This is a genomic window from Halovulum sp. GXIMD14794, assembly GCF_054457455.1.
In genome coordinates, this window is record NZ_JBTLNF010000003.1 from 792,351 (window position 1) to 847,277 (window position 54,927).

Annotated in this window: 58 protein-coding genes and 1 tRNA gene (2 of these 59 running past the window's edge); 40 read left to right on the forward strand and 19 right to left on the reverse strand. The window is 65.9% G+C overall.

All coding sequences use genetic code 11. The features are described from left to right. From ACW9UR_RS06030 to ACW9UR_RS06070, 9 genes are all read left to right on the forward strand, one after another. Positions 1-914, forward strand: partial view of an ABC transporter ATP-binding protein gene (locus ACW9UR_RS06030; RefSeq protein WP_458916027.1) — the 3' portion only. 166 nt of this gene lie to the left of the window's left edge; only the last 914 of its 1,080 coding nucleotides appear in the window; its start codon lies beyond the left edge, outside the window; its stop codon occupies positions 912-914. A 72-nt stretch (positions 915-986) separates the two neighbouring features. Next, entirely contained in the window at positions 987-1,751 is a 765-nt protein-coding gene (locus ACW9UR_RS06035) for a sugar phosphate isomerase/epimerase family protein (RefSeq protein WP_458916028.1), read from the forward strand. A gap of 3 nt (positions 1,752-1,754) precedes the next feature. After that, positions 1,755-2,888, forward strand: coding sequence for a Gfo/Idh/MocA family protein (locus ACW9UR_RS06040; RefSeq protein WP_458916029.1), 1,134 nt, complete (start codon positions 1,755-1,757; stop codon positions 2,886-2,888). Positions 2,889-2,952: 64 nt separating this feature from the next. After that, on the forward strand, positions 2,953-4,002 hold the full coding sequence (gene mgrA, locus ACW9UR_RS06045) for an L-glyceraldehyde 3-phosphate reductase (protein ID WP_458916030.1): 1,050 nt from the start codon (positions 2,953-2,955) through the stop codon (positions 4,000-4,002). Continuing rightward, complete coding sequence (locus tag ACW9UR_RS06050) at positions 3,999-5,600, forward strand: glycoside hydrolase family 43 protein (protein WP_458916031.1); 1,602 nt, start codon at positions 3,999-4,001, stop codon at positions 5,598-5,600. The genes mgrA and ACW9UR_RS06050 overlap by 4 nt, the downstream gene beginning before the upstream one ends. Further along, entirely contained in the window at positions 5,597-6,427 is an 831-nt protein-coding gene (locus tag ACW9UR_RS06055) for a TolB family protein (RefSeq protein ID WP_458916032.1), read from the forward strand. Before ACW9UR_RS06050 ends, ACW9UR_RS06055 begins: the two co-directional genes overlap by 4 nt. Next, positions 6,424-6,573 (forward strand): hypothetical protein, encoded by a 150-nt coding sequence (locus ACW9UR_RS06060; protein WP_458916033.1) that lies wholly within the window; start codon positions 6,424-6,426, stop codon positions 6,571-6,573. Before ACW9UR_RS06055 ends, ACW9UR_RS06060 begins: the two co-directional genes overlap by 4 nt. Then, the gene (locus ACW9UR_RS06065; protein WP_458916034.1) at positions 6,570-8,060 is read left to right on the forward strand and encodes a GMC oxidoreductase; all 1,491 of its coding nucleotides are present in this window, start codon (positions 6,570-6,572) and stop codon (positions 8,058-8,060) included. Before ACW9UR_RS06060 ends, ACW9UR_RS06065 begins: the two co-directional genes overlap by 4 nt. A gap of 85 nt (positions 8,061-8,145) precedes the next feature. Then, positions 8,146-9,066 (forward strand): dihydrodipicolinate synthase family protein, encoded by a 921-nt coding sequence (locus ACW9UR_RS06070; protein WP_458916035.1) that lies wholly within the window; start codon positions 8,146-8,148, stop codon positions 9,064-9,066. A gap of 15 nt (positions 9,067-9,081) precedes the next feature. On the opposite strand, the gene ACW9UR_RS06075 is transcribed toward ACW9UR_RS06070, so the two are convergent. Genes ACW9UR_RS06075 through ACW9UR_RS06085 form a run of 3 tightly spaced genes read right to left on the reverse strand, consistent with a single transcriptional unit; the run spans position 9,082 to position 11,405 of the window. Beyond that, positions 9,082-9,465 (reverse strand): rhodanese-like domain-containing protein, encoded by a 384-nt coding sequence (locus ACW9UR_RS06075; protein ID WP_458916037.1) that lies wholly within the window; start codon positions 9,463-9,465, stop codon positions 9,082-9,084. 1 nt (position 9,466) lies between these two features. Next, on the reverse strand, positions 9,467-10,636 hold the full coding sequence (locus ACW9UR_RS06080) for an acetyl-CoA C-acyltransferase (protein WP_458916038.1): 1,170 nt from the start codon (positions 10,634-10,636) through the stop codon (positions 9,467-9,469). 22 nt (positions 10,637-10,658) lie between these two features. Beyond that, positions 10,659-11,405: an endonuclease/exonuclease/phosphatase family protein gene (locus tag ACW9UR_RS06085; RefSeq protein ID WP_458916039.1), complete on the reverse strand. Its 747-nt coding sequence runs from the start codon at positions 11,403-11,405 to the stop codon at positions 10,659-10,661. Positions 11,406-11,501: 96 nt separating this feature from the next. Here ACW9UR_RS06085 and ACW9UR_RS06090 point away from each other — a divergent pair, with 96 nt between their 5' ends. Beyond that, positions 11,502-12,152, forward strand: a complete 651-nt coding sequence (locus ACW9UR_RS06090) for a hypothetical protein (protein WP_458916040.1) — start codon at positions 11,502-11,504, stop codon at positions 12,150-12,152. A gap of 19 nt (positions 12,153-12,171) precedes the next feature. Here the strand turns inward: ACW9UR_RS06090 and ACW9UR_RS06095 are convergent, their stop codons facing one another. Together ACW9UR_RS06095 and ACW9UR_RS06100 are read right to left on the reverse strand one after the other, a co-directional pair. Next, the gene (locus ACW9UR_RS06095) at positions 12,172-12,504 is read right to left on the reverse strand and encodes a GYD domain-containing protein (protein ID WP_458916041.1); all 333 of its coding nucleotides are present in this window, start codon (positions 12,502-12,504) and stop codon (positions 12,172-12,174) included. 119 nt (positions 12,505-12,623) lie between these two features. Beyond that, a complete protein-coding gene (locus ACW9UR_RS06100; RefSeq protein WP_458916042.1) occupies positions 12,624-13,595 on the reverse strand; it encodes a GlxA family transcriptional regulator in 972 nt (323 codons plus the stop codon). Positions 13,596-13,773: 178 nt separating this feature from the next. Here ACW9UR_RS06100 and ACW9UR_RS06105 point away from each other — a divergent pair, with 178 nt between their 5' ends. Then, complete coding sequence (locus ACW9UR_RS06105) at positions 13,774-15,144, forward strand: class II 3-deoxy-7-phosphoheptulonate synthase (RefSeq protein WP_458916043.1); 1,371 nt, start codon at positions 13,774-13,776, stop codon at positions 15,142-15,144. Positions 15,145-15,209: 65 nt separating this feature from the next. Further along, positions 15,210-16,064: a phosphoserine phosphatase SerB gene (gene serB, locus ACW9UR_RS06110; protein ID WP_458916044.1), complete on the forward strand. Its 855-nt coding sequence runs from the start codon at positions 15,210-15,212 to the stop codon at positions 16,062-16,064. Positions 16,065-16,134: 70 nt separating this feature from the next. Here the strand turns inward: serB and ACW9UR_RS06115 are convergent, their stop codons facing one another. Beyond that, positions 16,135-16,773 carry a PAS domain-containing protein gene (locus ACW9UR_RS06115; RefSeq protein WP_458916045.1) on the reverse strand — a complete coding sequence of 213 codons (639 nt, stop codon included), beginning with the start codon at positions 16,771-16,773 and terminating at the stop codon, positions 16,135-16,137. Between the two features lie 248 nt (positions 16,774-17,021). Between ACW9UR_RS06115 and ACW9UR_RS06120 the strand changes: the two genes are divergently transcribed. From ACW9UR_RS06120 to ACW9UR_RS06130, 3 genes are read left to right on the forward strand one after another with little or no spacing between them, the layout of a single operon-like run. Then, a complete protein-coding gene (locus tag ACW9UR_RS06120) occupies positions 17,022-17,915 on the forward strand; it encodes a YicC/YloC family endoribonuclease (RefSeq protein WP_458916046.1) in 894 nt (297 codons plus the stop codon). 8 nt (positions 17,916-17,923) lie between these two features. After that, positions 17,924-18,595 carry a guanylate kinase gene (gmk, locus tag ACW9UR_RS06125; RefSeq protein ID WP_458916047.1) on the forward strand — a complete coding sequence of 224 codons (672 nt, stop codon included), beginning with the start codon at positions 17,924-17,926 and terminating at the stop codon, positions 18,593-18,595. 12 nt (positions 18,596-18,607) lie between these two features. Further along, positions 18,608-19,150 carry a gamma carbonic anhydrase family protein gene (locus tag ACW9UR_RS06130; protein ID WP_458916048.1) on the forward strand — a complete coding sequence of 181 codons (543 nt, stop codon included), beginning with the start codon at positions 18,608-18,610 and terminating at the stop codon, positions 19,148-19,150. 119 nt (positions 19,151-19,269) lie between these two features. Here ACW9UR_RS06130 and ACW9UR_RS06135 read toward each other — a convergent pair whose 3' ends face one another. Further along, a complete protein-coding gene (locus ACW9UR_RS06135; RefSeq protein WP_458916049.1) occupies positions 19,270-19,881 on the reverse strand; it encodes a histidine phosphotransferase family protein in 612 nt (203 codons plus the stop codon). Between the two features lie 29 nt (positions 19,882-19,910). Between ACW9UR_RS06135 and ACW9UR_RS06140 the strand changes: the two genes are divergently transcribed. The 3 genes from ACW9UR_RS06140 to olsA all read left to right on the forward strand — a co-directional run bounded on the left by ACW9UR_RS06140 (position 19,911) and on the right by olsA (position 21,888). Continuing rightward, entirely contained in the window at positions 19,911-20,093 is a 183-nt protein-coding gene (locus ACW9UR_RS06140) for a DUF3553 domain-containing protein (protein WP_458916050.1), read from the forward strand. A gap of 179 nt (positions 20,094-20,272) precedes the next feature. Then, complete coding sequence (gene olsB / locus ACW9UR_RS06145) at positions 20,273-21,058, forward strand: L-ornithine N(alpha)-acyltransferase (RefSeq protein WP_458916051.1); 786 nt, start codon at positions 20,273-20,275, stop codon at positions 21,056-21,058. Next, positions 21,055-21,888: a lyso-ornithine lipid O-acyltransferase gene (gene olsA, locus ACW9UR_RS06150; RefSeq protein ID WP_458916052.1), complete on the forward strand. Its 834-nt coding sequence runs from the start codon at positions 21,055-21,057 to the stop codon at positions 21,886-21,888. Before olsB ends, olsA begins: the two co-directional genes overlap by 4 nt. Before the next feature lie 172 nt (positions 21,889-22,060). On the opposite strand, the gene ACW9UR_RS06155 is transcribed toward olsA, so the two are convergent. After that, positions 22,061-22,690: a thiamine phosphate synthase gene (locus tag ACW9UR_RS06155; protein WP_458916053.1), complete on the reverse strand. Its 630-nt coding sequence runs from the start codon at positions 22,688-22,690 to the stop codon at positions 22,061-22,063. A gap of 118 nt (positions 22,691-22,808) precedes the next feature. Here ACW9UR_RS06155 and ACW9UR_RS06160 point away from each other — a divergent pair, with 118 nt between their 5' ends. Next, positions 22,809-23,399: a hypothetical protein gene (locus ACW9UR_RS06160; RefSeq protein WP_458916054.1), complete on the forward strand. Its 591-nt coding sequence runs from the start codon at positions 22,809-22,811 to the stop codon at positions 23,397-23,399. A gap of 10 nt (positions 23,400-23,409) precedes the next feature. On the opposite strand, the gene ACW9UR_RS06165 is transcribed toward ACW9UR_RS06160, so the two are convergent. Then, positions 23,410-24,057 carry a sulfotransferase family 2 domain-containing protein gene (locus ACW9UR_RS06165; protein ID WP_458916055.1) on the reverse strand — a complete coding sequence of 216 codons (648 nt, stop codon included), beginning with the start codon at positions 24,055-24,057 and terminating at the stop codon, positions 23,410-23,412. 146 nt (positions 24,058-24,203) lie between these two features. Here ACW9UR_RS06165 and ACW9UR_RS06170 point away from each other — a divergent pair, with 146 nt between their 5' ends. From ACW9UR_RS06170 to ACW9UR_RS06195, 6 genes are all read left to right on the forward strand, one after another. Further along, positions 24,204-24,773: a PRC-barrel domain-containing protein gene (locus tag ACW9UR_RS06170; protein WP_458916056.1), complete on the forward strand. Its 570-nt coding sequence runs from the start codon at positions 24,204-24,206 to the stop codon at positions 24,771-24,773. Positions 24,774-24,938: 165 nt separating this feature from the next. After that, complete coding sequence (locus ACW9UR_RS06175; protein WP_458916057.1) at positions 24,939-25,640, forward strand: lipid-binding SYLF domain-containing protein; 702 nt, start codon at positions 24,939-24,941, stop codon at positions 25,638-25,640. Positions 25,641-25,721: 81 nt separating this feature from the next. Beyond that, a complete protein-coding gene (locus ACW9UR_RS06180; RefSeq protein WP_458916058.1) occupies positions 25,722-26,279 on the forward strand; it encodes a hypothetical protein in 558 nt (185 codons plus the stop codon). Positions 26,280-26,480: 201 nt separating this feature from the next. Continuing rightward, entirely contained in the window at positions 26,481-26,846 is a 366-nt protein-coding gene (locus tag ACW9UR_RS06185; RefSeq protein WP_458916059.1) for a hypothetical protein, read from the forward strand. Between the two features lie 47 nt (positions 26,847-26,893). Continuing rightward, entirely contained in the window at positions 26,894-27,160 is a 267-nt protein-coding gene (locus ACW9UR_RS06190; RefSeq protein WP_458916060.1) for a hypothetical protein, read from the forward strand. Then, the gene (locus tag ACW9UR_RS06195) at positions 27,157-28,212 is read left to right on the forward strand and encodes a hypothetical protein (protein WP_458916061.1); all 1,056 of its coding nucleotides are present in this window, start codon (positions 27,157-27,159) and stop codon (positions 28,210-28,212) included. Before ACW9UR_RS06190 ends, ACW9UR_RS06195 begins: the two co-directional genes overlap by 4 nt. A 33-nt stretch (positions 28,213-28,245) precedes the next feature. On the opposite strand, the gene eno is transcribed toward ACW9UR_RS06195, so the two are convergent. Next, the gene (gene eno, locus ACW9UR_RS06200) at positions 28,246-29,523 is read right to left on the reverse strand and encodes a phosphopyruvate hydratase (RefSeq protein ID WP_458916062.1); all 1,278 of its coding nucleotides are present in this window, start codon (positions 29,521-29,523) and stop codon (positions 28,246-28,248) included. A gap of 178 nt (positions 29,524-29,701) precedes the next feature. On the opposite strand from eno, the gene ACW9UR_RS06205 reads away from it, so the two are divergent. After that, positions 29,702-30,037, forward strand: coding sequence for a potassium channel family protein (locus ACW9UR_RS06205; protein WP_458916063.1), 336 nt, complete (start codon positions 29,702-29,704; stop codon positions 30,035-30,037). A 12-nt stretch (positions 30,038-30,049) separates the two neighbouring features. Here ACW9UR_RS06205 and ACW9UR_RS06210 read toward each other — a convergent pair whose 3' ends face one another. After that, the gene (locus ACW9UR_RS06210; RefSeq protein ID WP_458916064.1) at positions 30,050-30,226 is read right to left on the reverse strand and encodes a hypothetical protein; all 177 of its coding nucleotides are present in this window, start codon (positions 30,224-30,226) and stop codon (positions 30,050-30,052) included. A gap of 609 nt (positions 30,227-30,835) precedes the next feature. Between ACW9UR_RS06210 and ACW9UR_RS06215 the strand changes: the two genes are divergently transcribed. Continuing rightward, positions 30,836-31,150, forward strand: a complete 315-nt coding sequence (locus ACW9UR_RS06215; RefSeq protein ID WP_458916065.1) for an antibiotic biosynthesis monooxygenase family protein — start codon at positions 30,836-30,838, stop codon at positions 31,148-31,150. A 58-nt stretch (positions 31,151-31,208) separates the two neighbouring features. Next, positions 31,209-32,711 carry a DUF1254 domain-containing protein gene (locus ACW9UR_RS06220; protein WP_458916066.1) on the forward strand — a complete coding sequence of 501 codons (1,503 nt, stop codon included), beginning with the start codon at positions 31,209-31,211 and terminating at the stop codon, positions 32,709-32,711. Between the two features lie 5 nt (positions 32,712-32,716). Here the strand turns inward: ACW9UR_RS06220 and ACW9UR_RS06225 are convergent, their stop codons facing one another. Together ACW9UR_RS06225 and mazG are read right to left on the reverse strand one after the other, a co-directional pair. Beyond that, complete coding sequence (locus tag ACW9UR_RS06225; RefSeq protein WP_458916067.1) at positions 32,717-33,895, reverse strand: winged helix-turn-helix domain-containing protein; 1,179 nt, start codon at positions 33,893-33,895, stop codon at positions 32,717-32,719. Positions 33,896-34,023: 128 nt separating this feature from the next. Further along, positions 34,024-34,869: a nucleoside triphosphate pyrophosphohydrolase gene (mazG, locus tag ACW9UR_RS06230; RefSeq protein WP_458916068.1), complete on the reverse strand. Its 846-nt coding sequence runs from the start codon at positions 34,867-34,869 to the stop codon at positions 34,024-34,026. A gap of 121 nt (positions 34,870-34,990) precedes the next feature. On the opposite strand from mazG, the gene ACW9UR_RS06235 reads away from it, so the two are divergent. Next, complete coding sequence (locus ACW9UR_RS06235; RefSeq protein WP_458916069.1) at positions 34,991-36,157, forward strand: M20 aminoacylase family protein; 1,167 nt, start codon at positions 34,991-34,993, stop codon at positions 36,155-36,157. Positions 36,158-36,227: 70 nt separating this feature from the next. On the opposite strand, the gene ACW9UR_RS06240 is transcribed toward ACW9UR_RS06235, so the two are convergent. Both ACW9UR_RS06240 and ACW9UR_RS06245 read right to left on the reverse strand, forming a co-directional pair. Next, the gene (locus tag ACW9UR_RS06240; RefSeq protein WP_458916071.1) at positions 36,228-37,415 is read right to left on the reverse strand and encodes a cytochrome P450; all 1,188 of its coding nucleotides are present in this window, start codon (positions 37,413-37,415) and stop codon (positions 36,228-36,230) included. Beyond that, positions 37,412-38,557 carry a trans-sulfuration enzyme family protein gene (locus tag ACW9UR_RS06245; protein WP_458916072.1) on the reverse strand — a complete coding sequence of 382 codons (1,146 nt, stop codon included), beginning with the start codon at positions 38,555-38,557 and terminating at the stop codon, positions 37,412-37,414. Before ACW9UR_RS06245 ends, ACW9UR_RS06240 begins: the two co-directional genes overlap by 4 nt. A 99-nt stretch (positions 38,558-38,656) precedes the next feature. Here ACW9UR_RS06245 and ACW9UR_RS06250 point away from each other — a divergent pair, with 99 nt between their 5' ends. From ACW9UR_RS06250 to ACW9UR_RS06270, 5 genes are all read left to right on the forward strand, one after another. Further along, positions 38,657-40,465: a sensor histidine kinase gene (locus tag ACW9UR_RS06250; protein ID WP_458916073.1), complete on the forward strand. Its 1,809-nt coding sequence runs from the start codon at positions 38,657-38,659 to the stop codon at positions 40,463-40,465. After that, entirely contained in the window at positions 40,462-41,082 is a 621-nt protein-coding gene (locus ACW9UR_RS06255; RefSeq protein WP_458916074.1) for a response regulator, read from the forward strand. Before ACW9UR_RS06250 ends, ACW9UR_RS06255 begins: the two co-directional genes overlap by 4 nt. 209 nt (positions 41,083-41,291) lie before the next feature. Beyond that, on the forward strand, positions 41,292-42,293 hold the full coding sequence (locus tag ACW9UR_RS06260) for a DctP family TRAP transporter solute-binding subunit (protein WP_458916075.1): 1,002 nt from the start codon (positions 41,292-41,294) through the stop codon (positions 42,291-42,293). Positions 42,294-42,396: 103 nt separating this feature from the next. After that, positions 42,397-43,089 carry a TRAP transporter small permease gene (locus tag ACW9UR_RS06265; RefSeq protein WP_458916076.1) on the forward strand — a complete coding sequence of 231 codons (693 nt, stop codon included), beginning with the start codon at positions 42,397-42,399 and terminating at the stop codon, positions 43,087-43,089. Between the two features lie 6 nt (positions 43,090-43,095). Continuing rightward, on the forward strand, positions 43,096-44,499 hold the full coding sequence (locus tag ACW9UR_RS06270) for a TRAP transporter large permease (protein ID WP_458916077.1): 1,404 nt from the start codon (positions 43,096-43,098) through the stop codon (positions 44,497-44,499). A 48-nt stretch (positions 44,500-44,547) separates the two neighbouring features. Here the strand turns inward: ACW9UR_RS06270 and ACW9UR_RS06275 are convergent, their stop codons facing one another. From ACW9UR_RS06275 to fabI, 4 genes are all read right to left on the reverse strand, one after another. Further along, positions 44,548-44,841, reverse strand: a complete 294-nt coding sequence (locus tag ACW9UR_RS06275; RefSeq protein WP_458916079.1) for a hypothetical protein — start codon at positions 44,839-44,841, stop codon at positions 44,548-44,550. 421 nt (positions 44,842-45,262) lie between these two features. Then, a complete protein-coding gene (locus ACW9UR_RS06280; RefSeq protein WP_458916080.1) occupies positions 45,263-46,894 on the reverse strand; it encodes a hypothetical protein in 1,632 nt (543 codons plus the stop codon). 117 nt (positions 46,895-47,011) lie between these two features. Further along, the gene (gpt, locus tag ACW9UR_RS06285) at positions 47,012-47,518 is read right to left on the reverse strand and encodes a xanthine phosphoribosyltransferase (RefSeq protein ID WP_458916081.1); all 507 of its coding nucleotides are present in this window, start codon (positions 47,516-47,518) and stop codon (positions 47,012-47,014) included. Further along, a complete protein-coding gene (gene fabI, locus ACW9UR_RS06290; RefSeq protein WP_458916082.1) occupies positions 47,515-48,342 on the reverse strand; it encodes an enoyl-ACP reductase FabI in 828 nt (275 codons plus the stop codon). The genes gpt and fabI overlap by 4 nt, the downstream gene beginning before the upstream one ends. A gap of 89 nt (positions 48,343-48,431) precedes the next feature. Here fabI and pdxH point away from each other — a divergent pair, with 89 nt between their 5' ends. The 6 genes from pdxH to ACW9UR_RS06320 all read left to right on the forward strand — a co-directional run. Continuing rightward, a complete protein-coding gene (pdxH, locus tag ACW9UR_RS06295; protein WP_458916083.1) occupies positions 48,432-49,034 on the forward strand; it encodes a pyridoxamine 5'-phosphate oxidase in 603 nt (200 codons plus the stop codon). 436 nt (positions 49,035-49,470) lie between these two features. Continuing rightward, positions 49,471-49,980 (forward strand): cold-shock protein, encoded by a 510-nt coding sequence (locus ACW9UR_RS06300; RefSeq protein WP_458916084.1) that lies wholly within the window; start codon positions 49,471-49,473, stop codon positions 49,978-49,980. Next, positions 49,977-50,468: a DUF192 domain-containing protein gene (locus tag ACW9UR_RS06305; protein ID WP_458916086.1), complete on the forward strand. Its 492-nt coding sequence runs from the start codon at positions 49,977-49,979 to the stop codon at positions 50,466-50,468. Before ACW9UR_RS06300 ends, ACW9UR_RS06305 begins: the two co-directional genes overlap by 4 nt. Positions 50,469-50,510: 42 nt before the next feature. Next, positions 50,511-50,587, forward strand: a tRNA-Pro gene (locus ACW9UR_RS06310). Positions 50,588-51,101: 514 nt separating this feature from the next. Next, the gene (locus tag ACW9UR_RS06315; RefSeq protein WP_458916087.1) at positions 51,102-53,699 is read left to right on the forward strand and encodes an Ig-like domain-containing protein; all 2,598 of its coding nucleotides are present in this window, start codon (positions 51,102-51,104) and stop codon (positions 53,697-53,699) included. A gap of 105 nt (positions 53,700-53,804) precedes the next feature. Then, positions 53,805-54,927: the 5' portion of an AI-2E family transporter gene (locus ACW9UR_RS06320; protein WP_458916088.1), read on the forward strand. Its footprint extends 8 nt past the window's final position; 1,123 of the gene's 1,131 nt are visible here — the first part of the coding sequence; the start codon lies at positions 53,805-53,807; its stop codon lies beyond the right edge, outside the window.

Sequence of the window (54,927 nt, forward strand, 5' to 3'; positions counted from 1 at the left end):
CCGAGGGGCAGATCCACATCGGCGGCAACAACGTCACCTGGGAAGAGCCCAAGGACCGTGGCATCGGCATGGTGTTCCAGTCCTACGCGCTCTATCCGCAGATGAGCGTGCGCGGGAACCTGTCGTTCGGCCTGAAGAACCAGGGCATGCCCAAGGCCGAGATCGAGGAACGCGTCGCACGTGCGGCAAAGATCCTTCAGATCGAGCCGCTGCTGGATCGCCGCCCGGCGGCGTTGTCCGGCGGTCAGCGCCAGCGCGTCGCCATCGGCCGGGCGCTGGTGCGCGATGTGGACGTGTTCCTCTTCGACGAGCCGCTGTCGAACCTCGACGCCAAGCTGCGCAGCGAGTTGCGGGTGGAGATCAAGCGCCTGCATCACCAGTTGGGCAACACGATGGTCTACGTCACCCACGACCAGATCGAGGCGCTGACTCTGGCCGACCGCATCGCCGTCATGCGCGGCGGCGTGATCCAGCAGCTTGCCGACCCGGCGACCGTCTACAACAAGCCCACGAACCTGTTCGTCGCGGGCTTCATCGGCTCGCCTTCGATGAGCTTCCTCGAAGGTCACGTGACCACGACCGAGGGCGCGCCCGCCGTCCGCATCGGTGAGTTGACCGTGCCGCTTGCGGGCTATGACGGCGAGATCCCCGCTGCCGATGGCCGCCCGGTGATCCTTGGTGTTCGCCCCGAGCATGTGGTGATCTCGCCGAAGGAGGCAGGGGGCCTGCCCGCCACCGTGGATATCGACGAGCCGATGGGCTCGGACAGTCTTGTATGGATGAACCTCGGCGGGCAGACCGTTTCCGCGCGCACCGCTCCGGGGCACGGGCTGTCCCCGAAAGACGCGGTTTCGCTGAGCTTCGACATGACAAAGGCCTCGCTGTTCGACCGCGAAAGCGAACAGCGTTTCTGACCGCCCGCACTTTCCGAAACGACGCCCCGGCCCGATGCCGGGGCCGAACCCTGCCGAGAACGGAGTTTCGACATGACCGACATTTCCTTCCAGCTCTACAGCGCCCGCACCGCGCCCGACCTTGCCGCCACGCTCCAGATGCTCGCGGCCGCCGGCTACACCCAGGTCGAGGGCTACGGCGCGCTCTATGCCGACGCCGCCAAGGTGCAGGAGCTTCAGGCCGCCCTGGCGCAGACCGGGCTGAAGATGCCTTCGGGCCATTTCAGCCTCGACATGCTCGAGACCCAGCCGGATCGGGTGTGCGAGATCGCCTCGATGGTCGGAATCGAGCGCGTCTTCTGCCCGCACATCGGTCCCGAGGACCGGGCTTCGGACGCCGCCGGCTGGCGCGCCTTCGGCGAGCGGCTCGAAAAGGCGGGCAAACCGATCCGCGACGCGGGCTATACCTTCGGCTGGCACAACCACGACTTCGAGTTTGCCGCACTCGATGACGGCTCCACCCCTATGGAGCATATCCTAGCAGGCGGACCCGGTCTCGAATGGGAGGCCGACATCGCCTGGATCATCCGCGGCGGCGCCGACCCGCTGGACTGGATCGAGAAGCACGGCGACCGGATCACGGCGGTCCACGTCAAGGACATCGCGCCTGAGGGCGAGTGCACCGACGAGGACGGCTGGGCCGATGTCGGGCACGGCACCGTGGACTGGGCCGGCCTCGTCGCCGCGCTGAAGGGCAAGGGCGTCAAGCTGTGGGTGGCCGAGCACGACAAGCCGAGCGATCCCGAGCGTTTCGCCAGGCGGTCGTTCGATGCGATCTCGAAGATCATGGGGGCCTGAGCGATGACGAAGGATCTCGGCGTCGGCATCATTGGCTGCGGCAATATTTCGACCGCCTACCTGACCCTCGCGCCGCTCTTCCGCGGTCTCGAGGTACGGGCGGTGACCGACCTCAACATGGACGTCGCCCGCGCGCAGGCCGACAAGTTCAAGGTCAAGGCGCTGGGGATGGACGAGCTGCTCTCCAGCCCCGAAATCGACGTGGTCGTGAACCTGACCATTCCCGACGCGCATTTCCCGGTCTCGATGGCCGCGATCGAGGCGGGCAAGCACGTCTATTCCGAAAAGCCGCTGGCGCTGAGCGTCGCCGACGGCATCAAGATGCGCGACGCGGCGGCGGCGCGGAACCTGACCGTCGGCTGCGCGCCCGACACGATCCTGGGCGGGTCGCACCAGTTGGCGCGCAAGCTGATCGACGACGGTGACGTTGGCCGGATCACCGCCGGCACCGCGCATGTCATGTCGCACGGCATGGAGCACTGGCACCCGAACCCGGACTTCTTCTTCCAGCCCGGCGCAGGCCCGGTCCTGGACGTCGGCCCGTACTATGTCGCCAACCTGATCAACCTGGTCGGGCCGGTGGCGAAGGTCGCGGCGTTGTCTTCCTCGGCAACGCCAACGCGCACGATCCTGTCCGAGCCGCGCAAGGGCGAGGAGATACCGGTCGGAACGCCCACCAACATCCACGCGCTCTTGCAGTTCGAGAACGGCGCGACCATCACACTGTCCGCAAGCTGGGACATCTGGGCACACCGGCACGCCCCGATGGAACTTTACGGCACCGAAGGCTCGCTTTTCGTGCCCGACCCGAACTTCTTCGGCGGCACGGTCGAGATGGCGGGCCGCGACGGCAAGATCGCCCCGGTGAACGAGTGGGATCACCCGTTCTCGAAACCCAATGACGACCGGCACACGAAACCGCAGGCGAATTACCGCACGGCTGGCCTGGCCGACATGGCGCTGGCGATCCTCGAGAACCGCGACCCGCGCTGCTCGCTGGAGCGCACCCTCCACGGGCTCGACGTGATGACCTCGATCCTCGCTTCGGGCGAAAGCGGCAGCTTCGTCGATGTCGGCACCACCTGCACGCGCCCCGAGCCGCTGGACCCGGACGCAGCGCGCGCACTTCTGCGCTAGCGACCGGGTGACAGGGCTGCCCGGCGGCGCTAGGTATCGCCGGGCACCAAATTCGGAGACTTCCATGACCTATGTTCCTGCCGAAGACCGCTACGAGCGCATGGTCTACCGCCACTGCGGTCGCTCGGGCCTGAAACTGCCCGCGATCTCGCTGGGGCTGTGGCACAATTTCGGTCAAGACACGCCGCACCAGACCAAGCGGGACATCCTGCGCACGGCCTTCGACAACGGCATCACGCATTTCGACCTGGCCAACAACTACGGCCCGCCTCCGGGCAGCGCCGAAGAAGCGTTCGGCGAGATCCTGAAGACCGACTTCGCCGGCCTGCGTGACCAGATGGTGATCTCGTCCAAGGCGGGTTATCGGATGTGGGACGGCCCCTATGGCGAGTGGGGCAGCCGCAAGTACCTGATCTCGTCCTGCGATCAGAGCCTCAAGCGCATGGGCGTCGACTATGTCGACATCTTCTACTCGCACCGCTTCGACCCGGACACGCCGCTGGAAGAGACCATGGCCGCGCTCGATCACATCGTCCGTTCTGGCCGGGCGCTCTATGTCGGGATATCGTCCTACAACTCGAAGGACACCCGCGCCGCGGTGTCGATCCTCAAGGATCTCGGCACGCCCTGCCTGATCCACCAGCCGTCCTACAACATGCTCAACCGCTGGGTCGAACGTGACGGGTTGAAGGACACGCTCAAGGAACTGGGCGTCGGCTCCATCGCTTACACGCCGCTGGCGCAGGGCATGCTGACCAACAAGTACCTCGGCGGGATCCCCGAAGGCAGCCGGGTCACGCAGGGCAAATCGCTTCGGCAGGAGATGCTGACCGACCGCGCGATCGAGAACATCCGCGCCCTCAACGCCATCGCCGAACGGCGCGGCCAGACGCTGGCGCAGATGGCCATCGCCTGGGTGCTCCGCGAGGAAGGGATCACAACGGCGCTGATCGGCGCCTCGAAGGCCAGCCAGGTCGAGGATTGCGTCGGCGCGGTGAAGAACCTCGAGTTCACCGCCGAGGAACTGGCCGAGATCGACCGCCATTCCGACCAGGAGAACATCAATCTCTGGGCCCAGTCCTCGGGCACCAAGGAAGGCGCCGCTCAACGATGATCCGAAATCCGATCCTGCCCGGTTTCAATCCCGATCCTTCGATCTGCCGGGCAGGGGAGGAGGTCTTCATCGCCACCTCGACTTTCGAGTGGTATCCGGGCGTCCAGATCCACCGCTCTCGCGATATGGTGAACTGGACGCTCGCCGCGCGGCCCCTGAACCGGGCCGCGCAACTGGACATGCGCGGCAATCCCGACAGCTGCGGGATCTGGGCGCCGTGCCTCAGCTATGCCGACGGGCTGTTCTGGCTGGTCTACACCGACGTCAAGCGGCTCGAGGGCAGCTTCAAGGACGCGCACAACTACATCGTCACCGCGCCCTCTATCGAGGGGCCGTGGTCCGATCCCGTCTACGTCAACTCCTCCGGGTTCGATCCGTCGCTGTTCCATGACGACGACGGGCGCAAATGGTTTCTGAACATGCGCTGGAACCACCGCAGCACTGCTGCGCGGCAACAGGCGCGCAGTTCCGCCTTCGATGGTATCCTGCTGCAGGAATGGCATCCCGAGAAGGGTCTGATGGGCGAGGTGCGCAATATCTTCCAGGGCAGCGAGCTGGGGCTCGAGGAGGGCCCGCATCTGCACAAGCGGGACGGCTGGTACTACCTGACCGTGGCCGAGGGCGGCACCGGTTACAGCCACGCGGTCACGATGGCCCGCTCGCGCGATATAGGCGGCCCGTACGAGTTGCACCCGGACACCCACCTGATCACCGCCAAGGACGCCCCCGACGCGCCGCTGCAGCGCGCTGGTCACGGCCAGATCGTCGAGATGCCGGACGGCGCGGTCTACCACACGCACCTCTGCTCGCGCCCTCTGCCGGGCACCCGGCTCTCGCCGCTGGGACGCGAGACGGCGATTCAGAAATGCGAATGGCGCGACGACGGCTGGCTTTACCTCGCCCACGGCGACCCGGTGCCGCGGGTGGACGTGCCGGTGACGCCCGATGTCGCGCCCGCACCGCCGCAGCCCGTCCACCGCCGCTTCGGCGGCGCCAGCCTGCCGCCCGAGTTCCAGTGGCTCCGCACCCCCGAGCCCGGGCGGATCTTCTCGCTGACCGGCGACGCCCTGCGCCTGCATGGGCGCGAGAGCATCGGAAGCTGGTTCGAGCAGGCCCTCGTCGCCCGCCGGCAGGAGCATCACGCCTTCCGCGCCGAGACCGAGCTCAGCGTTGCGCCGCGCACCTACCAGCAGGCCGCCGGCCTCGTGCACTACTACAACCGACACAAGTTCCACTTTCTCGCCGTGACATGGGAGCCGGAGATGGGCCGGGCGCTCACAATCATGTCCTGCCCCGGCGACTGGCCGCTCGAACGGCTGACATGGCCGCTTGACGCCCCTGTGCCACTGCCAGCTGAGGGCGCGGTGGAACTGGCGATGCAGGTGAGCGGCGCCGATTTGCAGTTCCTCTGGCGTACCGGGGCCGAGTGGCAGCTCATCGGCCCGGTGCTTGACGCCAGCGTGATATCTGACGAGGGCGGGCGGGGCGAGCATGCGTCGTTCACCGGCGCTTTCTGCGGCATAGCGGCCTTCGATCTGACCGGCGCGGCGCTGGGCGCGGAGTTCTCGCGCTTCGACTACATGCCGGAGGAGCCATGACTCGCAGCCGGATCCGGATCTTCGATCTCGAGGAGGGCAGGGCGCGCACTCTGCTGATCTCCAACACCCATGTCGAGGCGCCGAACTGGCACCCTTCGGGCGACAGGCTTATCGTCAATGCGGGTGGGCGGATCTGGACCCTGCCGCTGACCGCGCCCGCGTTGCACCCGGTCGAGACCGGGTTCGCCATTGCCTGCAACAACGACCACGGGCCGTCCCCGGACGGCAAGGTGCTGGCCATCACCGACAAGGTCGAGACCGGCAAGTCCTGCATCTACACGCTGCCCATGACCGGCGGCACCCCGGTTCGCCTGACGCCGGACGTGCCATCCTACTTTCACGGCTGGTCGCCGGACGGAAAGACGCTGACCTATTGCGCCATGCGCGAGGGCGCCTTCGATATCTTCACCATGCCCACCGAGGGCGGCGCGGAAACCCGGCTGACCCACGACATGGGCCATTGCGACGGGCCGGACTACACGCCCGACGGGCAGTGGATCTGGTTCAATGCCGACAAGCCGGGCCCAGCCCAGCTTTACCGCGTGCCCACGAGCGGCGGTACGCCCGAGCGCATGACCCATGACGAGCGGGTCAACTGGTTCCCGCATCCCTCGCCCGACGGCCAGCACGTCTTGTACCTCTCGTACCCACCGGGGACCGAGGGGCACCCGGCGGACCTCGACGTGGAGCTGCGCCTGATACCCGCAGGCGGCGGAGAGCCGCGCACGCTCTTGCAGCTCTTCGGCGGACAGGGGACGATCAACGTGCCCTGTTGGGCCCCCGACAGCCGCCGCTTCGCCTTCGCCAGCTACGAGAGGGACGCATGACCACCACCACCCGGCGCGAAGCATTGGCGCTGACCGCCGCCGCGCTTGTCCTGCCCACACCCGCCAAACCTGCGTCCGGCAAGCCGGTTCCCGCCCCGCAGATCGTGAACGGCTGGGTGCTACTGGGAACCGACGCCCCGAAATGATCATCGACGCCGAGACATCGCGCGACGGGCTGGACCGCGCCTTCGACATTTGCGTGATCGGCACCGGGCCCGCCGGGATCACCATCGCCCGCAAGCTGGCCGAAGCCGGCGCGAGCGTTGCGCTGATGGAGGGCGGCGGCGAGGACTACGAACACCGCAGCCAGGACCTCTACAAGGGGCAGGTCACCGGCCTCGACTACTGGCCACTGGACGAGCCACGGCTGCGCCTGCTGGGCGGCAGCTCCAACCACTGGGCCGGATGGAGCCGTGCGCTCGACGCGATGGACTTCACGGCACGCCCGCATGTCGCGCTGTCGGGCTGGCCGATCTCGAAAGCCGACCTCGATCCTTACGTGGCCGAGACCGAGGCGATCCTCGATCTGAACCCGCTTCCCGTGCTTCCGCCTTTGGTGCAGGAGGAACCGCGCTTCCGCCGGTTCACCATGCGCTACTCGCCCCCGACACGTTTCGCCGACAAGTACCGCGACGCGCTCGAAACCCTGCCGACACTGACCTGCGTGCTGAACGCCAACCTCGTGGATCTGCGGCTGGACGAGAGCCTGACCCGCATCACCGAAGCGCGCTTCCGGGGCTATGCCGAGGGCGATCCGGGCTTCGCGATCCGCGCACGGACCTTTTGCCTCTGCACCGGCGGAATCGAGAATGCGCGGCTGCTGCTCAACTTCCGCTCGCAGCTGCCGGACGGCATCGGCAACAGGACCGACAACCTCGGGCGCTATTTCTGCGAACACCCGCATTTCACCGTCGCCGACGCGCTTTTGGGGCAGGGGATCGACGACCTGGAGTTCTATCGCCCCACCCCCGGTTTCGCCGAAGCCGCGCAAACCCTCAATTTCGGTCTGCGGCTCGAGCCGTCGCATTTCAACCCGCCCGGCGCGCCCCCGCGCGAGGCCATCGCGGATTGCGATGCCGTGCTGCCCGCCAGCCTGATCTCGGCGATCCCGGCGGACTCGCCCCTGCACGACGGGCTGCTGCGCCGCGCCCGCGCGAACGCCTGCCCGACGGCGACGGTGCGCATCGCGCAGGAACAGGCGCTGAACCCGGACAGCCGGATTACGCTCACGGACGAGCGCGACGCGCTGGGCCTTTCCCGAACGCACCTCAACTGGACCCTGACCGCGCAGGACCGGCAGTCCATGCGCAACGCCGCGCTGGCGTTCGCCCTGCACATGGCCGAGCAGGACCGGGGCCGCCTGCGGCTGCGCGACTGGGTGCTGAGCGACGATGCGCCTTGGCCAGATCTCGATGCGGACGAGGTTGGCGGCAAGCACCACATGTGCGCCACCCGCATGGCCGAGGATCCGCGCCACGGCGTGGTCGATGCCGATTGCTGCGTGCACGGGACCGAAAACCTGTTCATCGGCGGCTCGAGCGTCTTCGCGACAGGCGGGCACTCCAACCCGACCTACACGATCGTCCAGCTGTCGCTGCGCCTCGCGGATCACCTGAGCGCCCGGCGCGGCTGAGCGCAGAAACCGGGCGACAGGCCCGGGCGCATGCGCTAGGCAGTCGATGCGGTTTGACCGCTCAAAAGACTGATGGAGGATCCCCATGACGACCCGCCCCTATTCCGGCATCTGGCCGGTCGCGCCCACGCCTTTCCACGACGACGGCACCGTGGATCTGGACGGCATGCGCCGCGTGATCGACTGCATGGTGGACCAGGGCGTCGACGGGATCTGCATCCTCGCCAACTTCTCGGAACAATTTCTGCTGTCGGACGAGGAACGCGCGCAATTGACCCGCGTCAGCCTGGAACAGGCGGCGGGCCGGGTGCCGGTAATCGTCACCATCAGCCATTTCGCCACCCACGTCGTCGAGGACCGCGCCCGCGAGGCGGCGGCGATGGGCGCGGCGATGGTCATGATGATGCCGCCCTATCACGGCGCGATCCTGCGCGCCGACGAACAGGGCATCTTCGAGCATTTCGAGCGGGCCGGCCGCGCTGGCGGCATCCCGATCATGATCCAGGACGCGCCGATGTCCGGCACCACCCTGTCGATCCCCTTCCTGGTCCGCATGGCCCGCGAGATCGAACAGGTTAAGCTCTTCAAGATCGAGACGCCGCAGACGGCAGCCAAGCTCCGCGCGCTGATCGAGGCCGGGGGCGACGCCATCGAAGGCCCATTCGATGGCGAAGAGGCGATCACCCTGATCGCCGACATGGACGCGGGCGCGACCGGCACCATGACCTCGGCCACGCTGCCGGACCTGATCAAGCCCGCCGTCACCGCGCACCTGTCCGGCGACCGCGAGACCGCCAAGGCGATCTACCGGGACCTGCTGCCGCTCATCAACTACGAGAACCGCCAGTGCGGCTGGCGGTCGTGCAAGGTGGTGATGAAAGAGGGCGGCGTGATCGGCTCGGACGCCGTGCGCCACCCGACGCGGCCCATGCACCCGGCACAGCGCGAGGAGCTGCTGGAACTGGCGCGCGAGGTGAACCCGCTGGCGCTGACCTGGGGCAAGTGAACCCGCGCGGCCCGGTCAGTCCTTCGGGGCGACCGGGCCGTTCGCTTCCTTCCAGCCCTTGAAGCCGTCGTGGATATGCGCGACGCCCTGCAGTCCCATATCCTTGGCCGCCTTTGCTGCCAGCGCCGAGCGCCAGCCCGAGGCGCAGTAGAATACGAAGCGCCCCTCGGCCTGAAACTGCGGTTTGGCATAGGGGCTTTCGGGGTCGATCCAGAACTCCAGCATACCGCGCGGGCAGTGGAAGGCGCCCGGGATCATCCCGTCCCGCTGCAACTCGCGCACGTCGCGCAGGTCCACGAAGGTCACCGCTTCCTGCCCATGCAACGCCTTGGCCTCGGCGGCGGGCATGTGATCGACCTCCAGGTTCGCTTCGGCGACCATGTCCTTGACCGATTTCATCTCAGATCCTTTCGATGGCTATGGCGGTGCCCTCACCGCCGCCGATGCAGATCGCGGCCAGCCCGCGTTCCTTGTCCTGTTTCCTCAGCGCCGCCAGCAGCGTCACGAGGATCCGGGCGCCGGACGCGCCGATGGGGTGGCCCAGAGCGCAGGCGCCGCCGCGAACATTCAAACGCTCGCGCGGTACGCCAAGCTCCCGCATGAAGGCCATCGGGACCACCGCGAATGCCTCGTTGACTTCCCACAGGTCCACGTCGGCCACCTGCCAGCCCAGCCGGTCCATCAGCTTGCGCGCGGCGGGCACCGGCGCCGTCGTGAACCAGCCCGGGGCCTGCGCGTGACTGGCATGGCCCAGTACCCGCGCCAGCAGCGTCAGCCCGTGCGCCTTCGCGACGCTCTCGCGGCACAGCACCAGCGCCGCCGCGCCGTCCGAGATCGAGCTGGAGTTGGCCGCCGTCACCGTGCCGCCCTCGCGAAAGGCGGGGCGCAGCGTCGGGATCTTCTCGGGGCGGGCATTGGCGGGCTGCTCGTCCGTCGATACCACCGCCTCGGTCTTGCGGGTCTTCACCGTGATCGGCGCAATCTCGTCGCCCGCGTCCGCATCCAGCGCGGCCCGCAGCGAGCCGAGGGCAAACTCGTCCTGCGCCTCGCGGCTGAACTGGTACTTCTCGGCGCAATCCTCGGCGAAGGTGCCCATCAGGCGGCCCCTGTCATAGGCGTCCTCCAGACCGTCGAGGAACATGTGATCGACCGCCGCGCCATGCCCCATGCGCGCGCCGCCGCGCATCTGGGGCAGCAGGTAAGGGGCGTTGGTCATGCTCTCCATTCCGCCCGCGACGATCATGTCGCTGGTCCCGAGGGCCAGCTGGTCATGCGCCATCATCACCGTCTTCATGCCCGAGCCGCACATCTTGTTGACGGTCGTGGCGGGCACGTCCTCGCCAAGACCCGCCGCGAACCCGGCCTGCCGTGCGGGGGCCTGGCCCTGACCGGCGGGCAGCACGCAGCCCATCAGCAGCTCGTCCACCGACGAGGCTTCAACCCCGGCGCGCTCGAGCGCGCCGGCGATGGCGTGCCCGCCCAGCTCGGCCGCGCTCAGCGGCGACAGCGCGCCCTGGAAGCCGCCGATGGGCGTGCGCGCAGCACCGGCGATGACGACGGGATCGCTCATGTGTTCCTCCCCTGAGCCTTGCCTAAGTGCTAGCACCGGCAGGGGGGAGCGGGATAGCGGGCAATTCCAGGTCGGCCCAGATCGGCAGGTGGTCCGAGGCGATCCGCGCCAGTTTACCCTGCTCGACGCCCGCATCGGTCAGTTCGATACCGTTGCTGGTGGCGATCCGGTCGAGCGCCGCGACCGGCCGGGCGGCGTGGAAGCTGAGCCCGGGGCTGTGGACCGCGTGCCCCTCGGTCAGTGCTTCGAGGCCCGAGGTTGGCGACCATTCGTTGAAGTCCCCAAGCCACAGCACCGGGCGGGCAGGGCGCGCGGCCAGCTCCGCCAGGATTGCCGCTAGTTGCTGCCGCCGGTCGCGCCGCCGCAGCCCGAGGTGCACGGCCACGACGATGAACGGCACCGGGCCGTCGATATCGGCGATTACTGCGCCGCGCGGCTCCAGACCCGGCAGGTCGAGACCCCGCACCGAGGTCGCCTCCAGCCCCTTGCGCAACAGCAGCGCATTGCCGTGAAAGCCCAGGCTCACCTCGTTTCGCGCCACGCTCACCGGCGCAAGGTCGCTGCCCTCCGCGATCATCTCCGGCGTCAGGGCGGCGCGGCGCGGGCCGAGCCGGCGGTCGGCCTCCTGCACCGCGACCACGTCCGCCTCGAGCGCGGCGATCACGTCGAGCGACCGCGCCGGCCGCCTGCGGCGGTCGAGGCCGATGCCCTTGCGCATGTTGTAGCTCGCCACGCGCAACCGCGCGGGACTGTCCGGCGTTCGTTCCATGCCCTAGATATGGGGAGGTTCCCGCGCATTTCACGCCGATGCGCGGCCGACCGCCCGAAGCGACCGCCCGTATCGATCCGCGAACCGGAGACTTTCATGCGCCTTCTGCCGCGCCGCCGCCTGGCTCAGATCGCCATTGCCGCCTTTGTGGCGGCCGCCATCGCCTCGGCCCTGTCCGGGCGCTGGTCGCTGCTCTTCGTCTCGCTGGTGACGATGGCCCTCGCCGTCGCGCCGATCCTGGCCGCCGAGGGCCTCGGCCTGCGTGTGCCGATCCCCTTCGTGGTCGCCATAGCAGGCTTCGTGTTCGGCTCGATCTTCATGGGTGAGATGTTTGATTTCTATGAGAAAGTCTGGTGGTGGGACATCGCACTCCACGGACTGTCAGCGGTCGGTTTCGGCATGGTCGGCTTCCTCTTCGCCTTCATGCTGTTCGAGGGCGATCATTTCGCCGCGCCAGCACCCGCGCTCGCCGTGATCGCGTTCAGCTTCGGCCTGAGCATCGGCGCCCTGTGGGAGATCTTCGAGTACACCGTCGACCAGTTTTTCGGCACGAACATGCAGAAATCCGGTCTCAAGGACACGATGGGAGATCTGATCGTCGACACGCTTGGGGCGGCGATCGGCGCGGCTTCGGGGCTGCTCTATCTCAAGGGTCGGCAGTTCCTGACCGCCGGTCTGATCGCGGACTTTGTCGAAAAGAACCGTGTGCTCTATCGCAAGGCGCGGATCCGGCGGCGCGGGCGCTGAGACCGCGCCGCCGCGTCGCTCAGCCTGCGGGCGCCGAATAGCTCTTCGCGGCAGTACCCGCCGCCTTCATGGCCTTCATCGCCTCGGCAGAGGTCATCAGCTTGGTGGTGGCCCCACCGGACAGCGCCCCCGAGGCGCCCACGGCAAGGGCGATCCCGCCCATGGCGGTGTCATCCGGCGCTTCTACCAGTGCCAGGAAATCGTTCTCGCCGAAGCAGAAGAACAGGTTGTGCAGCTTGCCGCCACCAGCCTCGACCACCTTTCTTGCCGCGGCTTCGCGGTCCTGAGGGTTGTCGACCATGGCCTTGATCGAGTCGATCGAGTAGCGACCCGTGAACATGTAGAAAGGCATTTCACTCCCCCGTGTACTTGTTACGCTTTCGATGAACGCACTTGATCCACGCGCGGACGGTCCGGGCATGGGTCTCAATCATATCATGAAACGTGAATTTATGGGGTGGAAACCGCCCGCTAGACCGGTTCTGCCTGTGCGCCGCGCTCGCGGTAGGGGGTGGTGCCGAACTGCGCCCGGTAGCATTTCGAGAAATGCGAGGGCGAGGCGAAGCCGCAGGCGAGCGCCACGTTGATCACGCTCATGTCGGTCTGCAGCAGCAGGTTCCGCGCCCGGTTCAGCCGCAACTCCATGTAGTAGCGCTTCGGGCTGCGGTTGAGATAGCGCCGGAACAGCCGCTCCAGCTGCCGTGTGGACATGCCCACGTCGGCGGCCAGCACCGAGGGCGAGACCGGCTCCTCGATGTTCTTCTCCATCGCCTCGATGACGGTCGAGAGCTTCGGGTGCCGCACGCCGATCCGGGTCGGGATCGACAGGCGCTGCTCATCCTTTTCGGAGCGGATCGAAGTGTGGATCATCTGGTCCGCCACCGCATTCGCCAGCGGCGTGCCGTGGTCCTTGGCGATCAGTCGCAGCATCAGGTCGCTCGGCGTGGTCCCGCCCGAGGCGGTGATCCGGTTGCCGTCGATCACAAAGACATTCTGCGTCAGCTCGACCTCGGGGAACTCCTCGGCGAAGCTGTCGCGGTTGTCCCAGTGGATCGTCGCGCGCTTGCCCTCCAGCAGCCCGGCCATGGCCAGCGCCTGCGCCCCTGTGCAGATCGCACCCACGGTCGCGCCCCGGCGGCTCTCGCGTCGTAGCCAGTTCAGCACCGGACCGGTGACCGCGCGCTTCACGTCGACGCCGCCGACCACGATCACCGTCGCATCGCGCGGCAGTTCCTCGAGCCCCGCGTTCGGATGAATCGCCATTCCCGCCGAGCACAGCACCGGTTCCCCGTTCTCAGCAACCACGCGCCACTCGTAGAGCGGCGCCTTCGAGACCCAGTTCGCCAGCCGCAGGGGCTCCAGCGCGCTGGCGAAGGCAAGCAGGGTGAACTGCTCCAGCAACAGGAAGACATACGGCTTCGGGCGCTCTTCGGGGTCGTTCATGCTGTGCCTCACGCCGGTTCAGACCCCATTGGAAAAACCTTCCGAAGGGGGCGTCAAGCGGGAAAGGGACACGCGATAGGCGAATCGCGCGCAAAATGTCCGCACGTGCTGGTCAATCCCCTGAGCATTCCCTATACGTGCTTCCCGCAACTTTCATTCTGACTCGGGGAGCGAGATCATGACCCAAGCATGGTCCAAGAGCGGCTGGCGCACGAAAGAGCGGATCCAGATGCCCGACTATACCGACGCCGATGCGCTTCGGATGGTCGAGCAGCGCCTTGCAAGCTATCCGCCCCTGGTCTTTGCGGGCGAGGCCCGCAAGCTGCGCGCCGAACTGGCCGAAGTGGCGAACGGGCAGGCCTTCCTGCTGCAGGGCGGCGACTGCGCCGAAAGCTTCGAGGAGTTCTCGGCCGACCTGATCCGCGACACCTACAAGGTGATGCTGCAGATGGCCGTGGTGCTGACCTTCGGCGCCAAGCTGCCGGTGGTGAAGATCGGCCGCATGGCCGGTCAGTTCGCCAAGCCGCGCTCGGCCCCGACCGAGGCGAAGAACGGCGTCGAGCTGCCCAGCTACCGCGGCGACATCATCAACGACATCGGCTTCACGCCCGAGTCGCGGATTCCCGATCCGAGCCGGATGCTGCAGGCCTACACCCAGGCAGCAGCGTCGCTGAACCTGCTGCGCGCGTTCAGCCAGGGCGGTTTCGCCGACATCGCACGTGTGCACAGCTGGACCCTGGGCTTCACCCAGGACGCGCCGGGCTACGAGAAGTACCACGCGCTCGCCAACCGCATCCACGAGAGCCTGGAGTTCATGCAGGCCGCGGGCGTCACCGGCGATACCGTCGACAGCCTGCACCGGGTGGATTTCTACACCAGCCACGAGGCACTGCTGCTCGAGTACGAAGAGGCGCTCTGCCGCACCGATTCGACCACGGGCCTGCCGGTGGCGGGCTCGGGGCACATGATCTGGATCGGCGACCGCACCCGTCAGCCCGACGGTGCGCATGTCGAGTTCTGCCGCGGCGTGCAGAACCCGATCGGCCTGAAATGCGGCCCCTCGATCTCCGAGGATGACCTGCTTCGCCTGATCGACACGCTGAACCCGCACAACGAGGCCGGGCGCCTGACCCTGATCGCGCGCTTCGGCGCCGGCAACGTGGGCGAGCACCTGCCGCGCCTGATCCGCGCCGTCGAGCGCGAGGGTGCCAAGGTCGTCTGGTCCTGCGATCCGATGCACGGCAACACGATCAAGTCCGAGTCGGGCTACAAGACCCGTCCGTTCGAGCGTGTGCTCCGCGAGGTCCGCGAGTTCTTCCAGATCCACGGCGCCGAGGGAACCTACCCGGGTGGCGTACATTTCGAGATGACCGGCAAGGACGTGACCGAGTGCACCGGCGGCGTGCGCGCCGTGGCGGACGAGGATCTCTCGGACCGCTACCACACCGCCTGCGATCCGCGCCTGAATGCGTCCCAGTCGCTTGAACTGGCCTTCCTCGTTTCCGAGGAACTGCACCAGCGCCGCGAGGCGCAGCGCGCCGCGGTCTGATCCGGCCGGTCTCAAATCCAGGGGCGCCCCGAACCGGGCGCCCTTTTTCTTAGCGGATGCCCTTCATGACCCAGAAAATCGCCGTCCTCACCGCTGCCGGTACGCTGCCCCGCGCTGATGTCGACACCGCGCTGACCCGGCTCGGCGCCGATCCCGCGACGCTGAAGCCGCTGGGCGAAACCGCCGCCGAAGTGGTGCTGCCCGCCGGCGCCGCGCCGGACCTTGAAGCGCTGCGTGCGGGCCTGAGCCTCGACGTGAACCTCGTGCCCGCCGAGGGCCGCGCCAAGCGGATCCTGATCGCAGACATGGACAGCACCATCATCGGCGTCGAATGCATCGACGAGCTGGCCGATTTCGCCGGTGTGAAACCCCAGGTCGCTGAGATCACCGAGCGTGCCATGCAGGGCGAGCTTGATTTCGAACAGGCGATCGACGCCCGCGTCGGCCTGCTCAAGGACCTCTCCACCGATGCGCTGCAGCAATGCTACGACGAGCGGGTGCGCCTGAACCCCGGTGCGCGCGAACTCGTGCAGGCGATGAACGCTGCCGGCGCGCGCACCGCGCTGGTTTCGGGCGGGTTCACCTTCTTCACAGTGCGCGTCGCGGCGGCGGCAGGCTTCGCCAGCAACCAGGCGAACACGCTGGAAGAGCAGGATGGTCGTCTCACCGGCACCGTCGCGCGCCCGATCCTGGGTCGCGAGGCGAAGGCCGAGGCGCTGAGGGCGATCTGCACGGAACTGGCCGTAACCCCCGAGGCGGCTGTCGCCGTCGGTGACGGCGCGAACGACCTCGCGATGATCCGGATGGCCGGCCTCGGCGTCGCCTATCGCGCCAAGCCCGCGCTTCGAGCCGAGGCCGACGCGGTGCTCGACCATTCCGACCTGACCGCGATCCTCGCCTTGCAGGGCCTGAAACCCTAAAGCGCGCCCGCTTTCTTCATCCCCGAAATACTCCCGCCGGAGGCGTCCGGCGGCGGGGCCGGGCAGGGCATCAATCGTTGGGCACCACCTTCAGATGTCCCCTTCGCGGCTGGCTGACCAGCGGCGCGGGATTGTCCACGATCTCGCGTACCGGCGGCGCGGCCGTGAACCCCGGCATCGGTTCGGCGAACCCCGGCTGACCATCGACGCCGAGACCGTCCATCTCGCCGCGCACGGTGGTAAGACGGTGTGCTTCGATGCCGAAATTGACCGGGGTGCGCACGGGCGTCCGCTCGGTCACCGCGCAGCCAAGGATGCGGGTGACCTCGCCGAAATCGCTGCGCAGCGGCAGCAGCAACATCTGGCCGCGCATCGGCCGACCACGCGCGTCCGCGGCCAGCAGGTCCAGCTCTGCCACCGCCGGAGCGGACAGCACCGACAGCAGGTGGCCGCGAAAGGCCTCGCGGTGCGGCGCGTCTATCATCGCCTCGGGGGGCATGCCACGCACCTCCATGCCCATCATCTCGCAGAGGCCAAGACCCCCCAGCCGCACCCGGATCTGATCCGGACCCAGCTGTTCGAGGATGAACATGTGTTCGAGCACGTCCTCGAACCGGCGCGGGTCCAGCTCCGACCGAAACGGCGCCTGCCGATCCCCGCGCAGTTCCTCCCAATAGGCCCGAAGCCTTGTAAGCGCGTCAGTATTCATTTTTCTCTATTTGCCATTCTACACGTCTACAGCCCGAACCCACGGCGCGTAAGCTGTGAGAAATCCCACAGGGACTGCGTGTTGAAGTATCGGACACATCCGGATACCCGTCGGATGCATGATGAAGTCTAGACAAGTTTTATTCATTTTCAACGAGTCGCATAGGGATTGCTTAACACGTGCCGCGCGGGCACAAACGGCCCGCGAGACAGGGGCCGCGAGACAGGGCCCGCGAAACAGGGGGAGACATGGCGCTGAGATCCATGACCGGCTTCGCGGCCCGCAGTGGCCGCAGCGAGACCGCCGACTGGCAGTGGGAGGTGCGCAGCGTGAACGCGCGCGGCCTCGACCTGAGACTGCGCCTCCCCGAAGGGCTCGAGGCGCTGGAGCCGAAGGTCCGTGCGGCGGCGCAGAAACACCTGACCCGCGGCGCGGTGCAACTGGGCCTGCGCGTCGGCCAGGCCGAGGGTGCTGCATCCCTGACCATCGACGACGCCGCGCTGTCCCGTGCGCTCGCAGCCGCCTCGCATGTTGCGCAAGCCGCGCAGGCGGCAGGACTGCCGGTCGCGCCGATGAGCGCCGGCGATGTCCTGTCGATGCGCGGCGTAGTCGAATCCGGCCGCTCTGCCGACCGTCTGAGCACCGAGGCCGTGGCGATCGGTGCCGACATCGAGCCGCTGTTCGCCGCGCTCGCCGACGCCCGTGCCGCCGAAGGCGACGCACTTCTGGCTGTGCTCCGCGACCAGGTCGCGACCGTCGAGGACCTCGTACGCCGGGCCCGTGACGCCGCCGGAACCCGTGCTGAGCGACAGGCGAGCCTGCTGCGCGAGCGGGTCTCGGCGCTGATCGCCGCGCAGGACCGGGTCGACGAGGACCGGCTGGCACAGGAGCTTGCGCTTCTCGCCGTGAAGGCCGACGTCACCGAGGAACTGGATCGGCTGACCACCCATGTCGCAGCGGCGCGCGATCTGCTGGGGCAGGGCGGCGCGGTGGGGCGCAAGCTCGACTTCCTCATGCAGGAGTTCAACCGCGAGGCCAATACGCTGTGCTCCAAGGCGCAGGACGGCGCGCTGACCGCCATCGGGCTGGAGCTGAAGGTGGTCATCGACCAGATGCGCGAACAGTGCCAGAACGTGGAATGAGCCCGCACATGACCCAGTCGCCGAACACCGCCGCCCGCCGGGGCCTGCTGATCATCCTCTCCTCGCCCTCGGGGGCGGGCAAGTCCACGCTGTCGCGCCGCCTGCGCGAATGGGACCCCGAGATCACCTTCTCGGTCTCGGCCACCACCCGCAAGCCGCGCTCTGGCGAGGTCGACGGTCAGGACTACCATTTCCTGAGCGAAGAGGACTTTCGCCAGCAGGTCGCCGAGGGCGGGATGCTCGAACATGCGCGGGTCTTCGGCAATTCCTACGGCTCGCCGCGCGGCCCGGTCGAGGCGGCGGTGAATGCCGGGCAGGACGTGCTCTTCGATATCGATTGGCAGGGTGGCCAACAGATCCGGAACAGTGCACTGGGGCGGCTCGTGGTCTCGATCTTCCTGCTGCCGCCGTCCATCGCCGAGCTGGAAAAGCGCCTGCGCGCACGCGGCCAGGACGACGACGCGGTGATCGCGGGCAGGATGCGCAAAAGCCGCGACGAGATCAGTCACTGGGCCGAGTATGACTATGTCTTCGTCAACGACGATCTCGACGCCTGCGAGGCGCAGTTGCGCGCGGTCATCTCGGTCGAGCGGCAGCGGCGCGAGTGCATGCCGGGCCTGGTCGGCCACGTGCAGGCGCTCAACGAGGAATTCGACCAGCGCGACGACTGGGGCAGCTAGGAGGGGCGGAACATGACCGGGCTTTACGATCTCGAGGGCATCAGCCCGCATCTGCCCGAGGACGGCGACGTCTGGGTCGCCCCCGGCGCGGCGGTGATCGGCGACGTGGTGATGGAGAGCGGCAGCTCGGTCTGGTTCAACGCGGTGCTGCGCGGCGACAACGAGCGGATCCATCTCGGGCAGGGCTCGAACATCCAGGAATGCTCGGTTCTGCACACGGATCCCGGCTATCCGCTGACCATCGGGGCGAACTGCACGATCGGCCACAAGGCCATTCTGCACGGCTGCACCATCGGCGACGGCGCGCTGATCGGCATGGGGGCAACGGTGCTCAACGGTGCAGTGATCGGCGCGGGCAGCCTGATCGGCGCCGGCGCGCTGATCACCGAAGGCAAGGAGATCCCGCCGGGCAGCCTTGTGATGGGCGCCCCCGGCCGCGTGGTGCGCGAACTGGACGAAAGCGCGCGGCAGGGGCTGTTGGCCTCGGCCGAGAAATATCGCGCCAACATGCGCCGCTTCCGCGCGGGCATGAGCCCCGCCATGTTGCGCGCGTGAGCGTGCCTGTCCGGGCGGCCGGATGGCGGGCAGCCGCCGGATGCCTCCGGCGGGGATATTTGAAGAACGTGGAAGGCGGGGGGCGCGCCCGGTCTGACGGTTCTGCGCCATGTCGCGGATCAGCCGGGCAGGCCGGCGACTTCGAGGCTCAGCCCGTCCTCGCGCATCTGCCGGACCAGGGGGGTGCCGAGCTCGGCCAGGGCCATGCCAAGCAACAGGAACTGCACTTCCCCGGGGGCGACATGCTCGGCAGGCTTGGCGCGCTCGGCGATGGCCCAGAGCGGAGCGAGATCGCGCATCCGGCTGGCCCGCGTGTCGATGCGGAACCCGGTCGGCGTCAGGTTGACCTGGCTGTCGCCCCCGAGCGGCAGCGCCATTTCCTGGCAAAGCAGCGCGAGCAGCAACAGCTTCGCGGTCTGCCGTGGAATCTGGGCGTCCAGTGCGTCTATGACGATCCGACTGCGGCCGCCGCCCAACAGCGACTCGACGCCCGCGCGCAAGTCAGTCAGCGCCACCCGCGTGCCCGGTTGAGCCGCGCCGAACGCCAGCCGGAAGAAGCGCAGCCGTGCCGCCGCCGAGTTGACGCTGTCGCCGATCAGTCCCAGTTCGGGCGAGGCGGCGCCCGCCGTTTCCCCCAGCAGTTCAACCCCGTTCGAGATCGCCCCGATGGGGCTGATCAGGTCGTGGCAGATGCGCGTGCTGACCAGCGCAGACAGTTCGGCCCCGGTCATCGCGCGGCAATCCGGCGGAGGTCTTGCATATGAACGCCTTTCTCGAGCCGGGCATGCTGGTCCGCCATCCCGCACGCCCGGATTGGGGCCTCGGGCAGGTGCAGTCGGTCATCGGCTACCGGATCACGGTGAATTTCGAGCATGCGGGCAAGGTCGTGGTTGATGGCAGGAACGTGGAACTCATGCCCGAGTTAGACCCGGGCTCCGGTTGAGGTCAACAATTCACAATCAACCTTAACGATAAGTTAAATGGTTGGCGGGGCGTTAAGGCATGCTGACCTGGGATCGGTCGCCCGCGTGGCGGTTGCCTCTGGTTTGGCTGTCGCATATGCACGGGAACGTGTCAGCGCCCGCCACAATCGCGCGGGCGGACGCCGACCGGGAAAGGTGCATGCAGCTCGACGCCAGCCGTTTCGACATCAGGCTTGCCGCGACCGAGGAAGAGGTCATGGCAGCGCAGCGCCTGCGTTATCGGGTCTTCGTCGAGGAAATGGGCGCGCCCGCCGCCGATGCGGATCACGATCGTCGGCTCGAGAAGGACCGGTTCGACCCGCATTTCGACCACCTGATCATGATCGACCGCGAGCGCCCGCCCGAGGATCCGCTGGATCGGGTCGTCGGCGTCTACCGGCTGCTGCCGGGCGAGCGTGCAAGCAGCGCCGGCGGCTTCTACGGTGCCGGGGAGTACGATCTGACCCCACTGGAGCGGCAGCCGCGGCGGACGCTGGAGCTGGGCCGCTCCTGCGTGGCGGCGGAGTACCGTGGCAGCGCGGCGATGCACCTGATGTGGACCGCGCTGGCGCGCTATGTCACCGAGCGCGAGATCGAGATCCTGTTCGGCGTCGCCTCGTTCCACGGCACCGACCCCGAAGAGATCGCCCCGGCCTTGAGCTATCTCCACCACCGCCACCTGGCGCCCGCCGACCTCAGGGTGCGCGCGCAGCCCGAGGGCTTCGTCGCGATGGACCGCATGGCAGCGGGCGCGGTCGATCCCAAGCAGGCGGTGCGGCAGATCCCGAACCTGATCAAGGCGTACCTGCGCCTCGGCGGTTTCGTGGGCGAGGGGGCGTTCATCGACCGGGACTTCAACACGATCGACGTCTGCCTGCTGATGGATACCGCGCGCATGGTGGACAAATACAAGGCATTCTACACCGGCGGTGTACACGCCGCATGAGCGTCACCTGGAACGAGGCCGAGCCGCCCGAGGTCCGCGCGCCGCGCGGGCTGGAATGGCTTCGGCTTGGGCTCCGCGCGCTGACGCTGGTGGTGGTGACCTATTTCGGCATCATCTTCGTGGTGGTCTTCAACCTTGTCGAGCGGGTGCTGCCGTTGGGGATCTCGCACCGGATCATCTGCTTATGGGGCTGGATATGCCTGCGGCTCTGCGGCGTGAAGATCCGCCGCGTGGGCGAGCCGATGGCGCATCGCGGCGCGGTGGTGGCGAACCACACCGGCTGGATCGATATCTTCACCCTGCTGGCCGCCGACCGGGTCTATTTCGTCTCGAAGGCCGAGGTGTCGTCCTGGCCGCTGGTGGGCTGGCTCTCGCGGCAGATCGGGACGGTGTTCATCGACCGGCGGCGGACCGCCTCGGCGCGGCAGCGGGACCAGTTGAGCGAGCGGTTGCTGCGGGGAGACCGGCTGGCGTTTTTCCCCGAGGGCACCTCGACGGACGGTCGGCGGGTGTTGCCGTTCCGCTCGACGATCTTCGCGGCATTCGAGACGCCGGAGCTGCGCCGCGCGCTCTGGATCCAGCCGGTGACGCTGGTCTACCACCCCACCGATGGGCTGCCGCGCAGCTTCTATGGATGGTGGGGGGACATGGGGCTGAAGGATCACCTGACGGCGGTGTTCGCGCTGTCGCGCGGGGCGGAGGTCGAGGTGATCCATCACGCGCCGCTGCGCGTGGATGACTATTTCGACCGCAAGGAACTGGCCCGTGCCTGCGAAGCTGCGGTGCGGTCCGGCATGGATGCTGCACTGGCCCGAGAGACCGGCGGCTGATCCATCGGAGGCGCTGACGCGCCAAGTCTTTTCTCCCCGGTTCCGCCTTTCGGCGCAACCGGGGCCCGCCGCCCGTCTGGTGCGGTTCGCCGGGGCTAGACGCGGCCCAAGCGTTCTCTTTCCCCTAAATACTCCCGCCGGAGGCGTGCCAGCGTTGCCAAGGGCGCTGGAATCAGTCGCCGAAATGCGCCGACAGCCGTTTGACCGCCGCGACCGGGTCGTCCTCGGCGGCCCAGATCTCCTGGCCGAGGCTGAGGAAATCCGCGTAGGGCGCGACCTTGTCCAGCGCCGCCGCGTCAAGGCCGCCTTCCGCAACCACCGGCACCTCGATCATCTCGGACCACCAGGCGAAAAGCTCGGGCTCCGCCGCATCGCCGTCGCCCAGCGTCGGCGAAGGGGTCACCGGGCCGAAGGCGACATAGTCGACACCGATCTCGCCGGCGGTCAGCCCGGCGTGGCGCGAGGTGCCACAGAACGCTCCGACGATCGCGTCCTTGCCGAGCGCCTTGCGGACCTCGCGCACCCGGCGCGCGCCGTCGGTCAGGTGCACCCCGTCGAGGCCCAGACGTTCGGCCAGGCGGAAATGATCGTCGATCACCACGGGAATGTCCCGTTCGTGCCCGAAGGCGCGCAGCACGTCCGCGGCGCGTGAAAGCACGTCCTCGTCGCGGCTGGCCAGCGCCAGGCGGATACAGGCCGGGGGCACCGCATCGCAGACCGCCGCCAACTGCGCCGGGAAGGTCGACAGGTCGAACTGCGGCGGCGTGGCGAGGTAAAGCTTCGGTGGCTCGGGCTGGGACATGGAACACCCTTTCTTCTCAACGGGCCGTACATATCGCCGCGCATCGCCCGGGTCCAGATGGGGCTTGCAGGTGCACCGCGGCCCCGGCACTCTCGGCCCCGGCACAAAGGAGCAGCACATGACCACCCCCGGCATCGGACACAACTCGGGCGCCCTGCAGGGCCGCAGCTGGCGGGCGCACTGCTGGCGCAAGGCGCGGAGCGGGTTGATCGGCAAGCGCATGCCTGTCGAGGTCGTCCGGCGCCGCGTCGCCCGAGCGCAGGAACTGGGGCTGGCCTATCCGCAATATGCCTCGATCCTGGCGGGCAGCGGGCGCGACATCATCGGGTTTCTCTTCACCTGCGACGGCATGGGCTTGCGCCTTGCACGCCGGCTGGAGATGCCGGAAACCGTGCAGCAGAAGCTCGCGTCGCTCAGGTCCTGCCAGCTGACCGCCCTTGCCCCCGAAGGCGAGCTGCCCGAGGAGTTCCGGGCTGAGCTTCAACAGGTCTCGGGCCTTGCCTTCGCGGCCTGCGGTACATCGCCCGCAAGCCCGTCCTGGACCGTCGCCCGGGCGCGGATCTCCGAGATCCTGGTGCCTTCCGGTCTGCCCGCAGACGGTGTCGTGATGATCGGTCACGGCGGGGAAGAGGCAGGGTGGGCCGAGGCTGCGGGCCTCGCGCGTTTCCTTCCAGTCGAGAGCTACTTTTCAGAGCAGACGCCCAGCTGATACCGCCGCCCTAGAAATAGCGGCCGAACGCCCGGTAATCCGCCCGGTAGAAATCCTCGAGCCGGGCGCGGCGCCGGGCATCCAGTTGGTCCCGCGAGAACCTGGGCCCCCCGGTCTGGTGCCGTCCGAGCCTCAGCTCGGCCCCCAGCCGCTCGCTCATGTCCCGAACGAAGTCATCCAGCTTCCCCATCGGGTAGAGCCGCGCGAAGTAGTCCGGGTCGTCCCCGAGGAAATCGACCATCGGACGGATATGGTGCTCGATCATCCGGCTGTGCCGGGCATAGGCCTCGAGATTGTCGATAAACGCCCCGAGGTCCGGCGCAGGGTCCAGCCCGTCCGGCAGCGTGGTCTTCCGGCCAAGCTTGGACCTCAGCCCCCGATGTTTCACCACCCGGTTTCCATAGGCCGAAAGCAGCCGCTCCACCGGGTCTCTCAGCACGGCGACGTGGTGAAAGCCCGCGATCGCCGCTTCAGGATACTTGCCCCGCAGCAGGGTCGGGTAGGCGGCGGTATGAATGTGCCGGACCTTGCCGTTTACCCTGAACTTGGCGAAGGGCACGCCGTTCTCGAACTCGAAGAACATGTACTTGATCGACGTACAGGCGGCCTTTGGGACTGCGCCGTAAAATAGCTTGTGAGCGGGCAGGAGGACGGCCATCCGGACCTTTCTGAAAATCGGGCGGGCAAGCGCACGGCGACGCCCTTATGTCGTAACCTGCCAGAAAGTTCCATGAAAACAATACGGAACCTCTTGCGGTCATCCTCGTTTGTTCCCCGACGCAACGACGAGAAGGAGGTTTCGACATGAAACGCTTTGCTGTTTCCACCGCTGCCCTGATGCTGGCCGCAACCCCGCTGATGGCCGACAACCACGACGCCGGTGACAAGATCGAGAACGCCGCCGAAGGCGCCGCCGCCAATATCGAGAATGCCGCCGAAGGCGCTGCAACCGCCGCCGGCAATGCCGCGCAGGACGTCGCCAATGACGCCGAGGCGGCCGCCGAGAATGCCGAGACAATGGCCGAAAACGCTGCCGGCCTGAACGATGCCGAACTGATCCGCACCCGCGACATCACCGGCGGCGAGGTCTACACCGTCGCCGAGGGCGAAAGCTGGGACGCGATCGACGCGATCGGCGACGGCTGGAACGACATCGGTGAGATCGAAGACGTGGTTCTGTCGCGTGATGGCCAGCTGAAGGGCATCGTGGCCGAGGTTGGTGGCTTCCTGGACATCGCCGACAAGCACGTGATGCTCGAGGTCAAGGACATGAAGCTGGTTCCGGTCGACGATCGTGAATACGCCATTGTCACCCGCATGACCGAGGAGGAGCTGGAGCAGCTGCCCGAAGTCGACGAAGGCTTCTGGGAGTAAGACAGCCCGTACCGCTTTGAGCGAACGACCGCTCCGACCAGCCCCGCCGGGACTTTCCCGGCGGGGCTTTTCCTTGTCCATGCAAGTAACCGTTGCGCCGCGCCGTCTTGAGTGGTTCCGTTTGCCATGATCGCGCCGGACCGGAGCAGACAAGGAGAGTATGACGTGAACACCAGCTTAGTTTCCCTCGCGGTCGTCATGGCGCTAGCGATTGCGCCTGTGGCGCAGTCCCAGTCGCTCAAGGACCGAATGCAGAGCGGGCTCTCGCAGATGAAGAAGGGCGCCGGGCAGGTGGGGCAGGGCGCCGCCGACGTCGCCGGTAGCGTAGCTGGCAGCATCGAGGAATCGGTGGACTCGACCGTCGACCTGTTGACCGACGAGGCCACGGTTGAAGAAACCCGGGCCGAGCTGGACGAGATGGCCGCGGCCACGCTCGACCGCCTTTTTCAGGAGCAACCCGCCGCGCAGGAGCTCTACGCGCAAAGCGTCGGCCACGCGGTGTTCGACACGCGAAAGCTTTCCGTGGCCGGGCTTGCGGGCGGCACCGGGCGCGGTGTCGCGATCTCGGCGGAGGGCACGCACACTTACATGCGGATGGGGACTGCGGGCGTCAGCCTGTCCTTCGGCATCGGCGGGTTCGAGACGCAGGTGGTGCTGATGTTCGAGACCGAGGCGGCATTCACCGAGTTCGTGACGCTTGGCCTCGACGCGACGGCGGACGCGGGCAGCATGTTCGGCGAGGATAGCGCCAGCATCGGAGTGCAGTTCGTCAACGGCCGCGCCATGTTCGTGCTGACCAAGCAGGGCTGGAAGGTCTCGGCCACGGCGGCGGGAACCAAGTACTGGGTCGATGCGGCGCTGAATTAGCGCGGCTGCCCCGCAGGGCAGATTGACTTGCCGCGGGCCCTGCGTTTGCATTCAGGCATAGCAATCTGAAGGACTGTCCTCATGCGCCCCATCCTGCCCGCCGCCCTCATTGCCGCCTGCCTTGCCGTCCCGCTCCACGCCCAGTCCACCGACAGCGCGGAACGCTCCGAAACCGTCACGCTCAGCGGCCTGATCGAGGCGATCGATCCCGAGACCCGCGAGGTCAGCATCGCTGGCGACAACGGCAACCACGCTGTCTTCGAGGCCGGCGAGGAGGTAGCGAACTTCGACCAGCTCGAAGTGGGCGACCGGGTGACGCTGGAGTATACCGAGGCCGTCGCGCTCTCGATGGCGAACCCCGGAGACGAGGGCACTGCGGAAGTGGTGGTCGCCGACGCCCGGGCACAGCTTGGTGAAAAGCCCGGCGCGGCGATGGCGGCGATGGTCAGTTTCGTCGTCGAGCTGGTCAACTACGACGCCAAGACGCAGATGGCGACGGTCATCTTCCCCGACGGCGGCGAGCACCAGCTGCCGGTCCACGAGAAGATGCTCGATTTCGCCGCCTCCAAACAGCCCGGAGACCAGATCCTCGTCGCGATCGGTCAGTCCGCAGCGGTTGTGGTGACACCCGAGGACTAGGTCTCTCGGGCCGCGATCTTCAATTTCACCGGACCCGCGCGAGGTATCGGCCCTCGCGCGAGACATATTTTCGCCGTCCTCCGCGACTAGCCGGAAGGGGATTACCCGCGGGCCCGCCGCACGGTGCGGCCTGACACATCCCGAATTCGCGCCGCCTTCATGTATTTGGGTGACCGAGCGGCGAAAAAGCATTGGTGACCGATGGACCACTCCACTATGCTTGCGCGTCTCGAGATCATCCATTGGCGGAATGCCCAGTTCGAGGCGGTGACGGAGCAGCTTGAAGCGGCCTTGCCGGACCTGCTGGCCGAGGTCACGCAAACCGTCGACGATGCCGGCATCACGGAAACCGTGCGGTCATCGCTTCTGCTGCGCCGCTCCGTCGAGAAATCCATCGCGCACTGGTGCGACGATCAGAGCCGTATCGCGCTTACCCGTGCGGAAATATCCCTCGACGACATGCTGGCCCATAGTACGCCGGGCCTGCAGCTCGACACGGATACGCTTTCGACGGTCAGCGCGGGGCTCACGGCGGGGCCGGGGCAGGGGCCATCGCGGGATCGCTGATCGCCATCCCCTCCGTCGTCGGCCTCGCGACTGTCACCACCGGCGGCATGCTTGGCTTCTTCGCGGCCAGCAGCATCAGCCTGCCAGTCCTCGCGGCTGGTGCGGTCGGAGTGGGGGCGCTGGCGTATACCGGCTCGACCGTCCTGAATCGCGCAGTCGAGGGTGCGCGGGACCGGCTGAAGACGAGGGTCATCGTGGCCACCGAGCGCCAGGTCATGGGCTACGGCCTCCCGCCGGGAGACCGCTGCGTGTTGACGGACATCCAGGCGCTGATCGTCGCCACCGCCGAGAAACGTATTGGGGAATTGACATGACCCCGATGAGCTACGTGATCCCGGCCGCTCATCTGTTTGCCTACGAAACGGGCGGGGTGGAGCTGTTCGGCGCAATCCTCAAGGATACCGCCACGGGTCGGATCGTCGGCCACGTCCAGCCGACGCAGGTGCTTGATGAACTCCTGAACATCGCTTCCGGCGGCGTCGGAAACACAATTTCACAGGGGTTCTCTCCGCTCGGGGCAGTCTCGGCTGTCCAGAATCAGGCGATCATCGGCAAGATCGCGGCAATTCAGCAGACGCTGGGGGTGCTCCAGACCCTTCAGGTAGCCTCGCTCGCGGTGTCTGGACTGGGCCTGGGCGTCTCGGTCGCGGGGTTCGCGGTGATGCATCGGCGGTTGAACGGGATCGACGCCGCCATCGAGAAACTCTCCGGCGCCGTCGCGCGCCTCACAGCCGAGCAGCGGCAGGACGAGGTGCGGCGCGATCTCGCGGATGTGGCGACCGAGATCGACGCTGTCGAGACGCTGCAGGGCCGTACCGACAAGGCTGCGCCCGGCCATGCCGCCCAGGCCCGGCTTGCAACACTGGCAGGCCAGCTTGAGCGCCACGTGGTCACGCACGCGGAACAACTGCCCACCGCAGGCCTGTCGACCGAAGACCTTGAGTTCCTCTGGTCGCTCGCCGCCGCGATCCGACTTTGTCACGACATGGGAGCCCGGGCGCTCTACACGATCGACGATATCGCTGCGGCCAAGGCCGTTCTGGCCCGGCAGGGCGAACGATATCTATCGCTGGCCGAACGCATCCCGCCGCCCGATACGCTCGTGCGTCTAGCATCGTTGGGTGTGACAGACCGCGCCGAAGTCGCCCGGATCCGCGCCGAAATCCTGCCCATGGGCCAGCACCTCGATCAGGGGATGCGCGAAGCCGTCGCCGCGATCACGTCGCAGGCGAGCCTTTCGGGCGATCTGGTCGCGAAGGGGATCCGGGGACCGGCGTTTCTGGAGCGGGTTGCCGAAGAGCGTGAGGAGCCGCTGCTCCTCGTCCCTGCCGGGGTGTCGCAGGCGACCGTACCGGCAGCGGGTTAGGCGGGCAGCTGGAACGCCGCCCGCCGCGGGGCCTCAGCCCTTCAGGATCGAACGGCCCGCGTAGATCGCGGTGTCGTCCAGCATTTCCTCGATGCGGATCAGCTGGTTGTACTTCGCCAGCCGGTCCGAACGGCTCAGCGAGCCGGTCTTGATCTGCCCGCAGTTCGTGGCGACGGCGAGATCGGCGATCGTGGCGTCCTCGGTTTCGCCCGAGCGGTGGCTCATCACGCAGGTGAAGCGCGCGCGGTGCGCCATGTCGACCGCCTCGAGCGTTTCGGTGAGCGAGCCGATCTGGTTCACCTTCACCAGCAGCGAGTTGCCGCAGCCCTGGGCGATGCCGTCGGCCAGGCGGCGCGAGTTGGTCACGAACAGATCGTCACCCACCAGCTGCACGGTGTCGCCCAGCTTCTCGGTCAGGACCTTCCAGCCCTCCCAGTCGTCCTCGGCCATGCCGTCCTCGATCGAGATGATCGGGTAGTTGCCGACCAGCGCTGCCAGGTAGTCGGCGTTCTGCCCCGAGTCGAGCTTCTTGCCTTCGCCCTTCATGTCATAGACGCCGTCGCGGAAGTACTCGGTCGAGGCGCAGTCGAGCGCCAGGTAGATGTCTTCACCCGGACGGTAGCCGGCCTTCTCGACAGAGCGCATGATGAAGCCGAGCGCCTCGTCGGTGGAGTTCAGCCCCGGGGCGAAGCCGCCCTCGTCGCCGATCCCGGTGTTGTGGCCCGCGTCCGACAGCTCCTTCTTGAGCGTGTGGAACACTTCCGAGCCCATGCGGACCGCCTCGCGGATGTCCGGGGCCGAGACGGGCATGATCATGAATTCCTGGATGTCGATCGGGTTGTCGGCATGCTCGCCGCCGTTGATGATGTTCATCATCGGCACCGGCAGAACGCGGGCCGAGGTGCCGCCGACATAGCGGTATAGCGGCTGCTGCAGGAAGGCGGCGGCAGCCTTGGCGCTGGCCAGGCTCACACCGAGGATCGCGTTGGCGCCGATGCGGCCCTTGTTCTCGGTCCCGTCGAGCGCGATCATCGCGGTGTCGAGCGCCACCTGATCCGTCACCTCGAAGCCGACCAGCGCGTCGGCGATCTCCATGTTGACGGCCTCGACGGCCTTCAGCACGCCCTTGCCCTTGTAGCGCTCCTTGTCGCCGTCGCGCAGCTCGACCGCCTCGTGCGCGCCGGTCGAGGCGCCCGAGGGCACGGCGGCCCGGCCCAGGGTGCCGTCGTCCAGGGTCACGTCGACCTCGACGGTCGGGTTGCCCCGGCTGTCCAGGATTTCGCGGGCGGTGATGTCGATGATGGTGCTCATGTCGGCGGAACCTGCTGAGATTTCGGTCAAGGGGCCTCGCCGCGGCTTGTAGCCCAAGGGGCAGGGGGGCGCAAAACGTTTCCGCAGCGGCAGACTGCCCGGACTGGCGGGAGAGGGCCTGACTGCCGTATCCCGGAAAGGTCCCCGGCCCGCACGGTCGGATCTGCAGGAGGCACCGATGCTCGCGTTCTACCTAAACACCCTGCGCCTGTTGAAGGCGATCCACCGATCCTGGAGCGATCCGCAGTTCCGCAGCGGCTTCGCGCTGGCGATGCTGATGCTGCTGTCGGCGACGATCTTCTACCGCTCGGTCGAGAACTGGTCCTGGATCGATGCGCTCTACTTCAGCGTAACCACGGTCTCGACGGTCGGCTATGGCGACCTCGCCCCGGTGACCGACCTGGGCAAGCTCTTCACCGTCGTCTACATCTTCGTCGGCGTCGGCATATTCGTCGCCCTGTTCGCCCAGTTCGCGCGCGTCCTGCTCCGACACCAGGAGGATACCAAGGGCTGAGCCGGGACCCCGTTACTTCGTCACCGAGTCCTCGCCGAAGAACTCCGGGTCCACGACGGCGATGCAGGCCATCGGCGTCTCGACCACGCCGAGCTTCGTGCAAAGATGCCGCGAGACATGGTTGTCCCGGCGCACACCGGTGAAGAACTCCTCCGCGCCGCAGGTCTCGTGCAGGTGCAGCACCGCCATCCGGTGCCTCCAGCCAGAAGCACACGCCATGCCGGCTAAGGCCCTGCAGCGCTTGCGCCGCCGGGGGCAGGACTCCGCAGGACAGCGCGGTTTCCGCCATCCGGTCGAACTCCGCATCGCCGGTCTCCGGGCCGATGCGATGCACCACGTGATCCTCGGGCAGCGGGAAGTCCCGGACATAGGCCGCGCAGGTCTCGATGCAGCGCGCGCCGCCCATGAAGTGATCCCAGCGGTCTGTGGAAAGCCCGAGGGTCCGCGCCCCGGCAGTCAGCTCGGGCTCTGCCTCCGGCGACACGTAGGCCATCAGCATTGCACCCTGCAGCCGCGCGAGTGAAACGATCGTCGGAAGCTGCTCAAGACCGGGCGCGCTCAGCCCGACCGTCCGTCCCTCGTAAGCGTAGAGCGGATGACCGCCCACCAGCGACCACAGCGCATCCGCCGCCGCCTGCATCCGCTGCTGCGCCGGGCTTCCGAAATACCGTGGCTTCCCAAGGTCTGCGACCGCGTCCATCGCCGGCCCTCCCATCGTCATATGCCGATGCTAGCATGTTTCGGCCGGCCAGGCGCGCGCCCGTGCTATCATGGTTCATCCCAACCCCGGAGGAGACCATGATCGTGCGTGTGTTCCGGGCCGTCGTCCATGCGGAGCGGCGGGCCGAGTTCGAGACCTTCTTCCGCACCAAGGCGATCCCGCTGATGCTGGCGCAGGACGGTCTGGTCTCGCTCACCGCAGGACTGCCGCGGCCCGAAACGCCCAACGAGTTCTGCATGGTGATGGTCTGGCGCGACGTCGAGGCACTGGCCGCCTTCGCCGGCGAGGACTGGCGCCAGCCCCATGTCGATCCCTCCGAGGAGGGCGTCGTCAAGGAACGCCACCTGCACCATTACGAACTTCATCAGGCGACAGCCCGCGAAATCGGGTGACAGCGCGCGCCTTACCGGCAATCCTGCCTCCGACGCAAATGGAACGGAGTTGGGGACCTTGCTGACCAGACGCGCTTTTCAACGCCTTGCCCTGATGGGGGCGGGCCTGACATTGACCGGCGGAACCAAAGCGGCGGCGCAGGCCGTGCGCTCGCGCGGGCCGCTCACGAATTTCGATTTCGAACCGCTCGGCGGGCAGCCGCCGCAGGGCGCGGCGCGCTCGATCGAGGATTTCGACTACCAGGTGAAATACCAGCGCGCGTTCGAGCTGGTGCTCTGGTCGATGCCGGCGGTCGCGATCTACCGCTTCCGGGCGGCGGCCTTCGAGAGCCTCGGACTGCAGGACAATGACATCATCGCCTATTCGGCCCCCGCAACGGCGCGGCTCGAGGCGACGACGGCGAACTCCTCGACGCCCTACATCACCGCCTTCACCGACCTGCAGAACGGCCCGACCGTGCTGGAGGTGCCCAAGGCCGGGGCAGAGGGCAGCCTTTATGGCCAGGTCGTGGACGCCTGGCAGTACACGATCGCCGATGTCGGTCCCTCCGGGCTCGATGCGGGCGAGGGGGCGAAATACCTCTTCACCCCGCCGGGCTACGACGGCGATATCCCCGAGGGCTACCTGCACGTACCCTCGCCCAGCTACCGCATCGCCTTCGCCTTCCGCTCGGTCGTGGGCGAGGGGATGACCATCGACGACGCCCACGTCTATGCCAGGCGTTTGCGCATGTATGGGCTGGATCAGGCCGATGCCCCGCCCGAGCAGCGCTTCGTTGACCCGGTCGGTGACCGTTACCCGACGCTGCCCTATTTCGACGAGCGTCGCTTCGCCGACATCCACGCGATCTTCACGGTCGAGCCGGTGGCCCCCGAGGACAAGGTCATGCAGGGCATGCTGCGCACGCTGGGCATCCGCCCCGGTGCGGCCTTCGATCCGGATCCGGTGACGCTGGCCGCCATGCGCCAGGCGGCCATCGACGTCTGGTTCTACCTCGACGAATGGTACAACAATTTCCCGCGGGACAAGCTTTACTGGCCGGACCGGCACTATGCTTCGCTGCTGCAGGCGGACGACAACAACCGGTTCACCTGGACCTATGACGACCGTATCGACACGATCGAGCGGGCGGCCGAATATTTCTGGTGCACCTACATGCCGCGCGAGCTGAGCGATGCGCCCGCGACCCAGTACATGATGGCGCTCGCCGACAGCGAGGGGCGGCTGCTCGAGGCAGGTCAGAGCTATACGCTCGACGTGCCGGCGGACATGCCCGTGGCGCAGTTCTGGGCGCTGACGGTCTATGACCGGGCGACGATGGGTTTCATCTATGCCGCGAACGAGCGCACCACGCTGTCCTCCTATGACCTCGAGAGCATGGTGAAGAACCCGGACGGCGGCGTGACCATCCACATCGGCCCGACCGCGCCCGAAGGGCTGGAGAGTAACTGGATCCCGACCGCCGGCAAGCGCCCGCTGCCCGGCATGCGGCTCTACGGGCCGACCGAGGCGTTCAACGACAAAAGCTTCAAGATGGCGGATTTCGTCCGGGTCGGATGAACGGGTCAGGAGGCGGGTTCGCCCGCCTCCTGCCAGACCACGCGCTCCACGCCCGCGAAGCGCGCCAGCCGGTCGAGTTCCGCCGCAAGTTTTGCCTGCCGGCTTTCCGGCCAGCGCACGCCGGGCTCGAGCCAGAAGTTCTGCACCAGCAGCGCCGAGGTCCTGCGGTCCGCCTTCAGATCGATCCGGCCCACGAACCGCTCGCCCTCGAGGATCGGGAACACGTAATAGCCCCAGATCCGCTTGGCGGCGGGCACGAACATCTCCACCCGGTAGTCGAAACCGAACAGCCGTGCCAGCCGGTTGCGGTCGCGGATCAGCGGATCGAACGGGTTGAGGATGCGCAAGCGCGAGGTCGCGGGAACCAGCGCCGCCAGCCGGTCCTCGATATCCCTTGGCGCCAGCGCGGTGGTCCACTCGCCCCGCGCGCCCTGCACCTCGACCGGGCGCAGGCCGGCGGTATCGACCCATGCGCGCACCTCGGGCGTTTCAACCGCCTCCCAAAAACGCTGGATCTCGCCCGGTGTCGCGACCAGCAACCGGTCCATCGCGGCGCGGCACAGCCAGTCGACCTGCTCGGCGTCGGGCAGGGCCGTTTCGCGCAGCTCGGCCGGGAACACCCGCTCGCCCAGATCGTAGTGCTTGGTGAAATTGACCCGGTGGCAGGTCGCCAGCTCGCCGCTGAACCACATGTAATCCAGAGCCAGCTTGTGCGGCGGGCGCGACCACATCTGCCGCTCGCCCTCGATCTTCGTATCGAATGCCTGCGTGGACAGCGCACCCTCGGCGGCGATACGGGCCTTGATCTCGGCGCGGCCCGCTGCGTCGGGCAGGTTCTTCACCCAGCCCGCGCGTCCCATCTGTGCCGCCTTGCGGTCGAACTGCCGCCGCCACATCGGCAGGAACTCCATCGGCAGGACCGAGGCGTCGTGGGTGAAATGCTCGAACACCGCACGGTCCTTCGCCAGCGCACGGTCCAGCATTTTCGGGCGGTAGTTCTGGTTGCGGCTCCACAGGATGTGATGATGCGCCCGCACGACAACCTGGATCGAGTCAAGTTGCACGAAACCGAGGTCCCGGATCGTGCCCAGAAGATCGAACGCGCCGGTGGGCGTCTGCGCCAGTCCCTGCGCCGTCAGCCACAGCCTCCGGGCGGTGCGATTGTCGATCCTCAGAGGGGCCATCAGAGGGCGATTTTCGGCGTCAAGGAAGTTTTCATACTCTTTTCACCATGTATTTCATGGGCTTAAGGGGGTTTTCACGATGAAACGTCGGATTTTCACGCTGAAACGCGGCCCGGAGCCGCCGCCACTCATCCCGCCTTGGCGCGGGCCTTCTCGGCCGCCTTCGCCGCGTCCCAAAGCGCGTCCATCTCCTCGAGCGAGCTTTCCTGTGGCGTCTTTCCCCGCGCCGCCAGCGCCGCCTCGATCGCCTCGAACCGCCGGGTGAACTTCCCGTTCGCCCGGCGCAACGCCTGCTCGGGATCGACCTCCAGATGCCGTCCCAGGTTCACCATGACGAACATCAGGTCGCCGAACTCCTCCTCGATCCGGTCCGCGCTTTCCCGGTCCTTCGCCTCGGCAAGCTCGGCGCATTCCTCGGAGACCTTGTCCAGAACGTCGCCCACTTCGGTCCAGTCGAAACCCACCCGCGCGGCGCGCTTCTGAAGTTTCAGCGCGCGGGTCAGCGCAGGCAGGCCAAGGGCGACGCCGTCCAGCGCCCCGGTTCGCTCGCCGCGACCCTCGGCGGCCCGCTCGGCCGCCTTGATCTTCTCCCAGTCGCGCACCTGGTCGTCAGCGGACTTGTCCCGGCTCTCGTCGCCAAAGACATGCGGGTGCCGCGCGACCATCTTGTCGGCGATCCCTTTCACGATGGCATCGAAGTCGAACCGGCCTTCCTCGCGCGCCATCTGGGCGTAATAGACCACCTGGAGCAGCAGATCGCCCAGCTCCGCCTTTACCTCTGGCCAGGCCTCGCGCTCGATCGCGTCGGCAACCTCGTGGGCTTCCTCGATCGTGTAGGGGATGATCGTCTGCCAGTTCTGCTCGATATCCCAGGGACAGCCGGTCTCGGGGTCGCGCAGCCGGGCCATGATCTCCAGCAGGCGCTCCATCCGGCCGCCGCCCTCGTGCACCAGCGCGTCGCTGTCGGTGGTCATCGCTCGTCCCTCCTGCCTTGGGTTTCATCCTGATAGGACAGCGGGGCGGAGGGCGCAAATCCCGGTTGAAGGACGCCTGTTTCGGTGGGACAACGGGCGGGAAATCTCAAGGAGTATTCCCATGGCCGTTCTCAACCGCATCGCCGAGTTCCGGGACGACATGACCGCCTGGCGTCACCACCTGCACGCCAACCCCGAATTGCAGTTCGACACCCACCACACCGCTGCCTTCGTGGTGGACCGGCTGAAGGAGTTCGGCGTCGACCGGATCGAGACTGGCATCGGCCGCACCGGCGTTGTCGCGCTGATCGATGGGCAGGAGAAGGGGCCGGTGATCGGGTTGCGCGCCGATATGGACGCGCTGCCGATCCAGGAGGCGCCGGACCGGCCCTACAAGTCCACGGTGCCGGGCAAGATGCACGCCTGCGGCCACGATGGGCACACGACGATTCTTCTGGGCGCCGCCCGCTACCTGGCCGAAACGCGGAACTTCGCCGGCACCGTCGCGCTGATCTTCCAGCCCGCCGAAGAGGGCGGCGGCGGCGCGAAGGAGATGGTCGACGAGGGCATCATGGACCGGTTCGGCATCGAGCGGGTTTTCGCCTTGCACAACTGGCCCGGCGTGCCGGTCGGCGAGATCGAGATGAACCCAGGGCCCGCGATGGCGGCATCGGACGTGTTCGAGATCACGGTGAACGGGCGCGGCTCGCACGCTGCCTATCCGCAGAACTCCATCGACCCGATCGCCGTCGGCGCGCAGATCGTGCAGGCGGTGGCGACGATTTCGGCGCGCAACCTCAGCCCGCTGGAGCAAGCGGTGATCTCGGTCACCGAGTTCCACGCCGGGACGACGAACAACGTGATCCCCTCGCAGGCGGTGCTGACCGGTACCGTGCGGACCCTTGATGAGGACCTGCGGCAGCGCCTCGCCGAGCGGATCCGGCAGGTCTGCGAAGGGGTCGCCGCCGCGCACGGGGCAAGCGTCGAGGTGGATTACCAGTTCGGCTATCCGGTCACCGTGAACCACGACGCCGAAGTCTCGTTCGCGGCGGAAGCCGCCGGCGACGTGGTCGGGCCCGAGAACGTCCGCCAGGACCGGAGCGCCGAGATGGGCGCCGAGGATTTTGCCTACATGCTGCAGGCGCGGCCCGGCGCCTATGTCTTTCTGGGGCAAGGCGACAGTGCGCCGCTGCACCATCCCGAGTACGATTTCAACGACGAGGCGGCGCCGATCGGGGCGTCGTTCTTCGTGCGCCTCGTCGAGCGGGGGCTGCCGCTGGCGCGCTAGGACGGGGACCAGCGCCCCGGGGCGGGCGCAGGATGCCTCCGGCGGGGATATTTTTAGAAAGTGGAAGGCTTTAGAGCGCGAACTTCAGGTTGAGGCGCTCGAGGCCGTGGAAGTGGTAGCGGTCGGCGAAGCGCGGTGGTTCCGCGAGGGCGAGGCCGGGGCAGCGCGCGAAGAGGATCGGCAGCGCGATGGCCAACTCCGCGCGGGCGAGCGGCGCGCCGACGCAGAAATGGATGCCCGCGCCGAAAGCGGCATGTGCCGGTTTCAGGGCGCGCGCCGGGTCGAACCGGTTGGGGTCGGGGAAGGCCTCGGGGTCGCGCCCCGCGGCGGCGAGGAGCAGGCCGATCTGGTCGTCCTTGCGGAAGCGGTGCCCGGCGATGCCCACGTCTTCCTTGGCGTAGCGGGTGAACATGTGCAGCGGCGGGTCGTAGCGGAGGATTTCCTCGGCGACGGCCTCGGCATTGTCGGGCTTGGGTGTGATCCCGGCATCGAGCAACGCGGCGGTGCCGTTGCCGATGGTGTGGACCGTGGCCTCGTGCCCGGCGTTCAGCAGCAGGACGATGGTGGAGATCATCTCGGCCTCGGTCAGCCGGTCCTGGTCGTCGCGTGCGGCGATCAGTTCGGACAGCAGGTCGTCGCCGGGGGCGCGTCGGCGGGTCTCGATCTGCTCGTGCAGGCAGGCGGCGAATTCGGCCGAGGCCTGGCCGGCGGCGCGCTCGACCGCCTCGTCGCGGCGGGCCTGGTACATGGCGACCATCTTGTGGGACCAGTCCAGAAGCTGTGGCGCCAGGTCGTCGGGCAGGCCCATGAGCCGGGCGATGATGATGACCGGCAGCGGCTCGGCGAATTGCGAGATCAGCTCGATCCGGTCGCCCTCGAACCGGTCGATCAGCTGATGCGCCAGCGCCTCGATCTCGGGGGCTAGCCCGGCGATGCGGCGCGAGGTGAAGGCGCGCAGCACTAGCTTGCGGAGGCGGGTGTGCGAGGGTGGTTCCAGCTCCAGCAGGGAGTGTTCTTCGATAGCTTCGAAGGGCGCGAGGTGCTCGGGCACCGGGCGGCGGCGGCTTTCGGGCACCTCGCGCCCGAAGCGGCGGTCGCGGAGCAGGGCCGAGACCAGCTGATGGCCGGCGGCGCAGGGCATGCCGTAGTCGGCCCAATGGAACAGCGGCCCCAGCGCGCGGGCGCGGTCGTAGAACGGGTAGGGGTTTTGGACGAAGGTGGGATCGCGCGGTGACTGGGAGAGGGCCGGCAGGCTCATGCGGCGCGCTCCAGCGCCTGTTCCAGATCGGCGATCAGGTCGGACGCATCCTCGATTCCGATGGAGAGGCGCAGCAGTTGCGGGGGCACGACCGAGTGTGGTCCCTCGACCGCCTTGCGATGCTCGATCAGGCTTTCGACGCCACCGAGCGAGGTCGCGGGCAGGAAAATCCGGGTGAAGCGGGCGACGTCGCGGGCGATGGACCCGTCCCCCGTGACCATCAGCGAAAGCATGCCGCCGAAGCCGCCCTGCATCTGGCTGGCGGCGATGGCGTGGCCGGGGTGACTTGGCAAGCCGGGGTAGAGCACCTCGGCGATCTTGGGATGGCCCTGGAAGTGCTGCGCGATCGCGAGGGCGTTCTGGGATGAGCGCTCCCACCGGATGAAGAGCGTACGCAGGCCGCGGATCAGCAGCCAGGCGTCCCAGGCCGAGAGCACGTTGCCGAGCAGCGACCGCAGGCCGCGAAGCTCGGTGGCAAGGGCGGGGTCACGCAGGGACAGCACCCCGGCGGTCAGGTCCGAGTGGCCGTTCAGATACTTGGTGGCTGAGTGGAACACCACGTCCACGCCGAGGTCGAGCGCGCGCATCGCGCAGGGCGGCGCGACGGTGCAGTCGGCCAGCACGCGGGCTCCGGCGGCATGGGCGGCCTGCGTCGCGGCGGCGATGTCGGTCACGTCCCAGTTCGGGTTGGCGGGGCTTTCGACCCAGAGCCACGTAGTGTCGGGCGTTACCGCCTTCGCAGCGCCTTGCGGATCCGACTGGTCGTAGAAGTCGAGCGCAATGCCGCGCTTCTCCTCGAGCCGTTTCAGCCACGTCTGCGCCCCGTGGTACATGATGCGCGGCGCGGCGACGCGGTCTCCGGGCCCGAAGGTCTCGGTCAGGGTGACCAGCGCGGCCATGCCCGAGGCGAAGGTCAGTGCGGTCTCGGCCCCGTCGAGACTGGCCAGCACGGCCTCGGCGTGTTCGACCGTCGGGCCGCCGTCGCGGGCGTAGATATAGGGCTGGCGGGGCGCGTAATCCTCGTCGCGCAAGAAGGTCGAGGCAGGCTCGATCCCCGGCACGACCGCCCCGGTACGCTCGTCGATCCGATGCAGGGCCTGGGCGGCGCGGGTCGCGGGGGAGAGGCGGTCGTTCGCGGTCATGGGATGTCCTTCGGGTGCTGCGGCGCGCACCCTGCCGCGCGGCGCGCCGCTTGACAAGCGGGCGGCGGCGCGGACCCATTGAGGGCAGGGAGGATCGGGATGCGTGCTCTTGCGCCGATTGCGGCGGGACTGATCGCGGTGATGTTGGCGCTCGGCGCCGCCGGGGCCTGGCTGGGGCACCGGGACACGGCGTTGCGCCTGCACGAGCGCGGCGAGGCGATGCTGACGCTGGCCGCCGACCGGTTGACGCGGCAGATCGACCGCTACCGCTATCTGCCGGCGGTGCTGTCGCGTCATCCGCAGGTGGTCTCGATGCTGGCCGAGGGCGGCGACGTGGACGCGACCGGGCGCCTGCTGCAGAGCGTGGCGGATACTTCCGGCGCGCTGGACATCTACCTGATGGACCGGGAGGGGACGACGGTCGCGGCCTCGAACTGGCAGATGGAGCGCAGTTTCGTCGGCCAGAACTTCGCCTGGCGGCCCTATTTCCGACGCGCGATCACCGGCGGGCTGGGGTATTACCACGCGGTCGGCAGTACCTCGGGACAGCGAGGGTTCTATTTCAGTCACCCGGTGCATGGGCCGGATGGCGGCATCATCGGTGTGCTGACGGTCAAGTTGGACCTGCCGGGGTTCGAGGCCGAGTGGACCTCGGACCCGGCGACGGTCTTCTTCAACGACGAGCGCGGGGTGATCTTCCTGTCGAACCGGCAGGCGCTTGTGATGCGGACGCTGGGACCGCTTGGGCCGACGCCGCCCGAGCGGTTCGGCGACGCGCGGCAGTATTCCGGGCTGGAGCCGAAACCGCTGGCCCCACAGGAGACTGCGGACCTTTACGGCATCCCGCTATGGCTGCGGTCCGAGGAGTATGTGCCTGACCGGGCGCTCTGGCTGTCGCAGCCGGTGCCGACGCTGGGGCTGACGGCGAACGTGCTGGTTTCGACAGGCGAGGCTGCTGCGCAGGCGCTGCTCTGGGGCGCGCTCGGGGCGGCGGTCGGCGGTATGTTGTGCCTTGCCTCGGCCATTGTCTGGCAGCGGCGGCGGGCGCTTCGGCGGCAACTGGCGGCGGAGGAGGCGGCGAACCAGAGGCTCGAGGCGCAGGTCGCGGCGCGGACCGAGGCGCTGAGCCATGCCAACCGTCGGCTGCGCGCCGAGGTCGCGGACCGGACCGCCGCCGAGGCGCAGTTGCGCGCGGTGCAGGACCAGCTGGTGCAGGCCGGCAAGCTGCGTGCGCTGGGAGAGATGTCGGCGGGGATCAGCCACGAGCTCAACCAGCCGCTGACCGCGATCCGGGCGCTGGCGGACAATGCCGGGATCCTGGCCGAACGTGGTCGGCCCGAGGCGGTGGCCGAAAACCTGGGCAAGATCGGCAAGCTGGCGGACCGGGCGGCGCGGATCATCCGCAACCTGCGCGCCTTCGCGCGGAACGAAGCGGAACCGGCGACGGACGTGGATCTGGGCGACGTGATCGCGGATGCGCTGGAGATCCTGGCCCCACGGGTCGAGGGTGCCGGGGCTGTGATCGAGACGCCCGAAGGTCCGTTGCCCTCGGTCCATGGCGGGCGGGTGCGGTTGCAGCAGGTGCTTATCAATCTGGTGTCGAATTCGGTCGACGCGATGGAGGGGCAGGCGGGGCCGCGCCTTGTGCGCATCGGGGCCGAGGCGACCGGCGACCGGGTAAGGCTGACCGTTCGCGACAGCGGGCCGGGGCTGACCGACCCGGACCGGATCTTCGATCCGTTCTTCACCACCAAACCCGTGGGCGCGGGGTTGGGGCTGGGTCTGTCGATCTCATACGGGATCGTGCAGAGCTTTGGCGGGGACATCCGGGGCGAGAACTGCGAGGGCGGCGGCGCGATGTTCACCATCGACCTGCCTGCCGCGCGGGGCCGGGAGGCCGCCGCGTGAGCCGCCTTTTGCGCGTGCTGCTGGTCGACGACGATACCGACGTGCGTGAGGCGCTCGGGCAGGCGCTGGAACTGGCCGAGTTTCGCGTCACTGCCTGCAAGTCCTTCATCGAAGCCACCGACCACATCAGCCCCGGGTTCGCGGGCGTTGTGGTGACGGACGTGCGGATGCCAGGGAAAAGCGGGCTCGACCTGTTGGAGCGGGTGCGCAGCGTCGATGCCGAGATCCCGGTGATCGTGATGACAGGGCATGGCGATATCCCGATGGCGGTCGGCGCGATGGCCAGCGGGGCGCATGACTTCCTGGAGAAGCCGTGCCCGCCGCGGCAGTTGATCGAGCGGGTCGAGCGGGCGGGTGCGCTGCGGCGGCTGGTGCTGGAGAACCGGCGGCTGATGGCGGAGCGTACGCTGGCGTCGGCGCTGGAGCGCGACGCGCGGGGCGAGGGGCTGGCCCGCAAGATGGACGTGGTCGAGAAACACCTGATCGAGGCGGCGCTGGCGGAACACCGGGGCCATGTCTCGGCGGTGGCCGAGGCGCTGCAGCTGCCGCGCAAGACGCTCTACGACAAGTTCAAGCGCCATGGGATCGACCCGGCCACGCATCGGAAAGGCGACTGATTCGCTGTGCGCTGTGTGCGGATATCCGCACACAATCACCGAGCTCAGGGGCGATGCTCCGTGCTGATGTCCATCGCAAGGCGTTGAAACATCAGGGTAAATCCGGTTTTCACGCTGCGAAGGCGTTCACAGGCTCGTGACAAGGCCGAACGTGCATAAACTTCTTTCAGCGCCCCGCTGAAACGGGGCCGCAAGCTAGGGAGACACTCATGAAAAACGTATTGACCGCCGCCGCCGTGGCTGCCGTCACGCTGTCCGCCGCGCCCGTCATGGCCGCCTGTGATGATGGCGAGATCGTCATCAAGTTCAGCCATGTCACCAATACCGACCGGCATCCGAAAGGCATTGCCGCCAACCTGTTCATGGAGCGCGTGAACGAGGAAATGAACGGCAAGGCCTGCATGGAGGTCTTCCCGAACTCGACGCTCTATACCGACGAGCAGGTGATCGAGGCCATGCTCCGCGGTGACGTGCAGTTCGCGGCGCCTTCGCTGTCGCTGTTCGAGTCGATAACCAAGCAGTTCCGCTTGTTCGACCTGCCGTTCATGTTCAAGAACATCGCCGCCGTCGACGCCTTCCAGGCTTCTGAAACCGGCACCGCGATGAAAGAGGGCATGATGCGGCGCGGCGTGCTGGGCCTCGAGTTCTGGCATAACGGCATGAAGCAGATCTCGGCCAACAAGCCGCTTGAGATGCCGTCCGATGCGGCGGGCCTTAAATTCCGCGTGCAGCCGTCGGACGTGCTGGTCGCGCAGATGGAAGCGCTGGACGCCAGCCCGCAGCCCATGGCCTTCGCCGAAGTCTACGGTGCGCTGCAGACCGGCGTTGTCGACGGCCAGGAAAACACGTGGTCGAACATCTACGGTCAGAAGTTCTTCGAGGTGCAGGACGGCATCACCGAGACCAACCACGGCATCATCGACTACCTGGTCGTGACCTCGGTCGATTGGTGGGATGGGCTTCCCGACGACGTACGCGATCAGCTGCGCACCATCCTGCACGAAGTGACGGAAACGCGGAACGCGGAATCCTCCAAGGTGAACGCCGAGGCCAAGCAGGCGATCATCGACGCGGGTGGCACCGTGCGTGAACTGACCGACGAGCAGCGCCAGGCATGGATCGAGGCGATGAAACCGGTCTGGGACCAGTTCGCCGAGGAAGTCGGCCAGGAGAACATCGACGCCGCGCAGGAGTTCAACGCGGCCAACTGAGGCGATAACAGCCGCCTTGGCAGTCAAATGCGGCCCGGGTTCGCCCGGGCCGCACATGGCCAGCTGAAGTCGACAATAAACGGCGACACAGGGGAGGATCGGCATGAGTGCCCACAAGTCCCATGAGGCGAAGTCCTCGCTCGGACATGCGGTCAACACGTTCGAGGAAACGGCGATCGCCGTGCTGCTGGGCCTGATGACCTTGCTGACATTCACCAACGTGGTGCTGCGCAAGGGGTTCAGTTCCTCGATCATCTGGAGCCAGGAGGTCACCCTGATCCTCTTTGCCTGGCTGGTTCTGTTCGGCATCAGCTATTGCGTGAAGGTGACCGCACATCTGGGCGTGGACGCGCTCATCAACGTCTTGCCCAAGCCGGCGCGGGTTGCGACCGGCCTGGTCGCGGCGGCCGCTTGCCTGACCTATTCACTGCTTCTGATGAAGGGCGCCTGGGATTACTGGGCGCCGTTTGCGGCGCTTTACGAGACCGAAGGCCGGTGGTTCCCACTAGGCTTCGACGAGAACACCCGCGACCGCGCTTTCTTCGAGACGGACCAGGTACCGATGCCAGACTGGCTGCGGTGGCTCGAGCCGGCGATCAATCAAGGTGAGAGCTATTCCAAGATGCCGCGGATGATCCCGTACCTGATCCTGCCCATCGGAGCCGCGCTGCTGCTGTTCAGGTTCGTTCAGGCAACCATGGAGCTGATACGCGGTGAGCGGACATCCCTGATCGTCAGCCACGAAGCGGAAGACGACATCCGGGATATCCAGGACGCACGCGGCGGGCAGGAGTAGGAACACATGGAAATCGCCATTCTCTTCCTGATGGTCATCGGGTTCCTGATGATCGGAGTACCCATCGCGATCTCGCTCGGCCTGAGTTCGATCATCTTCCTGCTCGTCTACAGCGATACCTCGCTCGGGGCGATCGCGCAGTCGCTCTACCAGTCGATGGCGGGCCACTACACCTTGCTCGCGATCCCGTTCTTCATTCTTGCGTCGTCCTTCATGTCCACGGGCGGCGTGGCCAAACGGATCATTCGCTTCTCGATAGCCTGTGTCGGCCACTTGAGGGGCGGCCTCGCGATCGCGGGCGTCTTCGCCTGCATGATGTTCGCCGCGCTGTCGGGGTCGTCTCCGGCGACGGTGGTCGCCATTGGCTCCATCGTCATCGCAGCGATGCAGCAGGCGGGCTACACCAAGGAGTTCGCGGCCGGCGTCATCTGCAACGCGGGCACGCTCGGCATCCTGATCCCGCCGTCGATCGTGATGGTGGTTTATGCATCGGCCACCGATGTCTCGGTCGGGCGCATGTTCCTGGCTGGCGTGATCCCCGGTCTTCTTGCCGGTGGGATGCTGATGGTGGGCATCTACGTCATGGCCACGGTACGCAACATGCCGCGCGGCCCCTGGCGCGGTTGGGGCGAGATCGCCGACAGCTTTTTCGAGGCGTTCTGGGGCCTGATGCTCATCGTGATTATCATGGTCGGGATCTACGGCATTCCCGGCGTGACCGGCGCGATCTTCACTCCGACCGAGGCGGCGGCCGTCTCGGCTGTCTACGCGTTCATCGTCGCGAGCTTCGTCTATCGCGACATGGGGCCGTTACGCCCGCGGGAGGACGATCCCACCCGCACGCCGGTGCCGCTCTACCAGAAGCCCTATGCGCTGCTGACCGCTTTCGTCCACCCGGACACCCGGGACACGCTGTTCGAGGCCGGAAAGCTCACGATCACGCTGATGTTCATCATCGCCAATGCGCTGATCCTGAAGCACGTGCTGACCGACGAGCAGATCCCGCAGGAGATCGCGGGGGCGATGCTGTCGGCGGGCTTCGGGCCGGTGATGTTCCTGGTGATCGTGAACGTGATCCTGCTGATCGGCGGCCAGTTCATGGAGCCCTCTGGGCTGATCGTGATCGTCGCGCCGCTGGTGTTCCCGATCGCCATCGAACTGGGCATCGATCCGATCCACCTCGGGATCATCATGGTCGTGAACATGGAGATCGGCATGATCACACCGCCGGTCGGCCTGAACCTGTTCGTGACATCTGGTGTCGCCGGAATGCCGCTGATGTCGGTTGTCCGCGCCGCCGCGCCGTGGCTGATGATCCTGGTCGTGTTCCTGGTGATGGTGACCTACATCCCGTGGCTGTCGACCTTCCTGCCGACGACCCTCATGGGGCCCGAGATCATCGTGAAGTGAGGTCAGGGCGCGGCCCGGTTCCGGGCCGCGCCAGCTTTCGGCGGGATGTTACTGGCCGACCTGGATGGTCGAGCGCCCGATCCAGCGCATCCGGTCGCCTTCCATGATGCACTCCAGCAACCGCTGGGCGGTGCGTGCAGACCCCTCGACTTCCTCGGTCGGCCCGGTCAGCAGGATGTAGGCCTTCTCGGAGTAGGCGAGCCCAGCATAATAACAGAACCGGCCCTCGGCATCGTCCGGGATCGGCGACGGTCCGATGATCTCAGGCGTGGTCTGGGCGCCGAGCGCGCCGGCGGTGAGCAAACCGGCAATGATCGCCGCTGTTGCAATGCTTTTAGTCATGATGATTTTGTCCCCTTTGCCGTTCCGTTTCTGCGCCCATCCGCACGCCACTTGTCTGCCGTCGCAAGGCGGGCAACGTCAGCGTAGCACAATCTTTACGGATTACCGTGCAGCAGCGTGCCGCGGCTATGCGAAGATATGCGGTCAAATGATCCCGGGTTCGACCTCCGAATATTTGGCAAAATGCAAGGTTCGCGTACTTCGACGTGGACGCGCTGGTCCGATCAGGCCCCCGCTCGCACGTCGTCTGAAACTGGTCTACGTCTGCTTGCGTGAACTCTAGGAACATATACGAGCGGCAGTCTTGTCCGGTCGAACGAGAGTTGCCGAGTGGCTCGGCAGCCAACCTTCCGATAGCGGTGTCCTCAGCGCGTCCGTCTGCCGATGATCTTTCGGAAAGCGTGGTTCAAAGACTCGTTCACTATGGACTAGGTGGCGTACGACATAGCTGGTCAGCGTTTCGGACGCATTGCGAATACTCGACGCCATTTCCGCGAACCAAGGTTGTGTGATCCTTGTGCACGTAGAAATTAATCCAACCACCGGGGTGCGCTTTGGATGGCATCGAGGCGCAAAGATAGCTTTCGTCCATTATGTCTATCGCGTTGTATGCACGCGTCGCCTTGTTCTTTACTGAGATGGAACATAGCGACGGTGTTTTGACTAGTTCGTTCCAAGACCATGGCTCGTAGCTGGGAAACGAAAGATACATCAGCGGTAGGTTTTGTTTGGCCAGTACCGGAAGGCCGGGGTACCCCCAAGTGATGAGCATGCCATCAGGTTTGGGCAAATGCGCCAGGGTCTTGTCGTTGAGACCGGCGGCATCAATAATCTCATGGTCAGAGAAGTATGCCAACGCGCCCACATCTGTGCCCACGACCGGGACCCCGGGCGCTAACGCTGCGTCCAGTTCGCGAACAGCCTCGGCGCGCATGTTCAAGCGTGGATCTACCTCGTGGGATGGGTAAGGCCAGCGGCCTTCAGACATCTTCGTTATGCTGCCGGAGAGGCCGGCAACCAGCGGGGTTCGGGCGAAGACGACCGCGGTTTGAATACCCAAGTATGCCGCCAGAATAGCAATTGCGCTTGCGTATATCTTACGGGTGGACCTGTCCAGTAGAGCAGCCAAGTCCAAAGCGATCAGCGGTATGACGGGAAGTAGAAAGCGAGCGTATGCGTGGCTATCTCCGCCGGAGACGATGGCAATCGCGACAATGCCGATTATAAATAATGACCGTAGAAGAGCTGCGGTGCCTGCGATGAAGCCAAGCATCGGGATCACCAGTACGAATCCGCCGAGTTCCCTTATCCAGGTCCACACATAGCGATAGCCGGCCTGTACTTCGTCCCATCGGCTTGCGGATGCCTTTGCGTAGAATGTGTTGGGAAGAGGATACCCATAGATGGCAACGCGCCAGACCAAGAGTGTCGCAATCGCAACCGCTACCAATAACACCCCAGGCCGCAAGTTTCGGATCTGATCGTTCGTCGAAAGGTCATGCAAGCCGAGCCAGCATATAACTGCGGGTGAAATGAGGAGGCCCTCGGGGCGGACAACCGGAAGCAATGCCAAGAGAGCGATCAAGCTCCAGCTAAGCCGGCCGCTTGCGATTGCGTCTTCAGCGCGTAGGTAGATCCACAAAAGCGTGGCGGCAAAAAGGATGCCGTCCAGCCCGCGAGCGTACCAGATGATGAATGGCGCGGAGAGCGCGGTGAAGACAAGCGTGCTTATTCTCGGAAGAGTAGCAAATGACTTCGTCCCGTATCCGACGCCAAGCAGGATCGCGATCATTGCGATGAGATTTATAACCATGTTTGCAGCCATCGCTGTGGCGCCGAGCGACACTCCTGCAGCAATGAGCAGCGTGTGGCCGAGAATGGTGAACCCGTCCACCATTTCTCCTTCACGCCACCATGTGAGGCGACCGTGTTCGACGAGATTTGTCGCGTACTGAAACGTGATGAACGTGTCGTCCACTACCTGTGGGTCAACACCGGCCAGGACTACAAAGACCAACGATAGGACCAAGGCGGCCGAGAATGTCTTTATCAATGCATTCTTCGAAAAATAGAACTACGAATGCATTGATATTGGCGCGGATTTCCGCGCCTGTCACGCCATAAATTGCGGCCTTGACGCTACGCCCCCCGGCATTGAAGTCAGGGGCGCTCAGTCCTTGCCGCGATACGGCTCGACGTATTGCAGGGCCATGTCCCAGGGGAAGAAGATCCAGGTGTCCTGGCTGACTTCGGTAATGAAGCTGTCGACCATCGGACGGCCTTTTGGCTTGGCGTAGACGGTCGCGAAATGCGCCTTGGGGTAGAGCTGGCGGACCAGTTCCAGCGTCTTGCCGCTGTCCACCAGGTCGTCGACGATCAGGATGCCGGTGCCGTCGCCCATCAACTCGGCATCGGGGCTTTTCAGCACGCGGGCCTCGGACTGGGACTGGTGGTCGTAGGATTTCACGCTGATCGTGTCGACGGTGCGGATGTCCAGCTCGCGCGCGACGATCATTGCCGGGGCCATCCCGCCGCGGGTGATCGCGACGACGGCGCGCCAGTCGCCCTCGGGGCCGGGGCCTTCTTTCTCGAGCCGCCAGGCGAGCGCCCGGGCATCGCGGTGGATCTGGTCCCAGGAGATGTGGAACCCTTTCTCGTGCGGCAGGCGATCGGTCATTCCGAGGGCTTCCGTCCGGTTGCGACGTCGATATCCGGCGCGTCCTCGGCCTTCATGCCGATGACGTTGTAGCCTGCATCGACGTGGTGCACCTCCCCGGTGACGCCCGAGGACAGGTCCGACAACAGGTAAAGCGCCGACTTGCCGACGTCATGCTGCGTCACGTTGCGGCGCAGGGGGGCGTTCAGCTGGTTCCACTTCAGGATGTAGCGGAAGTCACCGATCCCCGAGGCGGCCAGCGTGCGGATCGGGCCGGCCGACAGCGCGTTGACGCGGATGTTCCGCGGGCCGAGGTCCATCGCCATGTAGCGCACCGACACTTCCAGCGCGCCCTTGGCTACGCCCATGACATTGTAGTGCGGCAACACCTTCTCGGCGCCGTAATAGGTCAGGGTCAGCATCGAACCGCCGTCGTCCATCAGCTTCTCGGCGCGCTGGGCGACTGCCGTGAAAGAATAGACCGACACGTTCATCGTCAGCTGGAAGTTGGCGAAGCTGGTGTCGACATAGCGGCCGCGCAGCTCGTTCTTGTCCGAGAAGGCGATGGCGTGGACAAGGAAGTCGATCTTTCCCCATTTCTGCTCGATCTCGGCGAAGGCGGCGTCGATCGACGCCTCGTCGGTCACGTCGCAAGGGATCAGCATCGCGCTGTCGACCTGTTCGGCCAGCGGTTTGACCCGCTTGCCCATCATCTCACCCTGGTAGGTGAATGCCAGTTCGGCGCCCTGTTCGTGGCAGACCTGCGCGATGCCCCAGGCGATCGACTTGTCGTTTGCCAGCCCCATGATCAGCCCGCGCTTACCTTGCAACAGACCCTGTGTCATGTGACCCCCTTCAGCCCGCATTACGTTTGCGAAGGGTCTATGGGAATATTATCAAGGCCGCAAGGCGCGTTGCGCGAGGAGAGGGACGTATGGCGGACGACAGACACGGTATTTTCGCGGGATCGGACCCGTACGCGCTACTGCAGGACTGGATCGACGCGGCCACGGCGGCCGAGCCGAACGATCCGAACGCGATGACCCTGGCGACGGTGGATGCCGGCGGGATGCCGAACGCGCGCATCGTTCTGCTCAAGGGGATCGAGGCGGGGCGGCTGCTGTTCTACACGAACTACGAGAGCATCAAGGCGCAGGAGCTCGAAGCGGCAGGCAGGGCGGCGCTCTGCTTCCACTGGAAGTCGCTGCGGCGGCAGGTCCGGGTACGCGGCCATGTCGAACGGGCAACGGCCGACGAGTCCGACGCCTATTATGCATCCCGAAACCTGGGCAGCCGGCTGGGCGCCTGGGCCTCGCAGCAATCGAGGCCGCTGCAAAATCGGGCCACCCTTGAGGCTCGGGTTGCCGAAATGGCAGAGCGCTTCGCGGATGCACCACCCCGCCCGCCGCATTGGGGCGGATATGCGCTCACGCCGGTCACATTCGAGTTTTGGGCAGACGGAGAAGACCGACTGCACGACAGATTCCTGTGGAATATGGAAGAATCCGGCTGGGCGGCGACGCGCCTTTACCCCTGAGATCGACTGATTCGCCTTAATTCGGGACCGCTGCGTATTCGCAGCGGTGCGTCACGGGGTGCTTCGGTAGTGCAGCAGCGGCACACAGGACACATTGCGATGTAATGATGTACTTGTGGCGAATTTGCATCAGACTGTGACCTGAGGGTGCGCTGGAACCCCGATTCACAATCCTGGGAAGAAAATTGTGTCTTCTTTATCCCTTTTTGCGATGGCTGCTGTGAGGGGGCTTCCAAACCATGGTATGAAATGAATGTGTTAAAGGCGAGCGGGTTACCGGTAGGAGTTCGTTCGTTGGTACGGGGGGCGTAGGGTCGCGTATGGACCGTTTAGTTGGTGGTGCTTTTTGGGGGTCGTTTCCCAAGCGGGTCGGGGGATCCGTGGAAGGAAGGAAGCGCTGCTTTGATCGCAAACGTGAACTGCTCAGGGTTGGTAGATGATTAAAGGTCACGTGAAGTGGTTCGACTCCACTAAGGGTTACGGGTTCGTCGTCGTGGACGACAATCTCGGCGATGTGCTCCTCCATGCGAACGTCCTGCGGAACTACGGCCGCAGCTCGGTCGCCGAAGGGGTGGAGATCACGATGGATGTTCAGGGGACGGAAAAGGGCCGCCAGGCCACCGAGATCCACACCATCGAAGCTTCGAATGGCGAGGCGCCGGTCGCGGCTCCGAGCGAGGCCGAGGATCATTCGGATGCTCCTTTCGCCGCCGCGCGGGTGAAATGGTTCGACAAGGCCAAGGGTTTCGGCTTCGTCAACGCCTTCGGCGATCCCGACGACATCTTCGTACACATGGAAACGCTGCGGCTCTACGGTCTGTCGGACCTGCAACCGGGCGAGGCTGTCTGTGTGCGCTTCAAGCAGGGTCCGCGCGGCAAGACCGCGGTCGAGGTCCGCTCCTGGGATCACGCGACTCTGGTCATGCGGGCGTCGCGCCAGAAGTGAGGACGCCGGTTTCCATCGCTGTCGCGGCCGCCCTGCTGGCGACCGCAGCGCCCATCCGGGCACAGGACGCCTGTGCGCCCGATCGATTGGACATCCGGTCCGACGCGGGCGCCGTGCGCTTCAACGTGGAAGTGGCTGATGATGCCGAGGAACGCGCGCTTGGGCTGATGAACCGGCCCGAGATGGGGCAGTTCGCCGGTATGCTCTTCGTCTACGAACGGCCGCAGCCGGTGGCGTTCTGGATGAAGAATACGATGATCCCGCTGGATATGTTGTTCGCCGATGAAACCGGGGTCGTGCAACGCATCCATCGCATGGCGGTGCCGTATTCGACGGACAGCATCCCGGGTGGGGACGGGATACAATACGTGCTCGAGATCAACGGCGGCCTCTCCGACACCCTCGGCCTGAGCGAGGGCGCTGAGCTACGCCATCCGGCGATCCCGGACGATCTCGCTGCCTGGCCGTGCGAGCCGGGCGAAAGTTAGCTCTTTCCCTCCGGCGGACACTCCGGTATTGCCGTCATCGGTCGGGGCGTGGCGCAGTCTGGTAGCGCACCTGTTTTGGGTACAGGGGGTCGTGAGTTCGAATCTCGCCGCCCCGACCAGTCATCCATCAGAATCCCACTGTTTTTTCGGCGGCGCAGGGTGGCCGTAGGCCGAACGCCTTTACTTTCTGCCTTATTTCTCCATTCGAAATAATGGTGCTTCATGATTGATATTCCTCGTTATTTACATTGTACTTCGGGTGCATAAGCAAAATATATACTTTATATACCTGTTTTTTTGTTAAAATTCAGCATCCTATGGGTGAGAAATAATAATTCTTAAATCGCGGCGCTCGCGAACGAAAGTTCTACTCTGTAGCAATTCGGATTGTGGCGGCACTTTGGCAAAAGTTTGATTAAAATTTGAGCACGTGCTAATGTGTTGATTATGGTGGGGAATTTCAGCAGGCCGGATTAGGCTCGACTGACGATTGTCAGACGGCGCGGCGTAGATCGTTCCGATGGCATCGCGGGAAGGCTGTTGCGTTCGCCGGTCCGAAGGGCCGGTGCTTGGAGTTGCGTGAAGTATTCGCGACAGCTCTTGTTTGTGTGTTGCGTTCAAGGAGGCCTTCCCATGGCTGACCCAGTTGCAGTAGATGATATCGGCTTGCCGGATTACGAGATCAACGAAGACCAGATCCTGCGGATCAACAGCGCGAAAGGTGTGCTGGACAACGATACCGATGCGGACGGCGATGCCCTTGCCGCCAGTGTTTCGTCCAACCCGAAGAATCCGCTCTTCGATTTCAAGACAAATGGCAGCTTCGTATATGACGCCCGGTATCACGGTGTTCTGTACCTCGATACCGATGGAACACCGACGTTGAGCGATCCGGGCGACGCGGAAGTGACGTTGACCAACGGGTTCGACTCCCTCGGCGCCGGCGCGGTGATCTACGACACGTTCACATATGACGCGAGTGACGGTCAGACCTCGGACGAGGCGACGGCTTCGATAATGATCACCGGTGTCAACGATGATCCGATCGCCGACGACGATAGCGCGACGGTGACATCCGGCGGGATGATCAGTATCGACGTTCTAGCGGGCGACACGGACGTCGATATCTGGCCCACGGCCGACGCGGACAATCTGAGCGTCGAGGGGCTATCGGATATCGCGGACGACGGCGGGCCCGCCGGAGGAAGCGACAACGACGGTACGGACGGATACAGCATCACTACGGATGCTGGTGGCACCGTAAGCGTCAATCCCGCTACCGGAGAAATCGAGTACCAGGCAGCGGATGGCTTCTTCGGTATCGACACGTTCGAGTACACGGTGGAAGATCCCAGTGGCGGTTCGGATACCGGTGTGGTTCGGGTGACAGTCTTGCCCACGAACTTGAACCCCGACGCGGTCGACGATGACCGAACGGTCAACGAGGATGCGGGCTCTACCACTCTCGCTACGGTACTTGGAAACGATACGGATGCAGACGACGCACCGCTGATCGCGGCGGAGCTTGTTGATCCCATTGGCAGTGCACTGCGCCGCGTCGATGCGGTAGGTGATCCCGCAGCGGGACCCACTGGCACGCTCGAGGATTTCAACGCTGACGGTACCTTCGACTACAATCCGGATGGCGCATTCAATACCCTGGGCGTAGGCGACAGTGCGTATGTCGAGTTCGACTACATCGCCTATGACGGCCACGGTGCCTCTGATCAAGCGACCGTGACGATCGAGATCACTGGCGAAAATGATGATCCTACCGGGGCAAGCCCGGGGGCGGTGTCAGTTTACGAGGCCGGTTTGCCCGGTGGCAGCAAGGACGACCCGACCGACACCGAGATCCCGATCGTACAGGATATCGACATTACGATAGGCGATGTGGATGCGAGCGATACGCCGTTTGTAGCGGGTACGACTGGCGGCGATACGACGACTCTGGACGGTACCTACGGGACACTGGAGTTCCTAGACGACGATACGGTCAGGTATACGCTGCTGAGCGCGGCTGACCATGCCTCGGTTCAGGGTCACAACGGTGGGATTACCGATACGTTCACCGTGTATGCCGTGGACGAACATGGCGGTAGCTCAGGACCGCTCACTGTTACCGTCAACATCATCGATGACATCAATTTCCTCGCCGCGCTGCCGGTTAACGATGACGTGGTTTTCCCGACTTTGGATACGCTCGATGATATCTCGGTTGCCTTCACCGAGAACAACGACGGGATCGAAACCTATACTCTCTACTCCGGTGCAGACGGTCAGGAACTGAGCCTGGTCGGATTGCCCGAGGATTTCACCCTGGGTGACGGGCGCACAATCACGTCGTCCTATGACGTCAACGGGAATGTCGTTGGAACCTATGTCGATGGAGATGGCATCACGCAAACGTTCTACACGCTCACCATCGACCCGGATCCGGATGCAGATGGCGAAACCACACCGGTTGCCAACTACAAGTTCACGGTGAACGAAGGACCGCCGACAGTTGTCAACGAGATTGATTTCTCTGCGATCAGTGCGGGCGGGCCGCAGGAGGATCCTACTGTCGAAAACATCACCTTCAACGGGTACTTCCTGAAGAACGGAACGCCGGATCTGACGGATTTCCTGAATGAACTTAACGATTTCCCGGCCCCGAATGCGGGAGAGGACGATATCAACCCGAACAACGCGGGTGGCATCGGCATCGGCAACGGGAACATCGAACGTCTCGAGGTTCTGGAACTGGACTTTACTGCGTCGACGGCGTCGATCACCGGTGTCCAACTGGACGTTCAGGGTGTCGGTGGCGGTATCTCTGGTTCGATAGATCTGATCTACGTGGCGATTGATGACGGGGTGATCATCGATACAGGGTCCGAGACGACGTCGAACATCAACGTGAAAGGCGGGGAAACCGTAACGTTCGAGCCGCTTCTCGAGGCTGGCGAAGAGATCGACCAGTTCTTTGTCTTCATCGACCCAGCTGATGTCGACGGCAACGACAAGGCGCGGATCAACAAGATCCAGACTCTCGAAGAGCAGGCGAGTGACGACTACCTGCTGCGTTTCGCGATATCCTCGGAGGACGACGATGGTGATCAGTCGCCGTACGACATGGGGTCGGCCTTGGCGGATGCGTTCGAGTTCGTCGTTACGCTGGATGGAGCGGGCACTGACGTGATCGACGAGGGCCTCAAGTACGACGATACGGTCTGGAACATCGTCTGACCGCTGGCATTTGGCACGGGCCGGGGGCGGCCCGTGCATGTCCTGGTGCATTGCGCGCCCCGCAGCGACTGTTCAGCGGGGCGCGTGATTGCTATTGCTGCTGTGATGACAAGTGACATTCCGAGCAGCACGCCTAACGGATCTGGACACACGCGGCTTCTGACCCTCGTCCTTTCGCTGATCCTCGTGATCGCGCTTGGTTATCTGCTGTCGGTGGGGCGGTCGGTGCTGATCCCTATCGTGACGGCGGTGATCTCGGTCTACATCATCACGACCGCGACGGTTGCCCTGAAGCATCTGCCGGGGTTCCGGTACCTGCCGACGGCGCTCCTGCGGGTCGCGGTGCTCGTGCTGTTCGCGCTGGTGCTCTACGTTTTCGCCGTTGTGGTGGCTTCGACCGTGGGCGAGATCGCCTCGGTCGCGCCCGACTATCAGCGCAACATCGAGGAACTGCTGGGCCGGATCGAAGCGCGGTTCAACATCGATACACAGATCATGGTCGACGATGCGGCTGCGGCGACCTTCGGCTCGGTCAATCTGCAGTCGACCATCCTCGCCGTGCTGGGCGGCTTCACCAGCATCGGCGCGACGGCCTTCCTGGTGGTGATCTATGCCGCGTTCCTGCTGGCAGAGCGCGCGACCTTCGCGCCCAAGGTGTTGGCCTCGCTCCATGACGAAGAGCGCGCGCGGGAGATCCTCGAGATCATCGCCGAGATCAACCACCAGATCGGCGAGTACCTGACCGTCAAAACTCTGATCAACATCATTCTGGGGATCGCTTGTCTGGCGATCTTTCTGGTCATGGGAACGGACTTCGCGCTGTTCTGGGCCATCGTGATCGGGCTGGTGAACTACATTCCCTACCTGGGGTCATGGATCGGCGTGATGTTCCCGGTGGCGCTGTCCGTCGCGCAGACCGGATCTCTTCTCTATACCGTCGTGCTCGCTGGGCTGCTGACAGCGGCCCAGGTCGCCGTCGGGAATTTCATCGAACCGCGGATGATAGGTCGGCAGCTGAACCTCAGCCCCTTTGTGGTCCTTGTCGCCCTGTCGATCTGGAGCGCGCTATGGGGTGTTGCGGGCGCGATCCTGGCGGTCCCGATGACCTCGATCGTGGTGATCATCCTCGCGCGTTTCCCCGAGACCCGCTTCATCGCCGGGCTGCTGGCTGAGCGGGTCGATACCCGCCCGGTTGCCGGGTCCACTCGGGCCGGGCAGGGGGCGGCGG

Coding starts and splice junctions, on each gene's coding strand:
- fabI (WP_458916082.1), bottom strand. CDS start 48,342: ATGACACAGGGTCTGTTGCAAGGTAAGCGCGGGCTGATCATGGGGCTG.
- ACW9UR_RS06095 (WP_458916041.1), bottom strand. CDS start 12,504: ATGCCTTTCTACATGTTCACGGGTCGCTACTCGATCGACTCGATCAAG.
- ACW9UR_RS06250 (WP_458916073.1), top strand. CDS start 38,657: ATGCGTGCTCTTGCGCCGATTGCGGCGGGACTGATCGCGGTGATGTTG.
- ACW9UR_RS06160 (WP_458916054.1), top strand. CDS start 22,809: ATGACCACCCCCGGCATCGGACACAACTCGGGCGCCCTGCAGGGCCGC.
- ACW9UR_RS06195 (WP_458916061.1), top strand. CDS start 27,157: ATGACCCCGATGAGCTACGTGATCCCGGCCGCTCATCTGTTTGCCTAC.
- ACW9UR_RS06050 (WP_458916031.1), top strand. CDS start 3,999: ATGATCCGAAATCCGATCCTGCCCGGTTTCAATCCCGATCCTTCGATC.
- ACW9UR_RS06070 (WP_458916035.1), top strand. CDS start 8,146: ATGACGACCCGCCCCTATTCCGGCATCTGGCCGGTCGCGCCCACGCCT.
- ACW9UR_RS06100 (WP_458916042.1), bottom strand. CDS start 13,595: ATGAACGACCCCGAAGAGCGCCCGAAGCCGTATGTCTTCCTGTTGCTG.
- ACW9UR_RS06135 (WP_458916049.1), bottom strand. CDS start 19,881: ATGACCGGGGCCGAACTGTCTGCGCTGGTCAGCACGCGCATCTGCCAC.
- mazG (WP_458916068.1), bottom strand. CDS start 34,869: ATGACCACCGACAGCGACGCGCTGGTGCACGAGGGCGGCGGCCGGATG.
- serB (WP_458916044.1), top strand. CDS start 15,210: ATGACCCAGAAAATCGCCGTCCTCACCGCTGCCGGTACGCTGCCCCGC.
- ACW9UR_RS06315 (WP_458916087.1), top strand. CDS start 51,102: ATGGCTGACCCAGTTGCAGTAGATGATATCGGCTTGCCGGATTACGAG.
- ACW9UR_RS06210 (WP_458916064.1), bottom strand. CDS start 30,226: ATGGCGGTGCTGCACCTGCACGAGACCTGCGGCGCGGAGGAGTTCTTC.
- ACW9UR_RS06055 (WP_458916032.1), top strand. CDS start 5,597: ATGACTCGCAGCCGGATCCGGATCTTCGATCTCGAGGAGGGCAGGGCG.
- ACW9UR_RS06155 (WP_458916053.1), bottom strand. CDS start 22,690: ATGTCCCAGCCCGAGCCACCGAAGCTTTACCTCGCCACGCCGCCGCAG.
- ACW9UR_RS06080 (WP_458916038.1), bottom strand. CDS start 10,636: ATGAGCGATCCCGTCGTCATCGCCGGTGCTGCGCGCACGCCCATCGGC.
- gmk (WP_458916047.1), top strand. CDS start 17,924: ATGACCCAGTCGCCGAACACCGCCGCCCGCCGGGGCCTGCTGATCATC.
- mgrA (WP_458916030.1), top strand. CDS start 2,953: ATGACCTATGTTCCTGCCGAAGACCGCTACGAGCGCATGGTCTACCGC.
- ACW9UR_RS06085 (WP_458916039.1), bottom strand. CDS start 11,405: ATGGAACGAACGCCGGACAGTCCCGCGCGGTTGCGCGTGGCGAGCTAC.
- olsB (WP_458916051.1), top strand. CDS start 20,273: ATGCAGCTCGACGCCAGCCGTTTCGACATCAGGCTTGCCGCGACCGAG.
- ACW9UR_RS06225 (WP_458916067.1), bottom strand. CDS start 33,895: ATGGCCCCTCTGAGGATCGACAATCGCACCGCCCGGAGGCTGTGGCTG.
- ACW9UR_RS06185 (WP_458916059.1), top strand. CDS start 26,481: ATGGACCACTCCACTATGCTTGCGCGTCTCGAGATCATCCATTGGCGG.
- ACW9UR_RS06115 (WP_458916045.1), bottom strand. CDS start 16,773: ATGAATACTGACGCGCTTACAAGGCTTCGGGCCTATTGGGAGGAACTG.
- ACW9UR_RS06130 (WP_458916048.1), top strand. CDS start 18,608: ATGACCGGGCTTTACGATCTCGAGGGCATCAGCCCGCATCTGCCCGAG.
- ACW9UR_RS06275 (WP_458916079.1), bottom strand. CDS start 44,841: ATGACTAAAAGCATTGCAACAGCGGCGATCATTGCCGGTTTGCTCACC.
- ACW9UR_RS06035 (WP_458916028.1), top strand. CDS start 987: ATGACCGACATTTCCTTCCAGCTCTACAGCGCCCGCACCGCGCCCGAC.
- ACW9UR_RS06215 (WP_458916065.1), top strand. CDS start 30,836: ATGATCGTGCGTGTGTTCCGGGCCGTCGTCCATGCGGAGCGGCGGGCC.
- ACW9UR_RS06065 (WP_458916034.1), top strand. CDS start 6,570: ATGATCATCGACGCCGAGACATCGCGCGACGGGCTGGACCGCGCCTTC.
- ACW9UR_RS06140 (WP_458916050.1), top strand. CDS start 19,911: ATGAACGCCTTTCTCGAGCCGGGCATGCTGGTCCGCCATCCCGCACGC.
- ACW9UR_RS06245 (WP_458916072.1), bottom strand. CDS start 38,557: ATGACCGCGAACGACCGCCTCTCCCCCGCGACCCGCGCCGCCCAGGCC.
- ACW9UR_RS06240 (WP_458916071.1), bottom strand. CDS start 37,415: ATGAGCCTGCCGGCCCTCTCCCAGTCACCGCGCGATCCCACCTTCGTC.
- ACW9UR_RS06165 (WP_458916055.1), bottom strand. CDS start 24,057: ATGGCCGTCCTCCTGCCCGCTCACAAGCTATTTTACGGCGCAGTCCCA.
- ACW9UR_RS06060 (WP_458916033.1), top strand. CDS start 6,424: ATGACCACCACCACCCGGCGCGAAGCATTGGCGCTGACCGCCGCCGCG.
- ACW9UR_RS06120 (WP_458916046.1), top strand. CDS start 17,022: ATGGCGCTGAGATCCATGACCGGCTTCGCGGCCCGCAGTGGCCGCAGC.
- pdxH (WP_458916083.1), top strand. CDS start 48,432: ATGGCGGACGACAGACACGGTATTTTCGCGGGATCGGACCCGTACGCG.
- ACW9UR_RS06270 (WP_458916077.1), top strand. CDS start 43,096: ATGGAAATCGCCATTCTCTTCCTGATGGTCATCGGGTTCCTGATGATC.
- ACW9UR_RS06180 (WP_458916058.1), top strand. CDS start 25,722: ATGCGCCCCATCCTGCCCGCCGCCCTCATTGCCGCCTGCCTTGCCGTC.
- ACW9UR_RS06105 (WP_458916043.1), top strand. CDS start 13,774: ATGACCCAAGCATGGTCCAAGAGCGGCTGGCGCACGAAAGAGCGGATC.
- ACW9UR_RS06075 (WP_458916037.1), bottom strand. CDS start 9,465: ATGAAATCGGTCAAGGACATGGTCGCCGAAGCGAACCTGGAGGTCGAT.
- olsA (WP_458916052.1), top strand. CDS start 21,055: ATGAGCGTCACCTGGAACGAGGCCGAGCCGCCCGAGGTCCGCGCGCCG.
- ACW9UR_RS06260 (WP_458916075.1), top strand. CDS start 41,292: ATGAAAAACGTATTGACCGCCGCCGCCGTGGCTGCCGTCACGCTGTCC.
- gpt (WP_458916081.1), bottom strand. CDS start 47,518: ATGACCGATCGCCTGCCGCACGAGAAAGGGTTCCACATCTCCTGGGAC.
- ACW9UR_RS06040 (WP_458916029.1), top strand. CDS start 1,755: ATGACGAAGGATCTCGGCGTCGGCATCATTGGCTGCGGCAATATTTCG.
- eno (WP_458916062.1), bottom strand. CDS start 29,523: ATGAGCACCATCATCGACATCACCGCCCGCGAAATCCTGGACAGCCGG.
- ACW9UR_RS06205 (WP_458916063.1), top strand. CDS start 29,702: ATGCTCGCGTTCTACCTAAACACCCTGCGCCTGTTGAAGGCGATCCAC.
- ACW9UR_RS06300 (WP_458916084.1), top strand. CDS start 49,471: ATGATTAAAGGTCACGTGAAGTGGTTCGACTCCACTAAGGGTTACGGG.
- ACW9UR_RS06190 (WP_458916060.1), top strand. CDS start 26,894: ATGCTTGGCTTCTTCGCGGCCAGCAGCATCAGCCTGCCAGTCCTCGCG.
- ACW9UR_RS06265 (WP_458916076.1), top strand. CDS start 42,397: ATGAGTGCCCACAAGTCCCATGAGGCGAAGTCCTCGCTCGGACATGCG.
- ACW9UR_RS06235 (WP_458916069.1), top strand. CDS start 34,991: ATGGCCGTTCTCAACCGCATCGCCGAGTTCCGGGACGACATGACCGCC.
- ACW9UR_RS06090 (WP_458916040.1), top strand. CDS start 11,502: ATGCGCCTTCTGCCGCGCCGCCGCCTGGCTCAGATCGCCATTGCCGCC.
- ACW9UR_RS06170 (WP_458916056.1), top strand. CDS start 24,204: ATGAAACGCTTTGCTGTTTCCACCGCTGCCCTGATGCTGGCCGCAACC.